The sequence below is a fragment of the Neisseria weixii genome, assembly GCF_042658245.1.
GTDB lineage: Bacteria > Pseudomonadota > Gammaproteobacteria > Burkholderiales > Neisseriaceae > Neisseria > Neisseria weixii.
Genome location: NZ_JBHSPY010000001.1, coordinates 1 through 56,625, shown reverse-complemented (window position 1 = coordinate 56,625; position 56,625 = coordinate 1). Strand labels below are relative to the sequence as shown.

Below are 56,625 nucleotides of genomic sequence, written 5' to 3'. Positions count from 1 at the left end.
ACTGCTTTGCAGCAGCAGGAAACCACGCCCGATTTTGTCGCCGGGCGCGCATTTACCAAGCTTGCTTACCCGAATCACCCTTACGGCAGCGATGCTTATGTGACGGCGGAGAGCCTGAAAGCCGTCACGCTTGATGATATCCGCGCCTTCCACCGCACACATTACGGTAAAGACAATGCCGTGGTGGCGATTGTCGGTGATGTCAGCCGCCGCCAAGCCGAAAAAATGGTGCAAACCGCATTAAAAGGCTTGCCGAACACCAGTCAAGCGGGCAGCGACATTGCGCCGGTGCAACCGAAAACCGCCCAACGCCGCGACATTCCGTTTGCCGGCGAACAGGCGCAAATCATTTTGGGTAGGCCGCTGATTAAACGCCGCGATCCCGATTATTACGCTTTGGTGGCGGGTGATTATGTATTGGGCGGCGGCGGTTTCGACAGCCGGTTAATGAACCGCCTGCGCGACCAAAAAGGCTATACTTACGGCGTGTACAGCAGCCTGATGCCGCTCACCGAAGCGGGCGTGTTCAGCATCAGTTATTCGACGCAAAAGAAAAACACCCGCGCTTCTTTGGCCGATGTGCAAGCGGTGGTGGAACAATTCATCGCAGAGGGGCCAACCGAAGCCGAGCTAAAGCAGGCCAAAGCCAACATCATCGGCAGCTTTCCGCTGCGCTTCGATTCCAATGCCAAACTGCTGAAATACTTAAGCCTGATTGGTGTGCATAATTTGGAAAGCAGCTATTTGCAAGATTATCCGAAAGCGGTGGAAAAGCTTACTACTGCGCAAGTCAAAGAAGCGTGGCAGCGTCGGCTGAAATTCAGCGATCTGCATGTAGTGGTGGTGGGTGCGGAATAAATCTTGTGTTCTCCACAGGCCGCGCTTTTGTAAAAGCTCATGAGCCGCCAATAAAAACCAAGGTCATTCCTGCCTATCCGGGGATGACCTTGGTTTTGTTTGCGCCGGCTTTCGAAAGCGTTTTGCCAATCTCAAGCCGTTTGAAGTGTTTCAGACGGCCTGTTTTTTCATCAAGCCATATTGTGTTGATGAAAATTTTACCTTCTTAATAACAAGGAATTGTGTAAGATGGCAAAATTCAACTTACGGAATCATTATCACTCATTCCCGAGAAGCATAATGCATGAAAACCGAGCATAAGGAAAAACAATGACATTGGAAATCGGTTTGACTTTATTGATTACTGCGCTGGCGATTGTGATGTTTGCCACCGAAAAAGTGCGCATGGATGCGGTGGCGATATTGTTGATTGTGTCGCTGGCGGCAACAGGTTTAATCGACAGCAAAGAAGCTTTGAGCGGTTTTAGCAATTCATCGACCATCACCGTGGCGGCGATGTTTATTCTCGCCGCCGGTGATGTCGATGTTCATCAGCAATACTGCCGTGGTAGCGGTGTTTATCCCGATTGTGCTGGCTTCGGCCCACAAAATCGGCATGGCGCCGTCCAAAGCCTTGATTCCTTTGTCGCTGGTGGCGCAGATGGCCGGTTTGACCACGCTGATTGGCACATCGGGCAATCTGTTGGTCAACGGCATTGCCGAGCAGCAGGGCGCAGCGGATTTCGGCGTATTTGATTTTACTCTTTTCGGCTTGCTGCTGTTGGCGGCGGGCTGTGTGTATTTATTGCTGGCGTACCGCTTTCTGCCCGATACCCACATGCAGGAAAACGACAGCCGTTCCAACGGTCATTATGTGGCCGAGTTCCAAGTGAAACAAGATTCTCTGCTCATTGGCCAAGCCATCAGTGATTCGGCCATGCGTAAAGAATTTCACGCTTCTCCACAGGCCTTAATCCGCCGCGGGGAAAAATTATCGCTGCCCGCGCATCAGACAGTGCAGGCGGACGATGTGCTGCTGATTCGCGCCGAACCGGAAAATTTGCTCGGCCTGCAACAGCAATTCGGTTTGGAGCTGCACGACAATCAGGACAACAGCCATCAGGAAGAACAGGATTTGGTGGTGGTCGATGCCATGATTGCGCCCGGTTCCGATTGGGCGCAAGAGCGGCCGGATACGCTGCAAGACGACGGCTGGAACCGCAGCGTGCAGGTGATCGGCGTGCAGCGACGCGGCAACATCGTGCGCAAACAATAGGCCGTCTGAAATTCAAAGTCGGCGATATTTTATTGTTGGTGCCGCGTAAAGACATCGACGATTTCCGCCGCGATTCGGCTTTTATCGTGTTGGCCGAAGGTGAAAAACCGATGCCGAACAACTGGCGCGCGCCGTTTTCCATTTTTGTCATGCTGGCGGTGGTGACTGTGGCCGCCTTTGAATGGGCGCACATCAGCATGACCTCAATGATGGGTGCGGTGGCGATGGTGGCCGCAGGCTGCTTGAGCGCCGAAGCGGCCTATAAAGCGATTAACTGGCGCATCATTATTCTGTTGGCGCTGTTGGCGGGTTTGCTGCCCTTGGGTTTGGCCATGACCGAAACCGGCGCGGCGCAATATGTGGTGGATCACACCGTCGGCTTGGTGAAAGATTCCGGCCCCTTGTTGGCATTGGGCGCGCTGTATTTGGTGACCAAGCTGCTGACCGAATTCATGAGCAATTCCGGCGTGGCGGTGTTGTTTGCCCCGATTGCCATTTCCACGGCCAAGATGCTCGGCGTGAATCCGGAACCGTTCCTAATAGGGTGATGTTTGCCGCCGGTGCCAGCCTGATGACGCCGGTCGGCTATCAAACCAATACCATGGTGTACGGCGCAGGCGGCTACCGCTTCAGTGATTTTGTGAAAATCGGTTTGCCGCTCAACGTGATTTTGATGGCATTGACCTTATTGTTGATACCGATGTTTTGGTCGTTTGAAGGATAGAGAGCGTTGCAAATGTCCCATCTTTGGCACATTTTTTCATAAAGATAAGCAAAGGCCGTCTGAAGTTTCAGACGGCCTTTGTTTATCAACGATCAGCCTAATGCAGGCTCTGCCAATATGCCCACGCCGCTTGCAGCATATCGCGCTGCCCGGCTTCGTGGCCGTATTCGGTTTCGATATTGACGTAGCCAATGCCGTGTCTGGCCGCATAGACTGACAGCGAACCGTCATCGGCCACGTCTTCCGTTTGTTGCACCACATTGAAGCCGTGATGTTTGAAAAATGCAAACGCGCGCGGGTCGGTGACATAAAAATAATCGTCTTCATCGTGTTGCGGCTGGATAAACACAGGCGCACCGGTGCCGGCCAAAGGGTCAAGCGCATAGCTTTCGATGTTGGTGGCGCCGTCGGTGTTGTTGTGCAGCACGATGATGAAATCGGCCGGCCGCAGGGCGTTTAACACCGCATCGGCAAAGGCGGCGGTGTGTGCGGCGGTTTCGTTAAGGCCGTCTGAAAGCGTGGCGGCGCGCCCTTGCGGCGAGTAGATGCGGTTGGGGTCGAAATCGGCATACGATTCGCCGAAGCGAAACGAAATACGGCGCGTGCCGTGGTGTTCCAACGCAATCAGACACACCGGATAGCGGCGCACCGCTTCCAGCGCGACCTGCTTGGCGGTGTATTCGTTGTCGTGCGGGTGAAACAGGAACACGCCCGCCGCTTCGGGGTGGCAATAGCGCGTGATGTGTACCGTATCCGCCGCGCTCAAGGGGTAAACTTGGCGGTGGACATCGGGTTCGGCGGCCAATGCGGGCAGGGCGCAGATGAGCGATAAAGCGAGCAGCAGGCGCAATTAACGCTCCCAAGAGGCGTAAGGGTGTTTGCTCAGATAAGCATTGGTGAATTTGCCGTCGGATGTAATCTCTTCGCCCAGCCAATCGGGACGGGCAAACGCGGCATCTTCAGACGGCAATTCGATTTCCGCCACAACCAGCGGTGCGTTGTCACCGAAATATTCGTCGATTTCGTAAAGAAAACCTTCAAATTTGACGCGGTAACGGCGTTTTTCCATCTTAAACGGACACATCGTCGCCATCATCGTTTGCGCGTGTGCCAGCGGGATTTCATATTCAAATTCGCTGCGGCTCACATCGGAAATATAGCCCTTCAGCGTCAGCCACGCTTGATTATCGATGATGCGCACGCGGATGGTGCGCTCTTTTTCCACGCTCAAATAACCTTGCTGCAGCGTTTGCGGCGCGGATGCGGTGCGGCGCCAGCCGTCGTTTTTCAATAAAAAACGGCGTTCGATTTCAACAGACATTTTCAGACGGCCTTTCAAAACGGTTTGAATACAACCAAATACAGCGCCAAAATCATCAGCAATACCGGTACTTCATTAAACACACGGTAAAACTTATGCGAATGGCGGCACGCATGCTGCTCGAAGCGGCGCAGGTGGGCGCGGCAGATGTGTTGGTAGCCGATCAGCAAAATGCCCAAAGCGGCCTTGCCATGCACCCAGCCCATAGACCACCAGCCGGCGACAAACGGAATCGCCAAGCCGCAAACCACGGCCAATATGCCCAAAGGCGACATAAATTTATAAAGCCGCTGTGCCATACCCACCAGCCGTGCGTATTCGGCGGCTTCGGTTTGCGGATTGACCTGCGCCAAGTTCACATAAATGCGCGGCAGGTAAAACAGCCCGGCAAACCAAGAAATCATAAAGAAAATATGCGCCAGTTTTAACCATAAATACATTAAATACATTTTTCAGACGGCCTCCTAATCAGATAGACATTATTGTAGCCTTAAATCCACACATACCGCTAAAATCCGCCCTGTTTTCCATCATCAATCCTTAAAACCAACAATTTTGTAGAATATAAACCGAAATTTCCCTAGCATTCCCTGCCGCATGATGACGGCACCCAGCAGATTTTGCTAAAATGAAGAAAATATACCATGTGATTATGCAAATTAAGATAATCACCTCACAATTACGGAAAAAATAAACATGAAACAATTTGAAATCAACAGCGGCGTGAAAAAACGCCTGAATGATTATTTGGCGGCCAAACAAACCGACTTGAAAACCGCGATGGATGACCAAACCAGCAATGGCGAAGTGGCCGCGATTATCCACGAAGGCCTGCCGATGATGGTGCGCAAAATTTATTCTTTGGAAAAAATGAAAGATTTTTTCTGGAACAAAAAAGACCTGATGGTCGAATTCGTCGCCATGCGTTTGGCGGCGGCGGATAAAGCCAAACCGGCGAAGAAAAAGCGTTAAGCTAAATGGAATGTCACACTCAGTTGAGTGGGAAAAACATTTGTCTCAAGGCCGTCTGAAATCCTTTTCAGACGGCCTTTGCTATAATCCCCTTTATTTATCCGAAAAGAGACGGCCATGTCTGCACCCAATCCCACCATAGCCGCCATCGCCACCGCGCCCGGCCGCGGCGGCGTCGGCGTGATCCGCTTGTCCGGCAAAGATTTGCTGCCCTTGGCGCAGACATTGAGCGGCGGTAAAACACCCAAGCCGCGCGTGGCCTTGTACACCGATTTTCTCGATGCCGACGGCCAAGCCATCGACAACGGCCTGATGCTCTACTTCGCCGCGCCGGCCAGCTTTACCGGCGAAGACGTGATTGAATTGCAGGGCCACGGCGGGCCGGTGGTGATGGACATGCTGTTGCAGCGTTGTTTCGCCCTCGGTGCCAAAGCCGCCGAGCCGGGCGAATTCACAAAACGCGCTTTTCTCAACAACAAGCTCGACTTGGCGCAGGCCGAGAGCGTGGCCGACTTGATTGATGCCTCGAGCAAATCCGCCGCCCGCATGGCTTTGCGTTCGCTCAAAGGCGCGTTCTCGCAGCACATTCAGGCGCTGGTCGATGATTTGATTACGCTCAGAATGCTGGTCGAAGCCACGCTGGATTTTCCCGAAGAAGACATCGATTTTCTCGAAGCCGCCGATGCGCGCGGCAAGCTGGACGAACTGCAAGGCCGTCTGAAAACCGTGTTGGCCAGTGCCGAACAAGGCGCGATTTTGCGCGAAGGCATGAATGTGGTGTTGGTCGGTGCGCCGAATGTCGGCAAATCCAGCCTGCTCAACGCTTTGGCCGGCGACGACATCGCCATTGTCACCGACATTGCCGGCACCACCCGCGACACTGTGCGCGAACAAATCACGCTGGACGGCGTGCCGGTGCACATCATCGACACCGCCGGCCTGCGCGAAACCGACGACGTGGTCGAACAAATCGGCATTCAACGCAGCCAAAAAGCCGTCAACGAAGCCGATGTGGCGCTGATTCTGATTGACCCGCGCGAAGGCATCAACGCCAAAACCCAAACCATTCTCAACGGCCTGCCCGAAGGCTTGAAGCGCATCGAAATCCACAACAAAGCCGATTTGACCGGCGACACCGTGGAAAAAATTTCAGACGGCCTCACCCCAACCGGTGCCGACACCTTAATCAAACTTTCCGCCAAAACCGGCCAAGGCTTGGATTTGCTCAAACAAACCCTGTTGCAGGAAATCGGCTGGCAGGGCGAAAGCGAAAGCCTGTTTCTCGCCCGCAGCCGCCATTTGACCGCCTTGCACGCCGCTGAAGCCGAGCTGGAAAACGCCGCACTGTGCGGCAACCACCAAATCGAACTCTTGGCCGAACACCTGCGCTTGGCGCAAGTGGCGTGCAGCGAAATCACCGGCGAATTTACCGCTGACGATTTGCTGGGCGTGATTTTTTCACGGTTTTGTATCGGTAAATAAACACAGGCCGTCTGAACACAACCGTTTTTCAGACGGCCTGCCGGCAAACCGCCGGCCGGGCATGCCTGCCCGGCGTAGGGCCGAAAGCTGAATATAAAAACCATCGGCCAAGCATGGCTGATCTACATGCTGTGCAAAAGGCTGTGCAATCCCAATCTATTGTCTGCCAAGAAAGGAAACGCATGAAACGCTTATCCGTCCTTGCCGCCCTGATGCTGCTTGCGGCCTGTCACCACACTCCGTCGGTTCCGACGCCGGCCGGGCCTGCAATCCAAACCGCTTCCTGTAAAAAAAGCATCTGCACGCGCGAATATGCTCCTGTTTGCGCCACTATCCAGACGGACGGCCGCACTGTGCGGCAAACGTTCGGCAACCGTTGCAGCGTGTGCAGCGATAGCGGCAAAATCCTCAAGCTGGAAAAAGGCGCGTGCGGTGAGGTGCGTTAAACCCGAAATCCAAAAGGCCACAGGCCGTCTGAAAGTCAGTCAACTTTCAGACGGCCTTTTGTTCGCCAAAATACAGCGAAAACGTTATAATCCTTCATCTTTATTGATTGTTTCCAAAGCATAAACCATGACACGAAAAATTCTAGTGACTTCCGCCCTGCCGTATGCCAACGGCAGCATCCACTTAGGCCACATGGTCGAACACATCCAAACCGACATTTGGGTGCGTTTTCAAAAATTGCGCGGCCACGAGTGCTACTACTGCTGCGCCGACGATACCCACGGCACGCCGGTGATGCTGGCGGCGCAAAAACAGGGTTTGCAGCCGGAAGGCATGATTGCCAGAGTGCGCGAAGAGCATTTGGCCGACTTTACCGGCTTCGGTATCGGCTACGACAATTACTACAGCACCCATTCGCCTGAAAACAAAGCGTTTTCCGAAGAAATCTACCGCGCCTTAAAAGCCAACGGCAAAATCGAAAGCCGCGTTATTGAGCAGCTTTTCGACCCTGAAAAACACATGTTCCTGCCCGACCGCTTCGTCAAAGGCGAATGCCCGAAATGCCACGCCAAAGACCAATACGGCGACAACTGTGAAGTGTGCGGCACCACTTATTCACCCACCGAATTGATTAACCCCTATTCCGCCGTATCCGGTGCCGCGCCGGTGTTGAAAGAATCGGAACACTTCTTCTTCAAGCTGGGTGAATGCGCCGACTTCCTGCAAGAGTGGACTTCCGGCACCAACGCCTTGGGCAAACCGCATTTGCAGCCCGAAGCCTTGAACAAAATGAAAGAATGGTTGGGCGAAGGCGAAGAAACCTCGCTGTCGGATTGGGACATTTCCCGCGACGCGCCTTACTTCGGCTTTGAAATCCCCGATGCGCCGGGCAAATATTTTTATGTGTGGCTGGACGCACCGGTGGGCTACATGGCCTCGTTTAAAAATCTGTGCGACCGCCTCGGCTTGGATTTCGACGAATTTTTCAAAGCCGACAGCCAGACCGAGATGTATCACTTCATCGGCAAAGACATTCTGTATTTCCACGCGCTGTTTTGGACGGCCATGCTGAAATTCTCCGGCTACCGCACGCCGAGCGGCATTTTCGCCCACGGCTTTTTGACCGTGGACGGCCAAAAAATGTCCAAATCGCGCGGCACGTTCATCACCGCCAAATCCTATTTGGACCAAGGCCTGAATCCGGAATGGATGCGCTACTACATCGCCGCCAAGCTCAACAGCAAAATCGAAGACATCGATTTGAATCTGAACGACTTTATCAGCCGCGTCAACAGCGACTTGGTTGGCAAATATGTCAACATCGCCGCCCGTGCTTCCGGTTTCATCGCCAAGCGTTTTGAAGGCCGTCTGAAAGACGTATCCGACAGCGAATTGCTGGCCAAGCTCACCGCGCAAAGCGAAGCCGTTGCCGAGCAATACGAAAACCGCGAATACGCCCGCGCCCTGCGCGACATCATGGCTTTGGCCGACATCGTGAACGAATACGTGGATGCCAACAAACCTTGGGAATTGGCCAAACAAGAAGGCCAAGACGCGCGCCTGCATGAAGTGTGCAGCGAATTGATCAACGCCTTTGCCGTGTTGACCGCCTACTTGGCACCGGTATTGCCGAAAGTGGCCGAAAACGCCGCCAAATTCCTGAATCTGGACGCGATTACCTGGGCAAACACCCGCCAAACCTTGGGCGAACACGCCATCAACAAATACGAACACCTCATGCAACGAGTGGAGCAACAGCAAGTGGATAAGTTAATCGAAGCCAACAAACAAAGCATCCAAGCCGCCGCCGAAGCCGCGCCTGCCGAAGCGGGCAAATTCGCGCCGGTGGCCGAGCAAGCCGGCTTTGATGACTTTATGAAAATCGACATGCGCGTGGCCAAAGTGCTCAACTGTGAAGCGGTAGAAGGCAGCACCAAACTGCTGAAATTCGATTTGGATTTCGGCTTTGAAAAACGTGTGATTTTTTCCGGCATCGCCGCCTCTTACCCGAATCCGGCCGAACTCAACGGCCGCATGGTGATTGCCGTGGCCAACTTTGCCCCGCGCAAAATGGCCAAATTCGGCGTGAGCGAAGGCATGATTTTGAGCGCGGCCACGGCAGAAGGCAAACTGAAATTACTGGATGTCGATGCCGGTGCGCAACCGGGCGATAAAGTCGGCTAAGGCCGTCTGAAATCGGATGTGAGGCTGGCATGACAAAGATTGTGTTCATACCAGAAATCGCTTTTTTCACCGGTCTTTTCAGGTGAGGGCAGGCTGTCTGAAAACTTTCTTTCAGACGGCCTGTTTCGTTTATAATGCTGTCAAATCATCTTAAAATAGCCAGAACAAAAAGGAATCACCATGTCACTCCCGCCATGCCCGCAATGTCAATCCGAATACACCTATGAAGACGGCGCCAACTTGGTTTGCCCCGAATGCGCCCACGAATGGCAAGCCGGCGAAGAAGCCGCCGATGATGCTTTGTCGGTAAAAGATGCCAACGGTGCCGGGCTGGTTTGCGGCGATACCGTGGTGCTGATTAAGGATTTGAAAGTGAAGGGCAGCTCGTCGGTCATCAAGCAGGGCACGAAAGTGAAAGGCATTCGTTTGCAGCAAGGCGACCACAATATCGGCTGCAAAATCGACGGTTTCGGCGCGATGAATTTGAAATCCGAGTTTGTGAAAAAGGCTTGATTTTGTTAAATAAATGCCTGTTGATAATATAGCAAAGGCCGTCTGAAACGTTTCAGACGGCCTTTGCTATATTTGTTATCACGGTATTTGCTTCTCTTTTGTTAGGCACGAATTGGGCTAAACAGGCTGAGACCTTTGCAAAACTAATGACGGCCTGTGGGTTTTTTATTGGTGTTCATGAGGTTTTGCAAAGGTATCAGGCTGCCCACTTCGGTTCTGATTATTAACAGATAAAAGCCCACCGACAGCGCGCATCGTTTCATGATTCAGGCTGAGTGGTTGTACCTTTCAGCAACATTAAAGACTAATATCAGATATAGCGTAAACTTTTCAGACGGCCTTTTGTTTATTTCTTCACTTGATTTATTATTTGTTTTCGTATATTTTAACGGAACAGGAATTATTTTTATTTATTAATTGGAAGGGATGTATGATGAAACTTGTACGCTTGTCTTCTCTTGCTGCGGTTGCGGCGTTATCGTTGGGAGCGGTGTCCGCTTATGCCAAACCGGTGCAGATTACCGACGCGGCCGGCCGTAAAGTAACCGTGGATTTACCGGCCAAGCGCGTGGTATTGGGCTTTTATTATCAAGACTATATGGCCATCGGCGGCAAAAATGCGCTGAATAATGTGGCCGGTTTTTCCAAAGCGGTGTGGTCGGATTGGGCGCCGCCAAGCTGGGCAGCGTTTAGCAAAGCCGTGCCGAAATTGAACCAGCTCACCGACGTGGGCGAAGTGGAAGTCGGCACCTTCTCGATTGAAAAAGTATTGGCCTTGAAACCGGATTTGCTGGTGTTGGCCGATTGGCAGTATCAGGCTTTGGGCTCGGATCTCGACCGCATCAATAAAGCCGGCATTCCGGTGGTGGTGTTGGACTACAACGCGCAAACTGTGGATAAACACATCAAATCGACCCACCTCATCGGCACTTTGACCAGCCAGCCGCAAAAAGCCGCCAAGCTCGCCGCCGATTACAAACGCATTGTCGATACCATTCAAAGCCGCGTGAAAAAAGCCGGTTTGCCGAAACCTAAGGTATACACCGAATTCGGCAACAAAGGCCCGGCCGAGCACAGCTTCACCTTCGGCAAGAGCATGTGGGGCGCGATGGCCACGCTGGTGGGCGGTGACAACATCGCGGCCAAAGCGGTGGAATACTACGGGCCGATTAATCCGGAATTGGTGTTGGCCGCCAAACCTGACGTGATTGTGATTACCGGCCGTGAAACCGAGGTGAAGAAAAACCCGCAAGCAATGGTATTGGGCTGGGGCATTAATAAAGCCGATGCCGATCGCCGCTTGGCCGGGTTCACCAAACGCCCGGGTTGGAACAATTTGCCGGCCGTGAAAAACAACCGCGTTTACGGCGCTTACCACGCCAATTCGCGCACGCTTTCAGACGGCGCTTCGATTCAGTTTATGGCCAAAGCGATTTATCCGCAGCTCTTTAAAGACCTGAATCCGGAAAAAACTTATTTGGATTTCTACCGTCAAAACCTGCCGGTGGTGCCGAGCGGTACGTTCTATACTTATCCGCGATAAGACATGATTGATGCGGCAGGCCCGTGCTTGCCGCCTTATCGCTTTTCAGACGGCCTGATGCCGCATATGGCTTGATTTGCCCTGTGTGGCCGGAGTCCGTTTTTTCAGACGGCTTCATGATAAAAAGGCCGTCTGAAAAAGCGGTTTCTTACCTTTATCCCCCATTCCTTTTAAAACGATTCATCATGATCCCTACCGCCGCCGATATTGTCAAAAACCAGCGCGCCTTGGAGCGCAAACGCTGGTTGGTTGTTTGTTCTTTTCTGATTATCAGCCTCATCGGTTTCGTATTCGACATTGCGACCGGCCCTTCCATGCTGCCGGTGGGCGAAGTGGTGAAATCGCTGCTGAACATGCAAGGTGCGGATGAAATGAGCAAGGTGATTGTGTACGATTTGCGCCTGCCGATGGCGGTAATGGCCTTGGTGGCCGGCGCGGCTTTGGGCGTGGGCGGGGCGGAAATCCAAACTTTGCTGAATAACCCGATGGCCAGCCCTTATACGCTGGGCTTGGCGGCGGCGGCCGGTTTGGGGGCGTCGCTGGTGATTGCCTTTGGCGGTTTCGGTTTGCCGCATGCGTTTGCCGTGCCGATTGGTGCGTTTGTGATGACCATGCTGGCGGCGGGGGTGTTGTTTGTGTTTGCCTCGATTCGCCGCTTCAATTCGGCCATGCTGGTGTTGGTGGGGATTGCTTTATTGTTTTTGTTCCAGTCGATTTTGTCGCTGATTCAGTTTATTGCCGCGCCGGAAATTTCGCAGCAGATTTTGTTTTGGCTGTTCGGCAGTCTGACTAAGGCAACGTGGGAAACGGTGATCGTTACCACCGTGGTGACCGCCGTGTGCGTGAGCCTGTTGGCGAAAGACGTGTGGAAACTCACCGCCCTGCGTTTGGGTGAAGAGCGGGCCGCCGGTTTGGGCATCAACCTGCAACGCCTGCGCATTCAAACCTTGGTGTTGGTGGCGGTGATGACCGCCACGGCGATTAGCTTTGTCGGCGTAATCGGCTTTATCGGCTTGGTCGCACCGCATGTGGCACGCATTCTGCTCGGCGAAGATCAACGCTTTTTCCTGCCCGGCTCGATGCTGGCGGGCGCGGCGTTTTTGTCGGTGGCCAGTGTGTTGTCGAAAGTGATTATTCCCGGTGCGCTGTTTCCGGTGGGGATTGTGACCTCGTTTGTCGGCGTACCGTTTTTCTTTTGGATTGTGTTAACCAAGCGATGAGTTTCAGACGGCCTTTTAATAGCCGTTGCAAATAAAAACGATACAGCGTGGCCGGCTCCCTGATGTACTTGATGTACACGGCGGTTGCTGCCTTGTGTGATTTCTATTTTAAACGACTATCCATCATCAGGCCGTCTGAAAGAAACCAGATAGAGAGATAAACCAATGAAACCTGTTTGCCGTATTTTAGCCGCCGCCGTATTCAGCTTGGCCGCACTCACCGCGCACGCCGAAGTGAAAACGCTCACCGATGTGCGCGGGCGTGAAGTGCAAGTCGATGTGCCGGCCAAGCGCGTGGTGTTGGGCTTTTATTACCCCGATTATATTGCCGTGACCGGTGCGGATAAGTTTGAAAACGTGGTCGGCATTTCGCGCGAATTTTGGGAAAAGTTCAACCCCGGCAGTTGGTCGCTTTATTCTGCCAAAATCCCGTCGCTGCAAAACATCGGCGACATCGGCAATGTGAATACCGGCACGTTTTCGTTTGAAAAAACCTTGGCTATGAAGCCTGATGTGGTGGTGTTGGCCGATTGGCAGTATGACACGCTCAAAGAAGAAATGCCGCGTTTTGAAAAAGCGGGCATTCCGGTGGTGGTGGTCGATTTCAACGCGCAAACGGTCGAGCGCCATACCGCCAGCGCCAAGCTTTTCGGTGAAATCGCCGGCACGCCCGAACGCGCCAAGCAAGCCGCCGACGAATACGCCCAAGGCATGGCCGATATTCAAAAACGCGTGGCCGGAGCGGGCAAGCCCAAGCCGAAAATCTACATTGAGTTCGGTGACAAAGGCCCGGCCGAACACAGCTTCACCTTCGGCAAAAACATGTGGGGCGCGATTGCCGATACCGTGGGCGGCGACAATATTGCCGCCGCGTTTATCAAAGATTGGGGGCCGATTAACCCCGAGCAGTTTCTTGCCGCCAAGCCCGATGTGGTGATTATTTCCGGCACCGAAGTCGGCCTGAAGCAGCCTACTTCCATGGCGATGGGCATTGGCATTGCCGCCGACGAAGCGCAAAAACGTCTGAAAGGCTTTACCGGGCGCGCCGGTTGGGCAGACATTCCGGCGGTTCAAAATGGCCGCGTATTCGGCATTTATCACACCGCTTCGCGTTCGTTGTCTGACTTGGCCTCCGCCCAATTCATCGCCAAAGCGTTGTATCCCGATGCCTTTGCCGACGTGAATCCGGAAGAAACCTACCGCGAATTCCACCGTAAATATCTGCCGGTCGAGCCGCAAGGCACGTTCTTCATCCGCTTGGGCTGCGGCGGTTTGGACGACTGCAACAACCAGGCCGCTGCCGATACTGTCCCTGAGCAAGCCGAGCCTGCCGGCGAAGTTTCATTATGGCAGCGCATTAAAAACTGGTTTGCCGCCCTCTTTGCTTAAGGCCGTCTGAAATGATTCAACTTGAAAACGTACACATCCGCCGCGGTCATTTTGTGGTGGCCGACCAAATCAACCTGACATTCGAGCCGGGCAAGGTTTACACCATTCTCGGTTCCAACGGCGCGGGCAAATCATCGCTGTTGAAAACCCTGTTCGGCGAAGTGAAACACCAAGGCAGCATCCGCTACAAAGACGAGCATTTGAGCAAACTCAACCTGCAAAGCTGGCGCAAACGCATAGGCTATATGCCGCAAAACACCTTTGCCGAAGCCGCACTGACCGCTTTGGAAGTGGTGCTGCTCGGACGCATGGACGGTTTGGGGCTGCATGTGGGCGACGAAATGCTGCACGAAGCGGCGGGCATCATGGAATCGCTCGGCATTGCCCATCTGGCGCATCATGATGTGATGAACTTGAGCGGCGGCCAGCGGCAATTGGTGATGTTTGCCCAAGTGATGATGCACCGGCCGGAAATCCTGCTGCTCGACGAGCCGGTGTCGGCGCTGGATATGCACCATCAAATCAACCTGCTCGAACGCGTGGCCGGTTACACCCATGCCAACGGCCTGACCACGCTGATGGTATTACACGATTTGAGCTTGGCCGCGCAGTTTTCAGACGGCATTGTGCTAATCGGCGGCGGCAAAGTGCATGCCGAAGGCGCGCCGAAAGACGTGTTGCAGCCCGAATTAATCAGCACGCTGTATCAAGTAGATGTCGAATTGCTTTACGACCGCTTCGGCGCGCCGGTGATCCGCCCTTTACGAAACAGGCCGTTTGAAAACAGCCAAACCTTTACCGCTTAATGTGTTTGCGTCTATGAAAAGGAAACCGAAATGAAAAAATCCCTGTTTGCCCTGCTGCTGACCGCATCAGTCAGCGCGTTTGCCGCCAATCACGAAGTGAAAATGCTCAACAACGGCGCCGATGGCGGCATGGTGTTTGAGCCGGGTTTTGTTAAAGCCGCCGTCGGCGACACCGTCACCTTCAAGCCGACCCACAAAGGGCATTGGGTGCAGAGCAAAGCCGTGCCTGAAGGTGTGGAAAACTTTTTATCGGAAGAAGATCAAGAATTTACCCTGAAGCTGACCAAAGAAGGCGTGTATGTGTACACCTGCCCGCCGCACCGCCTGATGAACATGAACGGCGTGATTCAAGTCGGCAAACCGGTCAACCAAGTCCAAGCGCAAGCGGCGGTGGACGAAATGGAAAAACGCGCTATGCAGAATAAAGGCCGTCTGAAAAAATATTGGGAACAAGTGAAATAACCAAAGGCGGGGTTTCCGCCTTTTTTATATTGTTAACCATCAAAAGACCCAACCATGCTCACCATTACCACCTGCCACCGCTATCCCGAGCCGCCGCCCAACTTAATCCCCTTGGCGCAAGCCCTGCGGCAGCGCGGCATTGATACCCGTTTCGACGCTTGGCAAAACGCACCGCAAACGCCGTTTATCCTGCCTTTGTGCGCCTGGGATTATGCCGGCCAACCGGCCGCGTTTACCAGGTGGATGGATGAGGCCGGCAACGGGCAGCATTTTCTCAATCCGCCCGAACTCATGCGCTGGAACATGAACAAGCGCTATCTCACCGATTTGGCCGCGCAGGGCATCAATGTGATTCCGACCGAGTTTCTGGCGTGTGACAGGCAGTTTGGCGAAGCGCACCAGCAAGCCTTGCAACGCATTCTGTCAGCCAAGCAATGGCCTGAAGCCGTGGTGAAACCCGCCATCGGCCAAAGCGGCAAAGGCGTGTGCAAAATCCGTGCAGGCGAAGCGTTGGGAGAAGCATGGGCAGGCAGCGACATTTCAGACGGCCTGATGGTACAGCCCTATATCCGCGACATCGAAGAGGCGGGCGAAACTTCGCTGGTGTGTGTCAACGGCCGCTTCAGCCACGCCGTGCGCCGTCAGCCGCCACAGGGCGAATGGCGCGCCAATTCCGCTTACGGCGTGACCGTTTTGCCGGTGAATCCGCCTGATTTTGCCGTAGCAAGCGCCGAAGGCGTGTTGCGCACCTTGCCGCAGATGCCGCTGTATGCGCGGGTGGACGGCACTCTTATCGGCGATACTTTTCTGCTCAATGAGTTGGAATTAATCGAGCCGGCACTGTATCTGCACACTTGCGGGCAGGCGGCTGAACGTTTTGCCGATGCGGTGTCGGCGCGGATTGAAGCCATTCAAAAAGGGGCATGAAGTGGCAGCGACTGAAAGAGATGTTGGCTAAAGCCCAATGGGTAGGAAATAGCCGCATTGGATTTGGCAAAGCAATTTTGCCTATCCCGGCAACTGATTCCCTCTCCCGTCTGGCGGGAGAGGGCTAGGGAGAGGGTGCTCGGTGATGAGCAGAGACTTTTGCTTGAAAAGCCATAAACAAAAAGACCAAGACCTTTGTAAAGTCTCAGGCCGTCTGAAAACGCGTAACGCTTTCAGACGGCCTTTATTCTGCACAAGGATTACCCCTGTTTCGCTGCCCATTCTTCAGGGGTCGCGGCCACGGAAATCGACAGGGCGTGCAATTCGTTGCTGGCCAATTTTTCTTTCAAACCGTCTTTAATCAAGCGGTGGCGCGCCAAGCGGGCTTTGCCTTCGAATGCGGATGACACAATTACGGCAAAGAAGTGGTGGCCGTCGCCTTCCACTTCAACGTGTTGGCATGGCGCCACGGCTTCAATCATGGCTTTGACTTGTTCGGGGGTTAACATGGCGTGTTCCTTTGTTCAGATGATGGCTGCACATTATACAGAATAATCTTTTGAAATGAATGATCAAAGGCCGTCTGAACAGTGGGCTTGTTTTTCAGACGGCATCAGAATCTTTGCAAAGATCCTTATCTTTGATACATTGCTTCATTAGGCGCCGCTCGAAAGCTCATCTGTCTAGTAATATCCAGACGGCCTTTTATCAACCCTGCGCCCACACGTTTTCCACCATTTTACCCACAGGCTCGCGGCAGCCTTCGGCCAGCCAGCCGGCGACTGCGGCGGCGGTGTCGGGAAACTGAACCGGCGCGGGATTGGGGCGTTGCAGCCAGCGATGCAAGATGTCGGCATCGAAATGATGCATCACATCGGCGGCGGCCATGTTTTGCAAGACTTTGGCGTTAGATGCTTGTTCTACTTGATTATCCGGCGGCCGCACCAGTAATTTTTTACCCAGCGCCATCACTTCGCTGCACAAGCCGAAGCCGGCATTGCAAATCACGGCGCTGCATGCGGCGGTGTCGCGCGGAAAGGAGGTGCGCGAGAAGGGATGCACTTCAATCAGGCCGTCTGAAATAATGTTATCCACAGCCGCATAAATCCGAAAACGCTGCTGCGGTGCGCTGCGCAGCCATGTTTGTACTTGCGTTAAATCTTCAAACGGCAGATACACCAGCACAAAACCTTTGTCGTCAACCCGATGCGGATTGGCCTGAATCAGCGGCGGCAAAATCGGTTGGCCGAACGCCTGCCAATGCACGCCCAAATAATCGCCGGCAGGCGCAAACGCTTTCAAACCGTAAGGTAACAGCGGTGGTGGCGGCACATCGGCCAGCGGATACAGGAGCGCGTATTGGTGCGCCAAACCGACCGAACGCACGCCCTGACGCCGCGCTGCCCATGCGCTGACCGGTTCGAAATCGGTCAGCACCAAATCATAAGCACGCGTGTCCAACGCCAACACATCCTGCACAAAGCGGTAAGGGCGGGCATCGGTCAAGGTAGCCAAACGGCGCACGCGGCCTTCCTGCATACGGTAGGTAAAACCGCGAAAGATGCGGTAAGCGCCGAAGCAGTCCATATCGAAATAGGCGTCTTTATCGCGGCCGCTGAACACAAAATCTACCTCAATCCCCCGCGCCTGCAATGCGGGCAGCATGGCGCGGGCGCGGGTAATGTGGCCGTTGCCGGTGGCTTGTACGCCATACAAAATCTTCATTTTCTCAACCCATCACATAAAGCGCCGTCTCGCCGCATAATACGCCTAAGGCGGCACCGGCGGCAATGTCGGAAGGGTAATGCACGCCCAGCATAATGCGTGACAAACCGGTTAATACCGCCAACACATAAGCCGCCGGCGCGAACATCGGAAAAAAGGCCGCAATCAGCGTGGCGAACACAAACGCAGCGGCGGTGTGTCCCGATGGGAAACTGAATTTGTCCGAAGGCGTAATCAGCGCATTCAAATCGCGCACGCCTTTTTTCGGACGGTCGCGGCGGATGCTGTTTTTCAGCACCCAATACAGCGGCAATTCCAAGGCATAAGCGGTCAAACCGGCGTAAAAAAAGGCAGCCCCTGCCGCGCCGCCCCAAAGCCAAACCACCAAACCGACCGCCGCATACAAAGGCCCGCCGCCCAAACGCGAGATTTGGCGGCTGATGAAACCGATGGCGCGGATGCGGCTGTGGCGGTTGAGCCAAGACAATAATCCGGTGTCGATTCCGTGGATTTTCAATAAGGCAGACGGCGTTTTCATGGGCGCTCCTTTTTTGGGTTTCTCATTGATTTATGGCGGTATTATGGGCAAAAGATTGTGTCAGCAACATGACAAAGGCCGAAAAATGATGATGCCGCGTGGGCAAAGCGAGACAGGCCGTCTGAAAGAGTGATGATTCTTTCAGACGGCCTGAGACCTTTGCAAACTCCCCATCTTTGGCACATTTCTCCGTTGTGCGCTGCTCGAAAACTTGCCTATCCTTGTGATATGTCTGCGCTTTCTGTGCTGCTCTAACTTCCAACTGTACTCAAATCTGGGGTTTTGCAAAGGTCTCGGCCTCTGTTTTATCTAATAAATCAAATGCTTTCATGCCTGCCCTAAAACAAATCTGCCTAAGCTAACTTAAAAATCATGTCATCAGATGAAATTTCGTGCAAAAACGATTACAATAAATTTTTTATAAATAAAAATCACAATCAAATATATTTAACCCTGTTTCCGGAGCCGATTTATGATTATTTCATCCGCAAGTGATTACCGCGAAGGCGCACGCCGCCGTTTGCCGCCGTTTTTGTTCCACTACATCGACGGCGGTGCCTATGCCGAACGCACGCTGGAGCGCAATGTATCCGATTTGGCCGACATCGCCCTGCGCCAACGCGTGTTGCGCGATATGGCCGAGCTGGATTTGGGCATTGAATTATTCGGAGAAAAGCTGACCATGCCGGTTGCGCTCTCACCTGTCGGCCTGACCGGTATGTATGCCCGCCGCGGCGAAGTGCAGGCTGCGCGTGCCGCCGATAAAAAAGGCATTCCGTTTACCTTGTCCACCGTATCCGTGTGCCCGATTGAAGAAGTGGTGCCGCAGATTCAGCGGCCGATGTGGTTTCAGCTTTATGTGTTGAAAGACCGCGGCTTTATGACCAACGTCTTGGAGCGTGCCAAAGCTGCCGGCTGCCCGACGCTGGTGTTTACCGTCGATATGCCGACCCCCGGCGCACGCTACCGCGATGCCCATTCCGGCATGAGCGGTCCCAACGCCGCCATGCGCCGCTACCTGCAAGCCGTGTTGCACCCGCAATGGGCATACGATGTCGGCATTCACGGCAAACCGCACGACTTGGGCAACATTTCCAAATACATGGGTAAAGCCGTTGGCTTGGAAGACTACATGGGCTATCTCGGTGCCAACTTTGACCCGTCGATTTCGTGGAAAGATTTGCAATGGATCCGCGATTTCTGGGAAGGCTCAATGATCATCAAAGGCATTCTCGACCCCGATGACGCGCGCGATGCGGTGAAATTCGGTGCCGACGGCATTGTCGTGTCCAACCACGGCGGCCGCCAGCTTGACGGCGTATTGTCGTCCGCCCGCGCCATGCCCGCCATTGCCGATGCCGTGAAAGGCGACATTAAAATCTTAGCCGATTCCGGCATCCGCAACGGCCTCGACGTGGTGCGCATGATTGCCCTTGGCGCCGACTGCACCATGATCGGCCGCGCCTTCATCTACGCGCTGGCTACCGACGGCGAAGCCGGTGTCGCCAACCTGCTCAACCTGTTTGAAAAAGAAATGCGCGTCGCCATGACCCTGACCAGCTGCCGCAACATCAGCGAAATCACCGCCGATTGCTTGGTACAGGCGGAAAATGTGCTGAAAAACCCGAATGCTTTGCGTGAAGTGTTGGGTGGCGAGTGATTGAAGTGTAATGGGTTGGTGGTTAATGATGCTTTGCAAAGGTCCCGGCCTTTTACGATGATTTATCTTTTCCCGATAGCCTCACCCACAAGGCCGTCTGAATGAAATAAGCCGCCGAGAATAAGGCCAGCAGCCATTGGAAGGCGGTGGTGTATTGCTGCGGCGATGAGGGCAGATAGAGCATGCCGCAGCCGGCCATCATCAGCAGCAGGCTGGCGGCGGCGCCGTAAAGCAGCGGGTGGCGGCGTTGGGATAATGCGGTTTTTGCCGTTTGCGTGTGTGTGGTGAGTCGGATATCGTCGCTGCCGTAGGCGTTGTGATACAGGCGTTCAGACGGCCTGTTGCTTTGCGGTGCCTGTTGGTAGGCTAAAAAGGTGTACAGCAGCAAACACGCTGCCCATAAGGGGATGAATACGGCAAACAAGTGCATCCCAGCGGCCAGCAACACCGCGGCCAAGGCCATGCCGCACACCCACACCGACCAAGCGGCGCGGTTGTTTTGGTCGCGGCGGCCGTGGCGCCAAAACGGGGCGATGCCGAGTTTGGGCAGGATAAAATGTTCGGCGGCGATAACCGCGCCCACGGGGGCGGTGAGAATGTTGAAATAGGCCATCAAATCCAGCCATTTCAGGAAAATCAACGGCAAACAGGCAATCAGCGTGGTGACGGCGCCGACTACGGCGGTGGTTTTCGCCAGCGACCAACGCGGCAAAAAGGCGTGAAAAGCCAAGCCTGCGCGGTAAAGGCTGGGCACGGCGGTGGTAAACGAAGCCACCACCACGGCTGCGGTACCCGCTACGCCCAGCACCGGCACGACCACGCCGCCGATGTCGAGCTTGCCGATGTCGGTTTGCAGCAAAGCCGCGCTGGCCGCACCGAGCATACCCGCGGTCAGCCACGCGACAAAATGGCCGCCGTATGCGGCAAAGGCGGAATACGCGCCGTAGCCGGGTTTGCGCGCGAAACGCAGCGTGCTTAAATCGCCCATGCCCAAATGCAGTGGCAGATTCAGCCCCCATGCGAAAGCGGCAATCTGCCAGATGGTTAGCGACGGGCTGCCGTCGGGCGTGTTACCCGTCCACACATAGCGTTGCAGCGTTTCATAGCCGTCCAAACCCTGTGCGCCGCCGATAGCCGTCAGATAAGGCCAAGCGGCCAATCCGCATACGGCAAATACGGCAAACAGCCACGGCGCGCAGATTTTGGCAAACTTGGTCACCCGTGCAAAACCGCGCAACGCAATCCACACCGTCGCCAAACCAATCAGCAATACTGCCGCTACAAACAAACCGCTGGTCGGATACCACTGCACCTGAGGCGGCGCATCGGTTAAGCCGCGGATGGCTGAGGCGGAAATCGTCATCATGCCGCCGGCAATCACGGCGAAAATCAAGCCGCTCATTAAATTATAGAAAAACACCAAGCGCCGGCCGGCCACGCGTTCCAAATATTGATACAGCGTCAGCCGTGAACGCACCGCCACCGGCGCACACACCAACGCCCAGCTCAACACCGCCGCCAAATTGCCAATCAGCAGGCCTAATACAACCGTCGCCGGCGATGCGCCCCAAGCGGCAAACGCCGCGCCGACAACAAATTCGCCGCCTGCGATGTGTTCGCTGCTGTAGGCAGCGGCAAAATGGCTGCGCCCGAGCAAGCGGTCAGCAGGCACGCGGGTATGGGAAAATTCGCCGTCGTGTTCGGCAGCATGGGTGTGAGTAGATTGATTTTTTATCATGTTTGCGGTGTGTGTTCAGACATTAAATTATGGTGATGATTATAAGCTACAGGCCGTCTGAAAACTGTTTTTCAGACGGCCTGTTATATTACCTTAAACCAAATCTTTCAAGCGGTAAAGCGCATCCAAGGCTTCGCGCGGCGATAGGTTATCAGGGTTGATTTCAGCCAAAGCGGCCAGCAATTCGCTCGGTGTTTCAGACGGCCTTTCAGTAAGGCCATCATGGATTTCGACATCATCCGCTTCAGACGGCATGGCTTGGAAAATATCCATTTGCGGCTGCTGGGCGGCGGCTTGCGTTTCCAAGTCGGACAAATGCTTTTGCGCGGCTTTGAGGGCGCGGGCGGGCAGGCCGGCGAGTTTGGCCACGGCGATACCATAGCTTTTGCTGGCGGGGCCGGGCTGGATTTCGTGTAAAAACACAATGTCCTGCCCCTGCTCCAGCGCGGAAAGGTGCATATTCACCGCGCCGGCATGGGCTTCGGGCAGGCGGGTGAGTTCGAAATAATGAGTGGCAAACAGGCTGAACGATTTGTTTTTCTGCAGCAAATGTTCGGCGATGGCTTGCGCGAGGGCGAGGCCGTCGAAGGTGGAGGTGCCGCGGCCGACTTCGTCCATCAACACCAATGAATGCTCGGTGGCATGGTGCAGAATGTAGGCGGTTTCGCTCATTTCCACCATAAAGGTCGAGCGGTTGGAAGCCAAATCGTCGCTGGCGCCGATGCGCGTGAAAATACGGTCGACGGGGCCGATTTTGGCCGCTTCGGCCGGTACGAAGCAGCCGGTGTGGGCGAGCAGGGTAATCAGCGCGACTTGGCGCATATAGGTCGATTTACCGCCCATATTCGGGCCGGTGAGCAGCATCAGGCGGTGTTTGTGGTCGAAGCGGGTGTGGTTGGGCGTGAAGTGGCGCACCTGCTCTTCCACCACCGGGTGGCGGCCGCCGTCTATTTCCAACACCGGATAATCGGCAAATTCAGGGCAGACAAAGCGGCGGGTGCGCGCGAGTGCGGCAAAGGTCGCCAACACGTCCAGCGCGGCGGCGGCTTTGGCGGCTTTCTGCAGCTGCGGCAAAGCGGTCTGAATCTCTTTGAGCAGAGTTTCGAAGAGCTGTTTTTCCAAAGCCAGCGCTTGTTCTTGTGCGGTCAATACTTTGTCTTCAAACGCTTTCAATTCGGGCGTGATGAAACGCTCGGCGTTTTTCAGCGTTTGGCGGCGTTGGTAATCGGCGGGTGCCTGTTCGGCCTGTACTTTGGACAATTCGATGTAAAAGCCGTGGACGCGGTTGAACTCGACTTTTAAGGTAGACAAACCCGTGCGCTCGCGTTCGCGCGATTCCAAAGCCAGCAGAAATTCGTCGCCGTGGTTTTGAATGTGGCGCAATTCGTCCAATTCGGCATGGAAACCGTGGTTAATCACACCGCCGTCGCGCAGCCAGACTGCAGGTTCGGGCAAAATCGCGGCCTGCAATTGCTCGGCCACGGGCAAGGTGGCGGGGAACACGTTTTGCAGCGTTTCCAGCAGGCTGCTGCCTTCGGCGGCCAATTCCAATTTGGCCAATTCAAACAGGCTGTCGCGCAGCGCGGCCAAATCGCGCGGGCGGGCATTGCCTACTGCCACTCGCGCGGCGATGCGTTCGATATCGGCAATGTTTTTCAGACGGCCTTGAATAGGGGTAAACTGCCCGGCCAAGGCAGACACGGCTTGCTGGCGCGCGCGGATGTGGTCGCGGTTGCGCAAAGGGTGATGCAGCCACATCGCCAATAAGCGGCTGCCCATGTGGGTGGCGCAGTGGTCGAGCGTCGACATCAGCGTCGGCGCTTTTTTGCCGCCCAAGGTTTGGGTGATTTCCAGATTGCGGCGGGTGGCCGCGTCCATGCCGATAAACTGGCTGTCGGTTTCTAATGACAAGCCGTCAAGGTGTTGCGGCATTAGATTTTGCGTGAGGCGGATGTAGTTGATGAGCGCGCCGGCCGCACCAATCGCCGCAGCGTGTTCGTCGGTTTCCAAGCCGAAGCCGCGCAAATCTTGGCTGCCGAAATAATCGGTCAGCAGCTTCACCGCCGTATCGGGCGCGAACTGCCACGCATTCAGGCGCGTGAGGTTGGCATTTTCCAACGGCGGCAGGTTTTGGCCGTCGGCCAACAGAATTTCCGCCGCCTGCAAACGCGCCAACTCGTCGGCCAACTGCGCCGCATCAACCTGCTTCACTTTGAATTCGCCGCTTTGCAGCGATGCCCAGGCCAGGCCGATGTGTTTTTTGCTGTGGTTGACCGCCACAATGCGGTTGGTTTCTTTGTCTTCCAAAAAGGCCGAGTCGGTGAGTGTGCCGGGGGTAACGATGCGCACCACTTTGCGCTCTACCGGCCCTTTTGTCGCACCCACTTCGCCGACCTGCTCGCAAATCGCCACGCTTTTGCCCATTTTCACCAAGCGCGCCAAATATTGCTCGGCCGCGTGAAACGGCACGCCGGCCATCTTAATCGGCTCGCCTTCTATCTGCCCGCGCGTGGTAAGCGTGATGTCTAACAGCTTGGCTGCTTCCACCGCATCATCGAAAAACAGCTCGTAAAAATCGCCCATGCGGTAAAAAACCAGTTTGTCGGCATGTTGCGATTTGATGCCGAGATATTGCTGCATCATCGGCGAAACGGCGGGTTTGCTCATGGGAAAGCCTTGTGAAACGTGGGTTAAGGAGATGGCGTATTGTAACAAAAAACAAGGTTTTTACGGGAAAAAGGCCGTCTGAAAACATCATGTTTTCAGACGGCCTTTCGATTCAAACGATTCATTAAAGCTTAACCGCGTACGCGTTCGATTTTGGCGCCTACGCCGCCGAGTTTTTTCTCAATGTGTTCATAGCCGCGGTCGAGATGGTAGATTCGGTCGACGATGGTTTCGCCTTTGGCAATCAAACCGGCCATCACCAAGCTGGCGGAAGCGCGCAGGTCGGTGGCCATCACGGTCGCGCCGGAGAGGGTTTCCACGCCGGTTACAAAAGCGGTGTTGCCTTCGGTGGTGATGTTCGCGCCCATGCGGTTGAGTTCGGGAACGTGCATGAAGCGGTTTTCAAAAATGGTTTCCACCACGCGGCAGCTGCCTTCGGCCACGGCGTTCATGGCCATAAATTGCGCCTGCATGTCGGTCGGGAAGCCGGGATGCACGACGGTGCGGATGTCGACGGCTTTCGGGCGTTGCTGCATGTCGATGGTAATCCAGTCGTCGCCCGCTTCGATGACGGCACCGGCTTCAACCAGTTTGTCCAACACCACTTCCATGGTTTTCGGTGCGGCGTTGCGCAGGGTCACTTTGCCGCCGGTCATCGCCACGGCGCACAAGAATGTGCCCGCTTCGATGCGGTCGGGCACGACGCTGTGTTCGCAGCCGTGCAATTCTTTCACGCCTTCGATGGTCATGGTGGCGGTGCCGATGCCACTGATTTTTGCGCCCATTTTCACCAAACATTCAGCTAAGTCCACGACTTCCGGCTCGATGGCGCAGTTTTCCAATACGGTCGTGCCTTCGGCCAAAGTGGCGGCCATCAATAAGTTTTCCGTGCCGCCAACGGTAACCACGTCCATCAACACGCGCGCGCCTTTCAGACGGCCTTTGGCCGTGACATAACCATGCTCGATGACGATTTCCGCGCCCATGGTTTCCAAGCCTTTCAAGTGTTGGTCAACCGGACGCGAACCGATGGCGCAACCGCCCGGCAGGCTCACCTGCGCTTCGCCGAAACGCGCCAAAGTCGGACCCAATACCAAAATCGATGCGCGCATGGTGCTGACCAATTCATAAGGCGCGCAGGTATTGTTGACCGTGCCGCCGTTGATTTCGAATTCGTGCACATTGTCGGTCAACACGCGCGCGCCCATGCCTTGCAAGAGTTTTTGCGTGGTTTTCACATCGGCCAGCATCGGCACGTTTTTCAGGCGCAGTGTGCCCGAAGTCAGCAAACCGGCACACATCAGCGGCAGCGCGGCGTTTTTGGCGCCGGATACAATGATTTCGCCGTTTAACGGGCCGTTGGCAGAGATTTTGAGTTTGTCCATAGGTATTCGCTTTATCAGTCGCCAAAGCATAGGGCTTGGGCGTAAAAAATGAGGTTTGACTTGGAATTATAAGGATTTTCGCCGCATTTGTGGGCATGACGGTAAAAATTTTCTCCAAGCGTCAAAAAGGCCGTCTGAACGGTTTGGATACATTTGTTGATTGTCGGGCAAACCGGTTCAGACGGCCAATTTGTTTACGGACGATATTCCGGCGCCATGCCGTTTGGCAGCAGCAGCCACACATAACCGTTGGTTTTCTGTTTGCCGGCGATGTTGCCCGCTTCGTCGCCGTAGCCCCAGAAATAATCCACGCGCACCGCGCCTTTAATCGCGCTGCCGGTATCTTGCGCCATAATCAGGCGGTTGAGCGCTTTGTTGGTAATCGGGTGGGCGGTGGCCACGAACAAAGGTGCGCCCAGCGTGATGTAGTGGCGGTCGATGGCGCCGGCGTATTCGCCCATCAATGGCGTGCCCAATGCGCCGACAGGGCCTTGGTCGCTGCTGCCTTCGAGTTTACGGAAGAAGATGTAGCTCGGGTTTTGCCCTAAAACTTCGGCCAAGCGGTGGGTGTTTTGCTGCATGTAGGTTTTGATGCCCTGCATGGTGGTTTGACCCAAAGTCAGGTAGCCGCGGTCGGCCATATAGCGGCCGATGGATACATAAGAATATTCGTTTTTATCGGCAAAACCAAGGCGCACGTATTCGCCTTTCGGGGTTTTCAGACGGCCTGAACCTTGGATGTGCATGAAAAAGAGTTCGACCGGATCATCGGCGTAACCCAAGATCGGCGCTTTGCCGTTGAGCGCGCCGGCGTTGATTTGCGCGCGGGTGTGATACGGAATGAATTGGTTGCCGACAAAACGACCTTTAATCGAAGTCGAACGGGCGGTAATCGGGAATTGAGACAGGTTGGTGGTGTGGGTGCCGTCGGCCGCAATCACGCCGCTGTTTTGGCCGGTTTGGCGCACGCGCACGATGCCTTTGCTGTTGCGCTGGGCAGACGACAGCGGCACGGAAACGAAATCATAAGGAATGCCGTAAATCGGAAAACGCGCTTTGTTGGTCTGCACGGTGTCGCCGTGCAATACCGGTTCGTAATAGCCGGTGACGGTGCCCGCTTGCGAACCGTTGCCGCTCACTTGCCACGGCGTGAAATAGCGCTCGAAAAACGATTTGGCGGCGGCTTGGTTCAACCGGGTTTGCGCGGCTTGGGCGCACACGTCTTGCCAGCCTTGGCGGTTTTTCAGCTTGTCGCAGCCGAGTTTGAACGATTGCAGGCTTTTGACAAAATCTTGGCCGTTCCATTGCGGCATGGCGCTGTGGGGCACGGCGAGATAAGACGCATTGCCGCCCGGTGTGAAGGTGGTGCCGGCCGGGTGCGGTGTGCCGGTCGGGCGGTCGGGGCCGCTGATCACGGTTTGGTCGATGGTTGGTAATTTTTTGACGCTCTTGCTCGGACAAGCGGCCAGCAAGGCGGCGGAGATGCCCAATAAAGCGGCGCGGAACAGGGTTTTCTTCATGGCTTTTTCAAGTCGTTAAAGGCCGTCTGAACGTTGGTTTCAGACGGCATGGAAAATAAAAAAACGGCACGGCAGCATAAAGAGCCACGGGCCTGCGGGGTTTGATTCTAGCACAGAATCGCCGCTGACCTGCGGATTAGGCCGTCTGAAAGTTGGCAACGCTTATCTGGAAGGTGGGTATAATAGAGCGTGCAAACGGCGCGCGCTAATGAATATATGATGGCATGTTTTGCGTTTGCGTTGAGCCTTGAGTGGGGTTGCAAATAAAGGGATAAAGGCCGTCTGAAAGGTGTTCGGAAGCTTGAAAATTATCCCGCCTCCGCCTGTTGTTTTAAGATTTAATAATTTGTTTTAAATTAATTATTTTAATTTTTGAATATTTTTTCAGATGGCCTTTTATACATAAAATAGGCCGTCTGAAGGTGAGGAATCAAGATGAGATCGCTGGTGTTTTTTTATTGGTTGGACGCTGTTTTTCACGCTGCTGTTTGGCGGCATTTCATGGCTGGCACACGCCTTGGATTTGCCCAATGCTTCGTTGTGGATTAGCGTGGCAATTGCCGTATTTATCGGCTTGCTGCCGGGCAAAAAAATCGGCCGCCGACCGCCGCCGAAATGAGTTGGTGGCGCTGTTGGAAACAGGCCGTCTGAATCAAGCTTGTTTCAGACGGCCTTTTGATTGTGAACACAACATTTACAAGGGCAAAGATTTAAGCCGACGTGATTATGCGCGGCCATACTGTTCATCTCAACAAAATACGCTACAATAGCCCTTATTTCTCAAGCATTTTACTTTAAGGAAACGCCATGTTCGATTTCTTCCGCCGCAAAAAACAGGAAACTCCCGCTCCCGAAGAAACGGTCAAACCCGAGCTTCAACACACCGAACAAACCGCCGCCACCGAGCCGACCCAGTCGGTAGAAGCAATGCTGGCGGCGCTGGAGAATGCGTTTGCCAAAGAAGCGGCAGAGAAGGCGAAGGCCGCGCTGCAGGCTGAAGAAATTGCTGTTGAACATATTGAAAATCAATCGGTTGAAGAAGAAATTTTAGCGCAGCAAGCGACGGCCGAAACACTGGGTGATGACGTTCAAGCCCAAGCAGAAGTGCCTGCAGAAATGCCGTTTGAACACATTGCGGCGCAAGTTGAAGTGGCGGATGATGTTTCAATTGAAGACGAGAACACGGAAGAAATCGTTTTAACCGACGATGGCAAAGTGGTGATTGATTATGTGCAAGTGCCGGAAGGCACCGAATTGGTTTCGGTGACGCCGGAGCAGGCAGAAGCCATTGCCGATGAGCAGGAAGCGGTGGTTGAAGCTATCGGAGCCGCGCCATCAGCAGAGTCAATTGTTCGACCGGAAGAGGCGGAAGAAGCAGAAAGTCAGACTTGGGAAACGACTTTCCCTCAAGCGGAAAACGAACAAAACCAAGCAGCGGAAGCCGGGCCTGCAGAAGCGGTTCAGGTACAGGAAAATGTTGAAACTGAAGAAGTTAAGGCAGATGAATCGTCTGAAGCAACGCCGTCTGAAAGCCTAGCGGCCACTGCGGCGGCAACGACAGCCGTAGCCGCGCAAACTCTGGAAGAAGATCATGCGCAAACCAAATTAAGCTGGGCTTCGCGCTTGAAACAAGGTTTGACCAAATCGCGCGACAAAATGGCCAAATCGCTGGCGGGTGTGTTCGGCGGCGGTAAAATCGACGAAGATTTGTATGAAGAGTTGGAAACCGTTCTGATTACCAGCGACATGGGTATGGAAGCGACCAACTATCTGATGAAAGACGTGCGCGACCGCGTCAGCCTGAAAGGCTTGAAAGACGGCGAAGAATTGTGCGGCGCGTTGAAAGAAGCGATTTACGATTTGATTAAACCTTTGGAACAGTCTTTGGTGTTGCCCGAAAGCAAAGAGCCGTTTGTGATTATGCTGGCGGGCATCAACGGCGCGGGCAAAACCACGTCCATCGGCAAGCTGGCGAAATATTTCCAATCTCAGGGCAAATCGGTGCTGCTGGCGGCGGGCGATACTTTCCGTGCCGCAGCGCGCGAGCAGTTGCAGGAATGGGGCGAGCGCAACAACGTGACCGTGATTTCCCAATCCACCGGCGATTCGGCAGCGGTGTGTTTCGATGCGGTGCAGGCAGCGAAAGCGCGCGGCATCGATATTGTGTTGGCCGATACTGCCGGCCGTTTGCCGACCCAGTTGCACTTGATGGAAGAAATCAAAAAAGTCAAACGCGTGCTGCAAAAAGCCATGCCCGATGCGCCGCATGAAATCATCGTAGTTTTGGATGCCAACATCGGCCAAAACGCGGTCAACCAGGTGAAAGCGTTTGACGAAGCTCTGGGGCTGACCGGCCTGATTGTGACGAAACTCGACGGTACGGCCAAAGGCGGCATTCTCGCCGCACTGGCCAGCAACCGCCCGATTCCGGTGCGCTACATCGGTGTAGGCGAACGCATCGACGATTTGCGCCCATTTGATGCGCGGGCATTTGTGGATGCGCTGTTGGATTGATGTTTAAATGAAATCGAGGCCGTCTGAAACACTCAGACGGTCTTAAATTTTTTTAAAAGACAAGCGTAAAAATCCTTATAAAACAATTATCTGTGTTGGAAATTCTTTATAATACCGGTTCATAAACATAACAATAATCTCAATCAAGGATACACAGACATGGCCAAGAAATTTCCGATTTTTCCTAAAAACCCCGAGCGGATTTGTTGGGGCTGCGACAAATATTGCCGCGAAGACGATTTGCAGTGCGGCAACGGCTGCGAGCGCATTCAGCATCCGATTGAGTTAGACGGTCGTGATTGGTATAAAACCGGCGACTGGAGCAATCTGTTGAGCGACGAGCAGCAAATCGAGCTGGGCTTGAAAGAAGCGCCGAAGGCGGCCAAACCGCACATCAAGCTGCCGTTGAAAAACAAAACGGTTTAATAGATTGAAAGGCCGTCTGAAAGATATTTTTTCAGAAGGCCTGAGACCTTTGTAAAACTCTAGGCTCACCAATACAAACCAAAACCGCCGTCATTCCCGCGCAGGCAGGAATCCATCTTAGCACCTAGGAAACCTTTTTTGTTCAAAATTTTCCCATGCTCAAAAATGGATTCCCGCCTACGCGGGAATGACGGCGGTTATGTGCGTTCCGGCATTTGAATGGGTTTTGCAAAGGTCTCGGCCTGTTGTACTTTTTCTTTAAAGGTAGGCGTAAAATGTCTGCCTGTTTTCTTTGGTTTTGAACACACACATCTCATGAATACCCAATCCGACGAATATCGTAAAGGCCTGTTGTACGCGCTGGGCTGCTACCTGATCTGGGGCATTTTTCCGCTTTATTGGTATCCCATCACCGGGACGGCCATCGGCGCCGATCAGATTTTGGCACAACGCATTTGCTGGTCGGCGGTATTTGCACTTGGTGTATTGGTGGTTAAAGGGCAGCTCGGCACGCTTTGGCAGGCGGTGCACAACCGCAAATTGCTGCTGACTTTTGTCGGCTCGGCGTTTGCCATTTCGCTCAATTGGCTGGTTTATCTGTGGGCGATTACCAATAACCATATTCTCGATGCCAGCTTGGGTTATTTTATTTCGCCGCTGGTGAATGTGTTGTTCGGCTTCCTGTTTTTCAAAGAAAAGCTCAACCGCACGCAGCTGTCGGCGATCTCCTTGGCGGTGGTCGGCATCTTGTGGCTGGCGGTGCCGGCGGGACATATTCCGTGGGTATCGCTGCTGTTGGCGGGCAGCTTCGGTGTGTACAGCCTGTTGCGCAAATTCGCGCCGCTGGATGCGCTCACCGGCATGACCTTGGAAACGCTGGTTTTGGTGCCGTTTGCGTCGGGCTATCTGTTGCGGGTGGCGCAACAGGGTAATTTGGTGTTCGGCAGTTTGGCGCCGCTGCCTTTGGCGCTGTTGATTGGGTCGGGCGTGGTGACGGTGTTGCCGCTGTTGCTGTTTGCCGCCGGTGCCAAGCGCATTTCCATGAGTGATTTGGGCATGATTCAATACGTGTCGCCGAGTATGCAGTTTTTCTTGGGGCTGACTTTGTTCGGCGAGGCATTCAGCCTGCAAAAATTTACCGGTTATGCGTGGGTATGGCTGGGGATTGCGGTGTATCTGTTTGGCGTGCTGGCGAAGAAGAAGGCTCGGGTTGGGTAAACTTGACGGTATGAATTGAATAGACCGTCTGAAACCATTGTTTGATAAAGCAAAATAATCACGAGAAGAAAAGGAGAAACATCATGACACCTCTTATCCCAGCCGACAACCATCTGCTTTTGTGGGCTTTTGTGATGTTGACGGCAGCGGCGGCGGTGTATGCCGAACAGAATTTCCGCTGGGCAGCCAAAGTGCCGGGGGCGGTGATTGCGCTGCTGATTGCGCTGGCAGCCTCTAATCTCGGGTTGATTCCGACTGATGCGCCTGTCTATGATGCGGTGTGGGGCTATATTGTGCCGCTGGCGATTCCTTTATTGCTGTTTCAATTGGATTTGCGCGCGGTGTTTAAAGAAAGCCGCCGCCTACTGCTTCTGTTTCTGATTAGTTCGGCGGGCACCATGATCGGCGCGGTGTTGGGCTTTTTCATACTGCGCGGGCGCATTCCCGAGTTGGATAAAATTGCCGGCATGATTTCCGCTTCCTATACCGGCGGCGGCGTCAATTTTGCGGCGATGACCGCCAAGCTCGAGCCGGCCAAAGACATAACCGCTGCGACCATCGTGGCCGACAACCTGATGATGGCCTGTTATTTCCTGATTCTTATCGGTTTGGCTGCCGCACCTGCCGTGCGCCGCATTTGGGGCAGCCCGTTTCAGGACAAAGCCGATGCCGAATCGCAAGGCAGCGGCACCAATCCGGCGGCGGCATTTTGGAGTGCCAAACCGATTTCGCTGCAAAGTATCGCCTTATCATTGGGCGCATCGATTTTGTTGGTGGCGGTGGCGTTTAGTGTGTCGGCGTTTTTGAAAGGTGTGTTGGGCAGCGGCAGCAACATTGCCACGGAAATGCTGATTAGTTTGGTGACCGACAAATACCTGCTGCTGACCACGCTCACCTTCGCCGTGATTGCGCTGATGCCGCGCAGCATGGCCAAGCTCGACGGCAGTCAGGAATTGGGCACTTACTGTATTTTTCTGTTTTTTGTGGTAATTGGCGTGCCGGCTTCGATTCCGCTGATTCTGCAAAACGCGCCTTTATTGTTTGTGTTCACGCTAACCGTGGCGGTGGTGAATCTGGCGGTGACGCTTGCGGCGGGCAAGTTGTTCAAATACAGCATTGAAGAAGTGGTTTTGGCCTGTAACGCCAATATCGGCGGCCCGACCACAGCGGCAGCTTTGGCTATCGGGCGCGGCTGGCGCGCATTGGTGGGGCCGATTTTGGTGATTGGTACGGCGGGCTATATTTTCGGCAATTACATCGGATCAATGATTTATGCCTTGCTTAGTTCGGCGTAAGCAATTCGAGACCTTTGCAAAATCCCTGTTTTGGGTACATTTCTTCATTGTGCGCCGCGCGAAAGCTTGCTTATTTTCAGCTTTCTGTGCTGCTATAGCGGATTTCATTACTTCGATACAAAGGCCAAAGGCAGCAAGTCGAAGACAGTACAAGTAGTAAGGCAAGGCGCAGCAACGCCATAGCGAAAGTTAAGTTAATCCGCTATACAATTTTGAACGGCACTCAAATCTAGGGTTTGGCAAAGGTCTCAATTCATATAAAAATGCCGTCTGAAAGATTAGACTTTTCAGACGGCATTTTTTTTTTGCCTCTTTTCAGACGGTTAAACCATTACTCTACGGTTACCGATTTAGCCAAGTTGCGCGGTTTGTCCACGTCGGTGCCGCGTGCCAAGGCTGCATGGTAAGACAGCAATTGCACCGGAATGGTGTGCACAATCGGTGACAGCACGCCGACGTGGCGCGGGGTGCGGATAACGTGTACACCCTCGGCTTCGTTGAATTGGCTGTCGAGGTCGGTGAACACAAACAATTCGCCGCCGCGCGCGCCGACTTCCTGCATGTTGGCTTTCACTTTGTCCAACAAGATGTCGTTTGGTGCAATCACCACCACCGGCATGTTTTCATCCACCAATGCCAACGGACCGTGTTTCAATTCGCCGGCAGGGTAAGCTTCGGCATGGATATAGGTGATTTCTTTCAGCTTCAACGCACCTTCGAGGGCAATCGGGTAGTGAATGCCGCGGCCTAAGAATAAGGCGCTGTCTTTTTTGGCGAATTTTTGCGCCCAAGCGGCGATTTGCGGCTCGAGGTTCAAAACATGTTGGATGCTGCCCGGCAATTGGCGCAATTCTTCCACATAAGCGTGCGCCTGCTCTTCGGTCACGTGACCGCGCAGTTTGCCCAAGGTCACGGCCAAGCCGAACAAGACGACTAATTGGGTAGTGAACGCTTTGGTTGAAGCTACGCCGATTTCGGCACCGGCGCGGGTGTAGAGTACCAATTCGCTTTCACGCGGCAGGGCGGATTCCATCACGTTGCAAATCGACAGGCTGTGGTGTTGCCCCAAAGATTGCGCGTATTTCAGCGCTTCCATGGTATCGAGCGTTTCGCCGGATTGGGAAATGGTGATCACCAATTGTTTCGGGTTGGCAATCACGTCGCGGTAGCGGTATTCGCTGGCAATTTCCACGTCGGTCGGCATTTTGGCGATGCTTTCCAGCCAGTATTTGGCGGTCAGCGCAGAGTAGTAAGAGGTACCGCAGGCCAAAATTTTGATGCTGTGGATGTCGGCAAACACTTCTTGTGCTTTTTCGCCGAAGTTTTCCGGATCGAAACCGCCGTCAAGGAACACTTCTGCCGTGTCGGCAATCGCGCGCGGTTGCTCGTGGATTTCTTTTTGCATGAAGTGGCTGTATGGGCCCAGCTCCAAAGAAGCCAGCGACAATTCGGATACTTTCACTTGGCGCTCGGCCGGTGCGCCGGTTTTGTCGATTAATTTCACAATGCCGTCTGCGTTGAGCAGGGCAATGTCGCCGTCTTCCAAGTAAGAGATTTTACGGGTAAAGGCAATCACGGCAGAAACGTCGGAAGCGATGAAGGTTTCTTGGTCGCCAAAGGCCACCAACAATGGGCAGCCCATGCGTGCCACGACCATTTCTTTATCATTTTCTTGCGAAATCACCGCAATCGCATACGCACCGTGGAAATTTTTGGTCGCCGCTTGAACGGCTTCATACAGATTGCCGCCGTTTTGGCTGTATTCGTGATTCACGCAGTGGGCAATCACTTCGGTATCGGTTTGCGATTCAAACACATAACCCAAGCCTTGCAGACGCTCGCGCTCGGCTTCAAAGTTTTCGATGATGCCGTTGTGCACCACGGCAATCATGCCGCCTGAAATGTGCGGATGCGCGTTTGGCTCGGTCACGCCGCCGTGGGTTGCCCAACGGGTGTGGCCAATACCCAAATGACCGTGGATGCCTTTTTCTTTAGCAGCATCTTCCATTAATTGTACGCGGCCGACACGGCGCACGCGGCGGATTCGTTCACCGGTGTGAACGGCAATGCCTGAAGAATCGTAACCACGATATTCCAAGCGTTTCAGGCCGTCGGTTAAAAAATCGACGACATTATGATTGGCGCGCAGCGCGCCGACGATACCGCACATATAAGTTCCTTAGTATCAAGAGTTTAAATAAAACCACACCGTATCACGGGCGATGAAGCAAGTATATTGGGCCTTGCTTCAAGGTCGCGTTTCAGCTTTAACGGCATGGCGGTTTGGCCTGCTTTGGGCAGGCCGCGGAGGGAAATTTAAGACGGCCTGTTTATTCGCGAAACAGGCTGTCGAATTGTTGCTGTAAGGCGCGGTTGTGTTGCTCCATCTGCTGCATCATTTGTTGTGACGCGGCTTCCAGCTGCGGCAGCATGTTCATCATTACACCGAGATTTTTTTTCATCACGGCCTGACCTGCACCTGATTTCAAAAACGCCGCTGCTTCATCGGCCTGCTTTTGAAACGCATCATCGTCAAACGGCACGCCGTTGGCTTTCGCCAGCCCGCTAAAAAGTTTGCTGGAATGCAGGCTGTTTTGAAGTACGCCGCCGGTCCATTGGGTCACGGCTTCGACAAGCTTTGCCTGTTGTTGCGGCGTGAGTTGCTGCACTAATGAAGATTTTTCGGTGACCGTGCGACTTTTGAAACCGGGTTCGTCCACCGTCGTGGTGGTGCGCACTACTTGGCCGCGTTCAGGGTCATCATAAGTTTCGGTGATGGTTGCGGCGGCTGCGGATTGCCACAATAGCGTGGCTGCCGTGAGCGCGAGTAAAGTGCGGATGTTCATATTGGGTTTCCTTGGTTGTCGACCGGTTATTTCTCGGGGTGGTTGTCGTGTTCGCGCTGGGTCAGAAATTTCACCAGTAAACGGAACACCGCCGCCAACACGCCACACAAGCCGATGGCGAGCAAAGCGATGCCGCCGATGGGCTGGTCGAGCACTTCATGCACCCATCCGCCCATACCAAGCAAAACCATCAGGCCGGGAATCAGGGCGCACAGGCCGCAAATCAGAATAATGATGGAACCGATATGGAATTTTATACGCATCCCCTTAATGAAGATGAATAACCGAGCAGCAGGGTTTCAGACGGCCCCTAATCGGGATCTTTGCAAAATCTTCATTTTTGGTACATTTCTTCGTTGTGCGCTGCTCGAGAGTTTGCCTATCTTCATGATATGTCTGCGCTTTTGTGCTGTGCTAACTTCGAACTGTACTCAAATCTGAAGCTTTACAAAGGTATCAGGCCGTCTGAAACCTAAAGAGCGGCTTATTTTTTATCGCCTTTTTCCGGGCGCACCCAGCCTTCAACAATGGTTTGGCGGGCGCGGGCGATGGCGAGTTGCCCGTCGGCTACGTTTTTGTTAATCGCGCTGCCGGCACCGGTGGTGACTTTATTGCCCAGCGTGACGGGCGCAACCAGCACGCTGTTGGAGCCGATGCGTACTTCGTCGCCGATGACGGTTTTGTGTTTGTTGACACCGTCGTAGTTGGCGATGATGGTGCCGGCACCGAAATTGGTTTTGCGGCCGACGCTGGCATCGCCGATGTAGGTCAGGTGGTTGGCTTTGGTGCCTTCGCCGATGATGGAATTTTTCACTTCGACGAAGTTGCCGATATGCACATCTTTGGCTAATTTGGCTTGCGGGCGCAAACGCGCGTAAGGGCCGATGACGTTGTTTTCGCCCACTTCGCAATCTTCCAATGAAGAGAAGGCGGCAATTTTGGTGTTGGCGGCGATTTTGGCGTTTTTAATCACGCAGTTGGCGCCGATTTCTACGTTGTCGCCGATTTCCACATCGCCTTCCATTACCACGTTGACATCAATCACCACGTCTTGGCCGTGTTTCAGACGGCCTCGTAAATCAAAGCGTGCAGGGTCGCGCAGGGTTACGCCTGCTTTGAGCAATTCTTGTGCTTGACCGGTTTGGAAAATGCGTTCCAATTCGGCCAATTGCATTTTGTTGTTCACGCCGGCGGCCAAATGAGATGCGCGCACTTGCACCGGATGCACGGCGATGCCGTCTGAATTGGCCAAGGCGATCAGGTCGGTCAGGTAATATTCGCCCTGCGCGTTGTTGCTGGACAAGCTGCCCAGCCAGCCTTCAAGTTTGGCATTAGGCAGCACCAAAATGCCGGTATTGGTTTCTTTGACGGCTTTTTGCGCGGCATCGGCATCTTTTTCTTCGACAATCGCCACCACTTTTCCGTCTTCACGGATGATGCGGCCGTAGCCGGTCGGGTTGTCCAATACGTCGGTCAGCAGGCCGACTTCGTCACCGGCAGCAGCCAACAGCGCTTCCAAAGTGGCGGTGTCGGTCAGCGGCACGTCGCCGTACAGCACCAAAGTGCGGCCTTCGGCAGGCAGGTGCGGTAAGGCCATTTTTACGGCGTGGCCGGTGCCGAGCTGCTCGGTTTGTTCTACCCACACCACATCGCGTTTCACTTTTTCCAAAACCTGCTCTTTGCCGTGGCCGATAACCACGCAGATGTTTTGCGGATTCAGTGTGGCGGCTACGTCAATCACGCGGGCAACCATCGGTTTGCCGCCGACTTCGTGCAGCACTTTCGGCATTTTGGAATACATACGGGTGCCTTTGCCCGCAGCAAGAATCACGATATGTAAAGGAGTTTGGCTCATTATTGTTTTTCCGTTCGGGGTAATGATTGAATGTGGAAAGCAGAGACTTTTGCAAAATCCCGGTTGAGTGCAGTTCGATGTTAGCGCAGCACAGAAAGCGTGGGCATATCATGAAGACAGGCAAGCTTTCGAGCGGCGCGTAACGAAGAAAAATGCGCCAAAGATAGGGATTTGCAAAGGCCTCAGGCCGTCTGAAACGATGGATGTCATGTCCAGACGGCATGAGGATTATTCGGCGGCGGCAGAGTCGGCTTCGCCGGTTTGGCTGCCCCATTTGGTGCCGTGGACATCTTGATGTTGTTGCATTTCAGGCTTTACGGCGCGTTGCTCGGGGCGGTATTGGTTGTAATTCATGTTGCGCGAATAAGAACCGTCCTGGTAGTAAACGCGGGTGCCTTTTTCGTATTTTTGACGCAGGGCAGTGCTGCCGTCGGCTTTTTGGTAGGTTTCCCATGTGCAGCCGGCCAGTGCGGTTAACGCCAAAATCATTGCTAGGTAACGCATGTCTTTTTCCTTGTTGAGAATATCTGTTTATTGTAATGAATTTAGATAAGGAATCATAGGGTTTTACACGCTTCAGACGGCCTCGAGCCAGCCTTGCTGCGCCGCCCAGTTTTCCAGCGCGGCCATGTCGTGTGCGGTGCAATCGACAAAGGGCAAATCACGGGCTTTGCGGCCGAACCATGCGGTGCGCATCCCCAGTTGTTTGGCAGCGTAAAGGTTATCCGCGTTATCGTCTACCATAATGCAATTTTGCGTTTTCGTTTCAAGTAGCTGACAGACGGTCAGGTAGGCTTGACGGTTGGGCTTATACAGAAAACCGAAATCGTCAGTGCCGGCAAGCAGATTAAAATATGAGCGGATGCCCAAATTTTCGATAACCGCCTGCACATAAAACGACGGTCCGTTGGAAAACACTGCCTTGCGCCCTTTCAGACGGCCTAAAAGGGTTTGAGTTCGTTCGATGGGTGTTAATTTTTCTAAAATCTGCGGCATGGGGTGACTTTGGGTCAGAAATTCGACAATGTCGATTTCGGGATGATGGATTTGCAATCCGGCCAAAGTTGCGCCGTAGCGGTGCCAATAGTCTTCGCGGATGGCAGACGCTTCGTCATGGGAAAGGTTCAGACGGCCTGCCAGATAATCGGTCATGGCGTGATTGATGAGCAGGAAAATGCCGGCATCGGCGTTGTGTAATGTGTTGTCGAGGTCGAAAAGCCAAACAGGCGCATTCATGGCGGACTCGCGGCGGAAAAAGCAAGATGATGGCAGTTTGTGGGCAGTGGGGCAACTGTTTGCCTAGCGGCATGACATTAAAATAAGATGGAGCAATCATTTTAAGCGGCCATGTTTAATATGTTAAAATACTGCCGATAACATATAGGCCGTCTGAAGCCCTTCATTTTCAGACGGCCTTTCGACTTCATACCACACACGAACACTCATCATGATCGGTTTCTATACCTTATTCAAAAAAGAAATTCTGCGTTTTTGGAAAGTGGGCCTGCAAACTTTGGGGGCGCCCATGCTCACCGCGCTGTTGTACCAACTGATTTTTTCACATGCCATCGGCCGCCATGTCGAAGCCTTGCCCGATGTGGCGTATAACGCGTTTCTGATTCCGGGCTTGGCAATGATGAGCATGGCGCAAAATGCGTTTGCCAATGCTTCCAGCAGCCTGATTCAGTCGCGCCTGTCGGGCAATTTGGTGTTTATCCTGCTGCCGCCTTTGTCCACGTTATCCTTTTTCGGCGCGTATGTCGGCGCGGCGGTGGTGCGCGGTTTGCTGGTCGGTTTGGGTGTTGTCGCGGTAACCGCGCCGTTCGGTTTGCCTATGCCGCATCATATGGGTTGGATTGTGGTGTTCGGCCTGCTGGGTTCGGCCATGATGGCGATACTCGGCCTGATGGCGGGCATTGTGGCGGAAAAATTCGACCAGTTGGCCATGTTCCAAAATTTTCTCATCATGCCGCTGACGTTTTTGTCGGGCGTGTTTTATTCCATCAACAGCCTGCCGGAGTTTTGGCGTACGGTCAGCCATTTTAATCCGGTGTTTTACATGATTGACGGCTTCCGCTACGGCTTTTTCGGCGTAAGCGACACCTCGCCGTGGCTATCGCTGGCGGTGGTCGGTGCGGCAGTGGCCGCATTGGGTGCGCTGGTGTTGGCGGTGTTGCATTCGGGTTGGAAGTTGCGCCGTTAATAAGATTGAGACTTTTGCAAACTCCCCTTCTTTGGCACATTTCTTGGTGAGGCGCTGCTCGAAAGCTTGCCTGTCTTTGTGATATGTCTGCGCTTTCTGTTCTGCTCTCACTTCGAACTGTACTCAAATCCGGGGTTTTGCAAGGTCTCAGGCCGTCTGAAACCTAACAAACTCATACAAGGATAAACCATGAATTTTGACAAATTCACTTTCGAGCAGCTTTTCAGCTTGAAAAGCTGGGATCGCTTGGCTGAAAACGGCATGGATTTCGGCCTGAATCTACTGGCTGCGGCGGCGATTTTCGTGATCGGCCGCTGGTTGACGACCTATATCGTGAAACTGATGAAAGCAGCACTGACCCGAGCCAAAGTCGATTTAACCTTGGTAAGCTTTTTGGGCAACGTCGCTAACATCGGTCTGCTGATTATGGTAATCATCGCCGCGCTGGGCAAACTGGGCGTGCCGACTACATCGGTAACGGCCTTGGTTGGCGGTGCAGGTTTGGCGATTGCTCTGTCGCTGAAAGATCAATTATCCAACTTCGCTGCCGGTGCGCTGATTATTTTGTTCCGTCCGTTTAAAGTGGGCGACTATATTAAAGTCAACGGCTTTGAAGGCTATGTGAGCGAAATCAAAATGGTACAAACTTCGCTGCGCACTTATGCCAATGAAGAAGTGATTTTGCCCAACAGCGTGGTAATGAGTAACAGCATCACCAATAAATCTTCGCTGCCGCAATGGCGCGCGCAAGTGTTGGTGGGCGTGGATTATGCTTGTGATTTGAAAGCTGCTAAGGCGGCGGTATTGCGTGCGGCGACGGAGCATCCGAAATGTATTCAAACCGAGAAGCCCGCCACTGTGCAGGTGACCGGTTTGGGCGACAACGCCATTGAAATCACCTTGTGGGCGTGGACGACTGAAGCCGATTGGTGGGGCTTTCAATGCGATTTATATGAGAACGTGGTGGGAAATCTGCGCGAAGTGGGCATTAATATTCCATTTCCGCAGCGCGATATACACATCGTGCCGCGACCGGCGACCAATGATGTGGAAACCGCATAAAAATATCGGCCATGCGCAAAGGTATAAGGTTTTGGCATACAGATTTCCCTGTTTTACTTAATTTAACATAAATATCAGATTTTATTTGCGCTTTGTACAGGCGGCAGCTTGGGTTTTGGATTACCATCATTTGATGGCATTCCGACCCGCTGCCGCTTTTTGCTGTAATAAAACTGAAGCAGCTGCCGTAATAAATACAAGCCGTTTCAGCCGGTGCGTTAAACATTCATCGGCAAACAATCGCAATACCAAGAGAAATTTACCGTTTGATAACCTGATTCAATCACAGGAGAAACAATCATCATGGCACAAGAATTTGTCCCCCGGGCCTATAGCCTCGAGCGTCCTTTGAATACTGTTGATATCGCCGATAATACGCTGGTGTTGATTCTGGCCGGCGGCCGCGGTTCGCGTTTGTGGGAAATGACCGACCGCCGCGCCAAGCCGGCCGTCTATTTCGGCGGCAACTGGCGCATCATCGACTTTACGCTGTCCAACTGCTTCAATTCCAACCTGTTCAAAATCGGCGTGATTACCCAATACGAAGCCCATTCGCTGCTGCGCCATTTACAGCACGCATGGTCTTTTATGCCGCGTGAACGCGGTTACTTCGTCGATATGCTGCCTGCGCGCCAACAAGTGGATGAAAACATGTGGTATCGCGGCACCGCTGACGCGGTGTGGCAAAACGTCGCCTTGATGAAAGAGCATTACAAGCCGAAATATGTGTTGATTTTGGCGGGTGACCACATTTACAAGATGGATTATATGCAGATGATCCGCGACCATATTTCGCGCGGCGCCAAATGCACCATCGGTTCGATTGAAGTGAAACGCAGCGAAGCCAAAGAATTCGGTGTGATGGCGGTAGACGAGCATTTAAAGGTGCAGGCGTTTGTGGAAAAACCGGAAAATCCGCCGGCCATGCGTGAGAAACCGGATTCGTCGCTGGCTTCGATGGGTATTTATGTGTTTGATGCCGATTACCTTTACGAAACGCTGGAGCGTGAGGTCAAGCTCGACCATACCAGTCACGACTTCGGCAAAGACATCATTCCGAAAGCGCTGCAAGACGGCGTATTATATGCGCATCCGTTTGAACGCTCGTGCATGGGGCGCAACGCCGAGGGCAGCATTTACTGGCGCGATGTCGGCACGCTCGACAGCTATTGGGGCGCGCACATGGATTTGGTGGCCGAATATTCGCAACTGAATTTGTTCGACCGGTCATGGCCGATACGCGGTTTGCCGTCGCAGTCGATGCCGAGCAAATTTTTCTACAAACACCAACACGAGCGCACCATCGACAATTCGATGATCAGCGGCGGTTGCTTGATTACCGATGCCGAAATCAGCTCGTCGGTTTTATTTGAACGCGTCACCGTCAACGAAGGTTCGGTGATTGAGCAGTCGGTGATTCTGCCGCAGGTGAAAATCGGCAAAAATTGCGTTATCCGCAATTGCATCATCGAACGCGCCTGCGAGATTCCGGACGGCATGCAAATCGGTGTCAATCCGGACAAAGATGCCGAGTTTTTCCGCGTAAGTTCGGGTGGCAGCGTGGTGTTGGTCACACCGGATATGTTGGAAAAACGTGTCAAAGCCTTGAATAAATTTGCCGATGGTATGGGCATTTAAGTAAAATTTGAGGCCGTCTGAACCATTTTCAGACGGCCTCAACCATGCCGTCTGAGCCTTGATAACCCTATAATCCGAATTCCAGCCTTGATTTAGGAATACTATGAATATCCTGCATGCAGCGTCTGAGCTTTATCCTTTATTGAAAACCGGCGGTCTGGCCGATGTATTGGGCGCGCTGCCGTTTGCGCAGCAGCAAAACGGCGACAATGTGCGCGTGATTCTGCCTTACTACCGCCGAATCCGCGAACAGATTCCGTTTACATCTGAAGTGTTCCGTTGCGACAGCCCGGGCGGTTATGCAGTGATTCGCTTTGCCGAGTATCAGGGCTTGGGGCTTTATCTGATTGATGCGCCGCATTTGTACGACCGCGACGGCAACCCTTATCACGACGGCCATTACCGCGATTATCCCGATAATGTCGTGCGTTTCGGCCTGCTCGGTTGGGCGGCTGCGGCGGTGGCATGCGGTGCCGATCCGTTTTGGAGCGGGGTGGATGTGCTGCACGCACACGACTGGCAGGCCGGTTTGGCTGCGGCGTATTTGAAATCATGGGGGGCATGGCAGGTGAAAACCGTGTTCACCATCCACAACATCGCCTACCAAGGCTTGTTTGAGGCGTGCCATATGGCGGATTTGTGGCTGCCGTGGGACATGTATCAGCCCGAAGGCTTGGAATTTAACGGACAAATTTCGTTTCTCAAAGCCGGTTTGTATTACGCCGACCACATCACCACCGTCAGCCCGACCTATGCGCAGGAAATCACCGTATCCGCTTACGGCATGGAAGGCTTGTTGCAACAGCGGCGCAATCAAGGCCGATTGAGCGGCATACTCAACGGTGTGGACGAAAGCATTTGGCATCCGGCCAACGATCCGGCTTTGCCCGCTTCATACGGCCTGGATAATGTGGCAGAAGGCAAAGCCGCTAACAAAGCCGCTTTGCAGCAGCATTTCGGTTTGAAAAATGATGCCGATGCCATGTTGTGTGTGATGGTATCGCGTCTGACCGAGCAGAAGGGTGCGGATTTTCTGCTGGAGGCTTTGCATGTCAAACTTGCTGAAGATGCGTCCATGCAGTTTGCCTTGCTGGGCAGTGGCGCGCCGGCCTTGGAGCAGGCGTTTAGCGAATTGGCGCAACGCTATCCCGAGCGTGTGGGCGTCCACATCGGTTACGACGAAATATTGGCGCACCGTTTGATTGGCGGCGGTGACGTAATTTTGGTGCCGAGCCGTTTCGAACCATGCGGCCTGACCCAGCTTTACGGCCTGAAATACGGCACCCTGCCTTTGGTGCGCCGCACCGGCGGCTTGGCCGATACCGTGACGGGTTTCGGTGAAAGCAAGGCAGCCACCGGTTTCGTGTTCGACGCGCCTGATGTGCATGGCCTGACGAATGCGTTCAACGCCGCGCTGTATGCGTGGTCGGAACCGGCTTTGTGGGCGGCCATGCGCGCGCGTGCCATGCAGCAGGATTTCGGTTGGCTGAAAGCGGCGCAATCGTATCGCCAGTATTATTAATATAAAAACCTTTGCAAAATCCTTTATCGCCCGGCCACATAGGCGAACCGTCATTCCCGTGAAGGCGGGAATCCGTCTTGAATTTAAGCAACTTCGTTTTATTGGGAATTGTGCAAAGGTCTCAGAATGATTTATATCAAACAAAAGGCCGTCTGAATCATTTCAGACGGCCTTTCAAGCTACTGTATTTAAACCGATTTAAACATGAAGATTAACGGAAGCGGTAAGCAACAGTAGCCATCACACCGTTGTTGTTGATTTTCGTGTCGTCTTTCTTAAAGCGGGTTTGCTCCCATTCGGCGCCCAGCTCAATATTCGGGGTCGCTGCATATTTCACGCCGACGCCGTAACCTATGCCGTTCATGTTTTTCTTAGAGTCGTAAGGACCTTCGAATTTACCGTAGTGGTAACCGACTTTACCGTAAGCCATCACGTCATCGGTCAGGCGGTAGCCTTGAACATAAGACACGCTGGCATCGGCTTTTTGTTTCACGTCACCGGCTGCGCTGCTGCCGACAGTACGGTGCAACGGTTTCACGGCCACTTCGGCGCCTCCGATCCAGTTGCTGTCGCCGAATTGCACGTTGTGATTACCGCGAATCGCCATATCGGCTTTGTATTCTTCGTCCAAATTGCTGTTTTTCACATCGCTTTTGGTTGCGCCCGCACCGATTTCAACGGCGGTACCGGTAAAGGTGCCGGAGTTGTAAGTATTGAACGGGGCGGCAGTAGCCGCAGCGGCGGCGGTCAAAATCAAAGAGGTCAATAAAGTTTTTTTCATGATGGTTGCTCCTTCAAGCAAAGAAAAAGGGGAAAACGGGCGGCGGTTGCCTGTTGTTTCCGATGGGTTCAGTATCGTGGTGTTTCAGACGGCCTGCAAGCGGTTTTGCTTTCGGATTACGCTTTTTGGCGGTAGTTTAACGTTTGTAATTGTGGCGGGTTGGCAAATAATGTTGGAGACGTGATTATTTTCCGGAATGTAGCGATTCTGTTTAGCTGTCTGAAAAACAAGCTGATTTTGAAACGTCTCAGGCCGTCTGAACAATACGGTATGGCGGTAAAAGTGAAAAATTAGAGAAATCATTTTGAAAATTATATTTACATTCGCGTATGTATCTTTATTGCACACTTGGCTTTGCGTGTTTGGATAAAACATAAAAAAATGCCGTCTGAAACCGGTTTCAGACGGCATTTTTTTTGTCATGCGGATATGATTATCGGCGTTGATAATGCACAAACGCATAAGCTATACCTTTGGCGCTGGTGTGTGATTCGCGGGCAGTTTCCTGCCATTCATCGGTGGAAAATTCAGGGAAAAACGCATCACCGCCGGCAACCTGCACAGCCACTTCGGTCAGGCGCAAATCCGTGCCCAGCGGCAGGGCTTGGGCATAAATCTGCGCACCGCCCATGATGATGATTTCAGGTGCATCGGTACACAAAGCCAATGCGCCGTCCAAATTCGCCACCACTTCCGCCCCTTCGGCTACATAACCGGCTTGGCGGCTGATAACGATGTTGCGGCGGCCGGGTAAAGGTTTTCTCGGCAAGGATTCCCATGTTTTGCGCCCCATCACCACCGGTTTGCCGCTGGTGTAGTGTTTGAAAAAGGCAAAATCTTCCGGCAAATACCACGGCATGGTGTTGTTGATGCCGATGCAGCGCGCTTCGGCGTAGGCGGCAACCAGGGTAATTTTTTGCATGAACGTGCTCTTTTTAATGGAAAGATCGGGGTTTATTGTAAACGATTGTGGCAAAAAAGAAATCAGGCCGTCTGAAAAAGGGGCAAAATAATCCCTAGCCGAGACCTTCGTTGCAAAATCTCCATCTTTGGTGCCGTGCTGCCCGAAAGCCTGCCTATCTTTAGTGATGAGTCTTGTTCTATAGCGGATTAACTTAACTTTCGCTACGGCGTTGCTGCGCCTTGCCGTACTACTTGTAATGTCTTCGATTTGCTGCCTTGTGTCTAAAATTAAGTTAATCCGCTATACTTCGGGCTGTACTCAAATCTGGAATTTTGCAAAGGCCTTTTACCCACAATGGTTATGTTATTTGAATAAATGCGTAATAATGAATAAAGAAAAGATAGACATCGTGAATAATACCGTTTATCATAAATTTAGACCATTTGTTTTATGTTTTTATAGTTGTTTGGGTGATTGTAGGGAGACATTATGTCAAGTTCGTATTCGCTTTACCGCTGCGCGGTGATGTCCACGTCGACCGGTTCGCTGGGGGAAGTGTTGGATCGCGACAGCTTGGTGCAGATTTTGCCGTTGCGCATCGATTTGGGCACGCGTCAGTTTGCCGACGGCATCGAAATCGACAACCGCGATTATTGTGCGTGGCGACAAAACCATTTAGATGACAATGTTGCCACCGCGCCGCCGCCGCAGGATTTATTGCGCAATACCTTTCAATATTTAATCAAACAAGGCTATCAGCAAGTCATCATCACCACATTGAGCCATAAACTCAGCGATTCGGCCGAAATCATCCGCGCCTTGGTGGCCGATTTTCCACAATTGCAGATTTACGTGGTTGATACCGGCAGCTGCTGCATGCCGGAAGGTTTTTTCGCGCTCGAAGCCATGCGTTTGCTGGAAGAAGGCAAAACGGCAGAAGAAGTCGTGGCTTATTTGGAACGCTTGAAGCCGAATAGCCACATCGTATTCGGCCTGCGCTCGATGCAATCTTTGTCGCTCAACGGCACCTTGTCGCGTTTGGGTGCGCGTTTCAGCGATTGGCTGGGTTTGCGCACGATTTTGCATTTTTCCGAAGACAAACTGTCGCGCTTGGAAACGGTGGGCAGCGATGAAGAAATGTTTGATTCAGTGATTGCCTACACGCAAAAACAGATGGCGGATAAACCGACGCAGGATTTTGTGTTGGCCGGTTTGTATAGCGGCGACAAAGAAACCTATCAGCAATTTGCCAACCGCTTCCACCAAAAAACCGGCCTGCGCTTGGGCGACGGTGTACCGGTGTCACCGGCAGTGGCGGTGCATGTCGGCATTCACGGCGTAGGTGTGGGCTTGGTAGAAAAATTAAAAGATTGATTTTTTAGAATAAACAAAGGCCGTCTGAAAGATTCAGACGGCCTCAACGCGTCAGCTTCACAAACACATCTTCCAAATCCGTTTCCGGCAGCGTCATGTGCAACACCTTAATGCCCGCGCTTTTCAGCGTGGCCAATACTTCGCCAAGACGGTTGTAATCGTCTAGTTTCAGCAAAAGATTGCCGTCTTGTTCACCCATCAGCCAAGGCTGCAAAGCAGCAGGCAGCGGCGCGGACAATTGCAGCGCCACGCGCACGCCTTGTTCGGCATGCAATAAATGCTCGGTCAAATCCAACGCCACCAAACGGCCCTGCTTCATCATGGCGATGCGGTTGCACAGGTTTTGCGCTTCTTCCAAATAATGCGTGGTCAGAATGATGGTGTGGCCTTGGCGGTTGAGGCCTTCGATGAATGCCCAAAGGCTTTGTCGCAGCCCGACATCGACGCCGGCGGTCGGCTCGTCCAACACAATCACCGGCGGACGATGCACCAAAGCTTGCGCCACCATCACGCGCCGCTTCATGCCGCCGGAAAGGTTGCGGGTGATGGTGTTGGCTTTGTCGCTCAAACCGAGGCTGTCGATGATTTCGTCTATCCACGCATCATTGTTGCGGATGCCGAAATAGCCCGATTGGAAACGCAGTGCTTCGCGCACGGTGAAAAACGCGTCAAATACCAATTCCTGCGGCACCACGCCCAAACTCATGCGCGCGCCTTGCGGCTCTTTGACCACATCGTAGCCCATTACGCTGATGCTGCCTGAAGTCAGGCGGTTGAGTCCGGCCATGGCGGAAATCAGCGTGGTTTTGCCCGCACCGTTCGATCCCAACAGCGCAAAAAATTCGCCTTGTCCGACCGTAAAGGAAACGTCGTTCAGGGCGGTGAAACCGTTGGCATAGGTTTTGACGGCATGGCGGATATCGATGGCGTGCATGGGTATGTGGTATTCCGTTAATGGGGAAAGGCGTATTTTAGCAGAAACGCCATGAGCGGTCGGCGGAAAGGGCGGAAAGATAAGTTTAGAGCAGTTTAGATAAGCAAAGGTCTCAGGCCGTCTGAAAGGGTTAAATTTTTCAGACGGCCTTTGATTTTAAGACGTAGTCATTGCTGGAGCAGGTTCCGCTTCGGCCGCTTCGGCCTGATGGTGCAAGGCGTGGTAACACGGTTGAAGTTGGCGGGCAATCAGGCTCAGTTGCTGCCAAAGGATATGGCTTTGGCGGTCGGCGGTGAGATTGCGCAAGGCTTCCAAGTTGTGCAGCAGTCGGGTTAAGGCCGTCTGAAAACCGGCGGAGGTTTGCTGCGGCATATGTTTCAACAGCGCGGCGATTTGGCGGGCGGTTTGGTAGAACGCGGCGGTAAAGGCCGGATCGGTTTCCTGCGCCATTTCGTTGCGGTAGGCGCCGAGTGCGGAAATGTAGCCGGTCAGCGCATAATTGGTTTTCAGCAGATTGAAGCCGTCTGAAAGTTTGCTGCCGTATTTGTCCGGCTCGCTGCTCATGTCGGACAGGGTGCTGCTCAGTGCGGTAATGCGTTCGTGGGTTTGCCGGCGCACGGTGCGGTAGTTGATGTCGTCGCTGCCGCCGTGTTGCAGTTGCTCGAGAATTTTATCCAGATAGGCACCGTTGCCGGATACCGCCAGCGCGGCTGTGCGGCCGAGCGTGAGATAACGCCAGTCCGGCCACAGATACGACACCGCTGCCCACGCCATCACCGAGCCGATGATGGTGTCGATAACCCGCCACGGCATGGCGGCGTAAACATCAAGCCCGGCCAAGGAAAAGCTGGTTAACGCTTGGATGGTAATGAAGAAGGTCGAGAAGCTGTATTTGTAGCTGCGGCTCATGAAAAACAGGGTGGTGCAGACGATGACAATCCACAATTTGGTTTCCACCGACGGTGTGAAATAAGGCACCAACGAGCCGACCACCACGCCCAAAATCGTGCCGGCGATGCGGTGGTAAACACGGTTTTTGGTGGCGGAGTAGTTGGGCTGGCACACAAACAGCGCGGTCAGCAAAATCCAATAGCCGAGATTGAGGTTGAGGATTTCGACCACGCCGCAGGCCACGGCCACCACCAGCGACAGGCGCACGGCATGGCGGAACACGGTGGATTCTAAATTCAATTGGCTTTTCACGCTTTGCCAAACGTGTTTCAAACCGTTGTGGCTTTCTACGGCAGCGATGCGGGTGATGTCGGATTCGCCTTCGAATGCGGCATGATTGTCGCTGTTTTCCAATTGCTTGAGTTGGTGATCGACGCTGCTTAAATTATTCAGCAGTTGGCGGATGTTGTGGACTTCATGGCTGTCAGGGTGGCCGTCTGAAAACCATTGCAAGGATTGGCGGCAGCCTTCCATTGCGCGGCCGAGGCGTTTGCTGTAATGGTAGTCTTTGCCGCTGCTCAAAGCGCCGGCCACATTGCGGCAGGCCTGTCCCTGCATTTCCAACAGGCGGTGGATGCGGAAAATCAGGTCGGTGTTTTTCAACTTGTCGGCCAACTCGCGGTAATCGACGTGTGCCGAGCTGATGCGTTCGTGAATGTCTTGCGCGGTAAAGTAATAGCGCAGCATGCGGGCGGTGCGCGGGTGGCGGTGTTGGCCGCGCATACGGTAAAACAGCGCGGCGCGGCATTGGTTGAAGGCGGCAATCACGCCGGTGTTGCGCATGGCCAAGTCAATTTGGCGGTTGCCCAGCCATGCGGCTTCGTCAGGATCGAAAAAGTCAGCCTTGGCATCGAAATAATCGCCCAAGCTTTCATAAGCATCGGCCACGCGCTCCTGCACCGGACGATGGGGAAACATCATCTGGAAAACCAGCGTGCAGGTGCTGTATAACACCGTGCCCAATAAAATCATCAGCGGATTGGTCAGCCAAAAGGTTTCCGGCGTGTAGGTCAGCGAGGTGTAGGTTGCTACTGCCAGTGAACCGAAAGCAAAGGTGCGGTAGCGTTGGCCGACCGCGCCCAACAGGGTGAAGAAAAACGTCATCGCGGTCATCGCGGCGATAAAAGGCCAGCCGGTGCCGAGTGTGAGTTGCGCGGATAAAGATGCGATGGTGAACAATATCACCGTAATCACGATGTTTTTCAGACGGCCTGTCAAGCGGTTATCCAAATCGACCAAGCCGCCGGCGATGATGCCCAATACAAACGGCATCGCCAGTGCGGGCATGTCGATATACCAAACGTTGGTGGCGGCAATGAGAACGCTGATAAACACAGGCAGCGACGTCATAATCAACGGCTTGAGCGGCAGGGTGTTCATGATGATGCGGGCATAAGGTGAAATAACAGGATTTTAGCAGGAATCGGCAGGATATACCGAAGCGGCAGGAAAAAAATCCCGAGCAGTGCCGGGAGGATAAAACAAACAAGTAGGGCTTGTGTTGTTCAACTGAAAGGTGTGTGTTTTAAACCGTTATTCTAGACAAAATCTGTTTTGGAATAAATTCACTATGAGAAACCCAGCGTTAACTGATAGGAAACGATAAAGTTTTCAGGCCGTCTGAAAGTTTCAATCTTTCAGACGGCCTGCCGAGACTTTTGCAAATCCATCTTTGGCACATTTCTTTGTTATGAGCTGCTCGAGGCTTGCCTATATTTATGGATGTCTGCGTTTATGTGCTGCGCTAACTTCGAACTGTACTCAAATCCGGAGTTTTACAAAAGCCTCAGCCTGTTTATTGATTGTTCCGCTCAATACTTACATCAAATTCAGATCGTTAATGCGGTCAAATAAGCGTTCCGGTTCGCTGCCTTCTTCGTGCAATTGGATGCGCAGCCGTAAATCGTTGGCCGAATCAGCCTGGCGCAAGGCTTCGTCGTATTCGATGTGGCCTTGGGTGTAGAGATTGAACAAATGTTGGTCGAAAGTCTGCATGCCGTCGTTTGAGGAGCGATCCATTAAGTCGCGGATTTCCATCAGCCCGCCTTTGAAAATCAAGTCCTGCATGGCGGGCGTGTTGAGCAGCAAATCGATGGCGGCGGTGCGCTGGGTGCGGTTTTTCTTAATTGCCAAACGCTGGCCGATGATGCCGGTCAGGTTTAAAGCCAAGTCCATCAGCACTTGTTTTTGACGCTCTTCCGGATAGAAGTTGATGATGCGCTCGATGGTTTGCGATGCGCTGTTGGCGTGAATGGTGAACACGCACAAGTGGCCGGTTTGTGCCAACTGCATGGCGTACTCCATACTCTCTGCGCTGCGCACTTCACCGATACACACCACATCAGGTGCTTGGCGCATGGCATTTTGGATGGCGGTTTGCCAATCCGGTGTGTCAATGCCGATCTCGCGCTGGGTGAAAATGCAGCGGCGCGGTTTGTAGATAAACTCAATCGGGTCTTCGATGGTCACGATGTGGCCGGGTATTTTGTTGTTTCGGTAGTTGAGCATCGATGCCATGGTGGTCGATTTACCCGAACCGGTCGGGCCGGCCAAAATCAGCAGGCCGCGTGGGGCGAGTGCCAAATCTTTCGTTTTTTCCGGCAGACCCAAAACTTCCATTTCGGGAATTTCTTGGTTGATGCGGCGCAATACCAAGCCGACGCGGCCTTGTTCGTGATACGCATTGACACGGTAGCGCGTGTTGCTGCGCGATTGCACCGAATAGTTGAGTTCCCATTCGCGGTTGAAGGCCTCCAGCTGCTCGGTATTCATGGTGGATTCGGCGATTTGCGCCGTTTCTTCACCGGTCAGGGCTTTGTGCGGCACAGGGGTCAACACGCCGCTGACTTTCATTGATGGCGGGAAACCGGCACTGATGAAAATATCTGATGCTTTGCGGTTTTCCGCTTCGACGCACATGCGGTCAAGCAAAGGATGCAGGTGTGTGCCGATTTCGGCCGGTGTTGGGATATGCGGGGCTTGGTTTTTTTGCGAATATGCCTGCACCATTTCGGAAAGCAGGTCGTGTAAGGGATTATTGTCGTGCATGGTTTTTCCATTGTCTTTTCAGACGGCCTTGAGATGAAAGGCCGTCTGAAACATAGATTAAAGAATCATTGTATCGCTGTTTTGCGCTTTGCTGCGGGCCACTTCGTGGCTGATGGTGCCTTGGCGCAACAGGTTTTGCAGCGCTTGGTCAAGCGTCTGCATGCCGTGTGATTGGCCGGTTTGCAGTGCGGATTGGATTTGCGCGATTTTGTTTTCGCGGATCAGGTTGCGCACGGCCGGTGTGGAGATCAGTATTTCATGCGCTGCCACACGGCCGTTGCCGTCGCGTGTTTTCAGCAGGGTTTGAGAAATTACAGCGCGCAAGGATTCCGACAGCATCGAGCGCACCATTTCTTTTTCGCCGGCAGGAAACACGTCGACGATACGGTCGATGGTTTTGGCCGCGCCGGTGGTGTGCAGCGTGCCGAAGACCAAGTGGCCGGTTTCGGCAGCGGTCAAGGCTAAGCTGATGGTTTCAGGGTCACGCATCTCACCGATCAGAATCACATCGGGGTCTTCGCGCAGGGCGGAACGCAGCGCATTGTGAAAGCTGTGGGTGTGCTGGTGCAGTTCGCGCTGGTTAATCAGGGCTTTTTTACTTTGGTGCACAAACTCAATCGGGTCTTCAATGGTTAGAATGTGCGCCGGCTGGGTTTCGTTGATGTAGTTGATCATCGCTGCCAAAGTGGTCGATTTACCCGAACCGGTCGGGCCGGTGACCAACACCAAACCGCGCGGGTTTTCGGCGATTTTTTGGAAAACACGCGGTGCGCGCAATTCTTCTAAAGTCAATACGCTGCTGGGAATGGTACGGAACACCGCCGCAGGGCCGCGCTCGGTGGTGAATGCGTTCACACGGAAACGCGCGACATTGGGCAATTCAAACGAAAAATCGACTTCCAAATCCTGCTGATACAGTTTGCGCTGATGGTCGTTCATCACCGAAGTCACCATGGCGCCGACTTCTTCGGCATCCATTTCCGGCAAGTTGATGCGGCGGATGTCGCCGTGAACGCGAATCATCGGGGACATTGCCGAGCTTAAGTGAAGGTCGGACGCTTTGTTTTTCACGCCGAATGCCAGTAAGTCTGTAATCTGCATAATGTGGCCTTATTGGTTTAGAATAGTAAATCGGTTTATTTTAAATACATAATATCGTTCAACCAAGTAAATTTTGCAAAAAGGCCGCAATTGGCCGGATAAAGGAAAGAATCATGTCGGGATTGCAACAACATTATCAAACCGTTTTGCGCGATCTTGCCCAAGCCGCGGAAGCAGCGGGTCGTCTGAAAGAATCGGTGCGGCTGGTGGCGGTAAGTAAAACCTTTCCGGCCGAAGACATCCGCGAAATATATGCTGCCGGACAGCGCGACTTCGGTGAAAACTACATTCAGGAATGGTATGGCAAAACGCAAGCGCTCGCCGATTTGCCCGACATCGTGTGGCACATCATCGGCGATGTGCAATCGAATAAAACCAAATATGTTGCCGAGCGCGCGCACTGGCTGCACACGGTAGGCCGTCTGAAAACCGCGCAGCGCATCAGCAATCAAAGGCCGTCTGAAATGCCACCGCTGCAAGCGTGTATTGAGGTGAACATCGCCGCCGAAGAAGCCAAGCACGGCGTACCGCCCGAAGAAGCGGTAGCCTTAGCGGTGGAAGTGGCGAAATTGCCGAATATTGAGGTGCGCGGTTTGATGTGTGTGGCCAAGGCCGGCAGTAATGATGAGGAGTTGCGCCGACAATTTGCGACCATGCGGCAGTTATTGGCGGATTTGAACGCAGCAGGTGTGAAGGCGGACGTGTTGTCGATGGGTATGTCGGGCGATATGCGGATTGCGGTGGAGTGCGGGGCAACGCATGTGCGAATAGGCAGCGCGATTTTCGGCCAACGCGGTTACAGTAAATAAAGAAAGGCCGTCTGAAAACCGATGAATTTATGTTCAGACGGCCAAAACATATCATCTAGATAGAGTGACGGAAGGCAGGCAATATGAAGGTATTTTTTTTAGGCGGCGGCAATATGGCGGCGGCGATTGCCGGCAGTTTGGTGAAGCAGGGCGGTTATCAGGTACATATCGCCAACCGTGGTGCGGAAAAGCGCGAACGTTTGGCCAAGGAGTTGAGTGTCAGCGTATCAGAGAAACTGCCGCCATTGTCTGAAAAAGACGTGCTGGTGTTGGCGGTTAAGCCGCAAGACATGCAGGCTGCGTGCGAAGGTGTGCAAACCAACGGTGCATTAGTGCTGTCGGTCGCCGCCGGTTTGAGCATCGAAACGTTAAGCCGTTATCTGCAAGGCAACCGCCGCATTGTACGCACCATGCCCAATCTGCCGAGCCAAATCGGTTTAGGCATTACCGGCATGTACGCTGCCGAAGAAGCGGGTGAAGCAGACAAACAAACTGCCGATGCCATCATGCGCGCCGTCGGCCAAACCGTGTGGCTCGATGAGGAAGCACAAATGCATGCCATCACCGGTATCAGCGGCAGCGGCAGCGGCTATGTGTTTTATCTGCTGAATGCTTTGCAACAAGCCGCGCTGGCACAAGGCTTTAATACCGAGCAAGCCCGCAGTTTGACCTTGGCGACATTCAAAGGTGCGGCCGAGTTGGCCGAACAAAGCGGCGCCTCGTTTGAGGATTTGCGCCGAAGTGTGACGTCGAAAGGCGGCACCACCATAGAAGCCTATCATGTGTTCGACAAACACGGCGTCACCGAATCCATTGCCGAAGGGGTAGAAGCATGTGTTGCCCGTTCGCAAGAAATTTCACAACAATTCGAGGCCGTCTGAAAATATGAAAGCCGATTTATTGTTACTGCTGGCAGATGGTTTGGTGATTGTGATGGTGGCGCGCTGCCTGTTGCATTGGGCGAAACTGGACGCCCATCATCAGCTGGCTGCATTTTGTCGCCAAACCACCGAGTGGCTGGTCAATCCCTTACGCAAAGTCGCCCCCGCTGTTGGTCGTTGGGATACAGCCTGCCTGTTGGCCGGATTACTGGTTTATTACACTGTTTATATGGTGATGACGTGGGTGGAGCTACCCGGCGGCATCAGCGGCAAAATCATGGCGGCGAATTTTATTTTTGCATTGATTGGTATATTGAAAGCAGCAGCCTATGTTTTACTGTTTGGCCTGATTATCCGTATGCTGCTCAGTTTCCAAAACCCCTATTCGCCGTTGGTTGCGGTGTTGCAGCGCATTTTTGAACCGGTGTCGCGCCCGTTTGCATTTTTGCGCATTGGCCGTTATGACTTTTCCGGCAGTATAGTGGCGTTGGTGCTGTGGTTTTTGTTGGTCGATTTTTTGCCTAAACTGGTCAGCAGCGTAAATTTGTGGTTGCTTCGATAATCCGTATTTTGCAGAATATTTGCAATAAAAGCAGAGTGATGTCGTTTTATGCCAAAAACATGTTATTAAAATGCAAAAAAGTGCAAAGCGGCCAGTCGAGCGTAACGCATCGAAAAAAACATGTTATGATACGGCACTTTTGAAAGCAAAACCTTTCAAAAATGAATAAAAAATAAGCGGTTGTGGGCAGAAACAAAAGTTTCCGATTATTAGAGAAAGAAATTATTATGGCAAAGCTGACAGAACAAGACATTTTAAACTGGGATGGTCCGGAAGATGACTACATGAATGCCGACCAATTGGCATTCTTCCGGGAGTTGCTTGTGAAAATGCAGGATGAGTTGATTCAAAACGCAACGGTCACCACCAGCCATCTGCAAGAACACGAATCCGCTCCCGACCCTGCCGACCGTGCAACGCAAGAAGAAGAATACGCTCTAGAATTGCGCACGCGCGACCGCGAGCGTAAGCTTTTAGCAAAAGTACAAGCCACCATCCGCAGCATTGACGAAGGAGATTATGGTTTCTGTACTGATACCGGTGAACCAATCGGTTTGAAACGTTTGCTGGCGCGTCCAACCGCAACATTGTCTGTCGAAGCGCAAGAGCGTCGCGAGCGAATGAAAAAACAATTCGCCGATTAATTTGTCGGAAGTATATATGTATTCGAAAGGCCGTCTGAAAATTTCAGACGGCCTTGTTGTAGGTGAAAGGTTTCTTTTTGTGTTGAGTTCACGGGCAAGAAAAAACTGTCTGAGAGCTTCAGACGGCCCGATTTAAATAACTTTACGGAAATCCACTTTAAGCGGTGTCCGCGCAATAATTTCACGAGCCTGAATCACGGACTGTTTCAAGTCTTCGCGCAGTGATTGCATCTCTGACGACGTCAACGCCTGGACAATGGATTTGTTTGTTGATGTAATGCACTTTGGATTTTGTTGATGTAATGCACTTTGGGTTATGTGAGTTTCGATAAGTCATAGCCGAACTCCTGTTCCCACCACGCTTCAAAGTCTTTTCCGACAAATTTACGCAGTTGGCCTAATGTTGGTTTGGTAATAGCCAGTTTAGCAGAGTGTGGCTTGCCCATCAATGTAGTAGCGGCCACAACCGTACCGCCTTTACTCTCAATGTATCCTGAGACCTTTGCAAAAACCCCAAAACTCCCCTAAATTCCCCCTAAATTCCCCCTAAAGAATTCAGAGGCGTTTTTTTATGAGCAGCTTCTTCCACCAACAAGCCCGAATCATGACGGGTAAACATACCGGCAGCTGCCCGTTGCTCAAAATTAACCGGCTGCCCGATTGGCAGCCCGCCGGACAACTGCCCAACCGGCAAAAGACCCGTTACATCCGCGGCCACCGC

At 53.3% G+C, this 56,625-nt stretch carries 53 protein-coding genes (1 of these 53 only partly in view); 30 read left to right on the top strand and 23 right to left on the bottom strand.

Going from position 1 to position 56,625, the window contains the following annotated elements; genetic code table 11:
• From ACFPVS_RS00265 to ACFPVS_RS00250, 4 genes are all read left to right on the top strand, one after another.
• A protein-coding gene (locus tag ACFPVS_RS00265; RefSeq protein ID WP_123804343.1) for a M16 family metallopeptidase crosses the window boundary here: on the top strand, window positions 1-858 show its 3' portion. 444 nt of this gene lie to the left of the window's left edge; the window shows 858 of its 1,302 coding nt (coding positions 445-1,302); its start codon lies beyond the left edge, outside the window; its stop codon occupies window positions 856-858.
• Between the two features lie 517 nt (window positions 859-1,375).
• Window positions 1,376-2,113 carry a cation:proton antiporter regulatory subunit gene (locus ACFPVS_RS00260; RefSeq protein WP_378595085.1) on the top strand — a complete coding sequence of 246 codons (738 nt, stop codon included), beginning with the start codon at window positions 1,376-1,378 and terminating at the stop codon, window positions 2,111-2,113.
• Window positions 2,011-2,661, top strand: a complete 651-nt coding sequence (locus ACFPVS_RS00255; RefSeq protein ID WP_378595083.1) for an SLC13 family permease — start codon at window positions 2,011-2,013, stop codon at window positions 2,659-2,661. The genes ACFPVS_RS00260 and ACFPVS_RS00255 overlap by 103 nt, the downstream gene beginning before the upstream one ends.
• Window positions 2,658-2,837: an anion permease gene (locus ACFPVS_RS00250; RefSeq protein ID WP_378595081.1), complete on the top strand. Its 180-nt coding sequence runs from the start codon at window positions 2,658-2,660 to the stop codon at window positions 2,835-2,837. Before ACFPVS_RS00255 ends, ACFPVS_RS00250 begins: the two co-directional genes overlap by 4 nt.
• A 97-nt stretch (window positions 2,838-2,934) precedes the next feature.
• Here ACFPVS_RS00250 and ACFPVS_RS00245 read toward each other — a convergent pair whose 3' ends face one another.
• The 3 genes from ACFPVS_RS00245 to ACFPVS_RS00235 are packed head-to-tail and all read right to left on the bottom strand — an operon-like array spanning window position 2,935 to window position 4,598.
• On the bottom strand, window positions 2,935-3,687 hold the full coding sequence (locus ACFPVS_RS00245; protein WP_378595079.1) for a hypothetical protein: 753 nt from the start codon (window positions 3,685-3,687) through the stop codon (window positions 2,935-2,937).
• Window positions 3,688-4,158, bottom strand: coding sequence for a CYTH domain-containing protein (locus ACFPVS_RS00240; RefSeq protein ID WP_123804341.1), 471 nt, complete (start codon window positions 4,156-4,158; stop codon window positions 3,688-3,690). It abuts the gene before it with no gap.
• A 14-nt stretch (window positions 4,159-4,172) separates the two neighbouring features.
• Entirely contained in the window at window positions 4,173-4,598 is a 426-nt protein-coding gene (locus ACFPVS_RS00235) for a CopD family protein (protein ID WP_123804340.1), read from the bottom strand.
• A gap of 256 nt (window positions 4,599-4,854) precedes the next feature.
• Here ACFPVS_RS00235 and ACFPVS_RS00230 point away from each other — a divergent pair, with 256 nt between their 5' ends.
• The 11 genes from ACFPVS_RS00230 to ACFPVS_RS00180 all read left to right on the top strand — a co-directional run bounded on the left by ACFPVS_RS00230 (window position 4,855) and on the right by ACFPVS_RS00180 (window position 16,103).
• On the top strand, window positions 4,855-5,130 hold the full coding sequence (locus ACFPVS_RS00230; protein WP_123804339.1) for a hypothetical protein: 276 nt from the start codon (window positions 4,855-4,857) through the stop codon (window positions 5,128-5,130).
• 117 nt (window positions 5,131-5,247) lie between these two features.
• On the top strand, window positions 5,248-6,612 hold the full coding sequence (gene mnmE / locus ACFPVS_RS00225) for a tRNA uridine-5-carboxymethylaminomethyl(34) synthesis GTPase MnmE (protein ID WP_123804338.1): 1,365 nt from the start codon (window positions 5,248-5,250) through the stop codon (window positions 6,610-6,612).
• Window positions 6,613-6,794: 182 nt separating this feature from the next.
• Window positions 6,795-7,058, top strand: coding sequence for a Kazal-type serine protease inhibitor family protein (locus tag ACFPVS_RS00220; RefSeq protein WP_378595076.1), 264 nt, complete (start codon window positions 6,795-6,797; stop codon window positions 7,056-7,058).
• A 127-nt stretch (window positions 7,059-7,185) separates the two neighbouring features.
• Entirely contained in the window at window positions 7,186-9,243 is a 2,058-nt protein-coding gene (gene metG, locus ACFPVS_RS00215; protein WP_123804336.1) for a methionine--tRNA ligase, read from the top strand.
• A gap of 180 nt (window positions 9,244-9,423) precedes the next feature.
• Complete coding sequence (locus tag ACFPVS_RS00210; RefSeq protein WP_123804335.1) at window positions 9,424-9,756, top strand: zinc ribbon domain-containing protein YjdM; 333 nt, start codon at window positions 9,424-9,426, stop codon at window positions 9,754-9,756.
• A 433-nt stretch (window positions 9,757-10,189) separates the two neighbouring features.
• Window positions 10,190-11,299, top strand: coding sequence for an ABC transporter substrate-binding protein (locus ACFPVS_RS00205; RefSeq protein ID WP_378595243.1), 1,110 nt, complete (start codon window positions 10,190-10,192; stop codon window positions 11,297-11,299).
• Window positions 11,300-11,484: 185 nt separating this feature from the next.
• Window positions 11,485-12,519, top strand: coding sequence for a FecCD family ABC transporter permease (locus ACFPVS_RS00200; protein WP_123804334.1), 1,035 nt, complete (start codon window positions 11,485-11,487; stop codon window positions 12,517-12,519).
• 165 nt (window positions 12,520-12,684) lie between these two features.
• On the top strand, window positions 12,685-13,908 hold the full coding sequence (locus ACFPVS_RS00195) for an ABC transporter substrate-binding protein (RefSeq protein WP_378595073.1): 1,224 nt from the start codon (window positions 12,685-12,687) through the stop codon (window positions 13,906-13,908).
• A gap of 11 nt (window positions 13,909-13,919) precedes the next feature.
• On the top strand, window positions 13,920-14,714 hold the full coding sequence (locus ACFPVS_RS00190; RefSeq protein ID WP_123804333.1) for an ABC transporter ATP-binding protein: 795 nt from the start codon (window positions 13,920-13,922) through the stop codon (window positions 14,712-14,714).
• 30 nt (window positions 14,715-14,744) lie between these two features.
• Window positions 14,745-15,176 carry a pseudoazurin gene (locus ACFPVS_RS00185; RefSeq protein WP_123804332.1) on the top strand — a complete coding sequence of 144 codons (432 nt, stop codon included), beginning with the start codon at window positions 14,745-14,747 and terminating at the stop codon, window positions 15,174-15,176.
• 54 nt (window positions 15,177-15,230) lie between these two features.
• Window positions 15,231-16,103, top strand: coding sequence for an ATP-grasp domain-containing protein (locus tag ACFPVS_RS00180; protein ID WP_378595071.1), 873 nt, complete (start codon window positions 15,231-15,233; stop codon window positions 16,101-16,103).
• A 260-nt stretch (window positions 16,104-16,363) separates the two neighbouring features.
• Here the strand turns inward: ACFPVS_RS00180 and ACFPVS_RS00175 are convergent, their stop codons facing one another.
• The 3 genes from ACFPVS_RS00175 to ACFPVS_RS00165 form a co-directional block, all read right to left on the bottom strand.
• Window positions 16,364-16,612 carry a BolA family protein gene (locus ACFPVS_RS00175; RefSeq protein WP_095502638.1) on the bottom strand — a complete coding sequence of 83 codons (249 nt, stop codon included), beginning with the start codon at window positions 16,610-16,612 and terminating at the stop codon, window positions 16,364-16,366.
• A 199-nt stretch (window positions 16,613-16,811) separates the two neighbouring features.
• A complete protein-coding gene (locus ACFPVS_RS00170) occupies window positions 16,812-17,828 on the bottom strand; it encodes a glycosyltransferase family protein (protein WP_378595069.1) in 1,017 nt (338 codons plus the stop codon).
• Window positions 17,829-17,832: 4 nt separating this feature from the next.
• Window positions 17,833-18,366: a phosphatase PAP2 family protein gene (locus ACFPVS_RS00165; protein ID WP_123804329.1), complete on the bottom strand. Its 534-nt coding sequence runs from the start codon at window positions 18,364-18,366 to the stop codon at window positions 17,833-17,835.
• On the opposite strand from ACFPVS_RS00165, the gene ACFPVS_RS00160 reads away from it, so the two are divergent.
• Together ACFPVS_RS00160 and lldD are read left to right on the top strand one after the other, a co-directional pair.
• Entirely contained in the window at window positions 18,365-18,499 is a 135-nt protein-coding gene (locus tag ACFPVS_RS00160) for a hypothetical protein (protein WP_255419125.1), read from the top strand. The two genes, ACFPVS_RS00165 and ACFPVS_RS00160, sit on opposite strands and share 2 nt — an antisense overlap.
• Window positions 18,500-18,838: 339 nt before the next feature.
• Window positions 18,839-20,026: an FMN-dependent L-lactate dehydrogenase LldD gene (gene lldD, locus ACFPVS_RS00155; RefSeq protein WP_378595066.1), complete on the top strand. Its 1,188-nt coding sequence runs from the start codon at window positions 18,839-18,841 to the stop codon at window positions 20,024-20,026.
• A 52-nt stretch (window positions 20,027-20,078) separates the two neighbouring features.
• Here the strand turns inward: lldD and ACFPVS_RS00150 are convergent, their stop codons facing one another.
• The 4 genes from ACFPVS_RS00150 to mltA all read right to left on the bottom strand — a co-directional run bounded on the left by ACFPVS_RS00150 (window position 20,079) and on the right by mltA (window position 27,336).
• Window positions 20,079-21,764, bottom strand: coding sequence for a purine-cytosine permease family protein (locus ACFPVS_RS00150; RefSeq protein ID WP_123804327.1), 1,686 nt, complete (start codon window positions 21,762-21,764; stop codon window positions 20,079-20,081).
• Between the two features lie 93 nt (window positions 21,765-21,857).
• The gene (mutS, locus tag ACFPVS_RS00145) at window positions 21,858-24,431 is read right to left on the bottom strand and encodes a DNA mismatch repair protein MutS (RefSeq protein WP_378595064.1); all 2,574 of its coding nucleotides are present in this window, start codon (window positions 24,429-24,431) and stop codon (window positions 21,858-21,860) included.
• Window positions 24,432-24,562: 131 nt separating this feature from the next.
• Complete coding sequence (gene murA / locus ACFPVS_RS00140) at window positions 24,563-25,816, bottom strand: UDP-N-acetylglucosamine 1-carboxyvinyltransferase (RefSeq protein ID WP_378595062.1); 1,254 nt, start codon at window positions 25,814-25,816, stop codon at window positions 24,563-24,565.
• Window positions 25,817-26,010: 194 nt separating this feature from the next.
• Window positions 26,011-27,336 (bottom strand): murein transglycosylase A, encoded by a 1,326-nt coding sequence (gene mltA / locus ACFPVS_RS00135; protein ID WP_378595060.1) that lies wholly within the window; start codon window positions 27,334-27,336, stop codon window positions 26,011-26,013.
• 1,218 nt (window positions 27,337-28,554) lie between these two features.
• Here mltA and ftsY point away from each other — a divergent pair.
• From ftsY to ACFPVS_RS00115, 4 genes are all read left to right on the top strand, one after another.
• Window positions 28,555-29,850 carry a signal recognition particle-docking protein FtsY gene (gene ftsY, locus ACFPVS_RS00130; RefSeq protein ID WP_378595241.1) on the top strand — a complete coding sequence of 432 codons (1,296 nt, stop codon included), beginning with the start codon at window positions 28,555-28,557 and terminating at the stop codon, window positions 29,848-29,850.
• Window positions 29,851-30,009: 159 nt separating this feature from the next.
• Window positions 30,010-30,276 carry a DUF3079 domain-containing protein gene (locus ACFPVS_RS00125; protein ID WP_123804322.1) on the top strand — a complete coding sequence of 89 codons (267 nt, stop codon included), beginning with the start codon at window positions 30,010-30,012 and terminating at the stop codon, window positions 30,274-30,276.
• A gap of 315 nt (window positions 30,277-30,591) precedes the next feature.
• Window positions 30,592-31,494: an EamA family transporter RarD gene (gene rarD, locus ACFPVS_RS00120; protein WP_123804321.1), complete on the top strand. Its 903-nt coding sequence runs from the start codon at window positions 30,592-30,594 to the stop codon at window positions 31,492-31,494.
• Between the two features lie 83 nt (window positions 31,495-31,577).
• Entirely contained in the window at window positions 31,578-32,789 is a 1,212-nt protein-coding gene (locus tag ACFPVS_RS00115) for a DUF819 family protein (RefSeq protein ID WP_378595057.1), read from the top strand.
• A 331-nt stretch (window positions 32,790-33,120) separates the two neighbouring features.
• Here ACFPVS_RS00115 and glmS read toward each other — a convergent pair whose 3' ends face one another.
• The 6 genes from glmS to ACFPVS_RS00085 all read right to left on the bottom strand — a co-directional run bounded on the left by glmS (window position 33,121) and on the right by ACFPVS_RS00085 (window position 38,726).
• Window positions 33,121-34,959 (bottom strand): glutamine--fructose-6-phosphate transaminase (isomerizing), encoded by a 1,839-nt coding sequence (gene glmS / locus ACFPVS_RS00110; protein ID WP_123804319.1) that lies wholly within the window; start codon window positions 34,957-34,959, stop codon window positions 33,121-33,123.
• 160 nt (window positions 34,960-35,119) lie between these two features.
• Window positions 35,120-35,635, bottom strand: a complete 516-nt coding sequence (locus tag ACFPVS_RS00105) for a hypothetical protein (RefSeq protein ID WP_123804318.1) — start codon at window positions 35,633-35,635, stop codon at window positions 35,120-35,122.
• A 26-nt stretch (window positions 35,636-35,661) separates the two neighbouring features.
• Window positions 35,662-35,898, bottom strand: a complete 237-nt coding sequence (locus ACFPVS_RS00100; RefSeq protein ID WP_123804317.1) for a hypothetical protein — start codon at window positions 35,896-35,898, stop codon at window positions 35,662-35,664.
• A 221-nt stretch (window positions 35,899-36,119) separates the two neighbouring features.
• A complete protein-coding gene (glmU, locus tag ACFPVS_RS00095; protein WP_123804316.1) occupies window positions 36,120-37,490 on the bottom strand; it encodes a bifunctional UDP-N-acetylglucosamine diphosphorylase/glucosamine-1-phosphate N-acetyltransferase GlmU in 1,371 nt (456 codons plus the stop codon).
• 228 nt (window positions 37,491-37,718) lie between these two features.
• A complete protein-coding gene (locus tag ACFPVS_RS00090; RefSeq protein ID WP_095502716.1) occupies window positions 37,719-37,994 on the bottom strand; it encodes a spore cortex protein in 276 nt (91 codons plus the stop codon).
• Between the two features lie 72 nt (window positions 37,995-38,066).
• Window positions 38,067-38,726, bottom strand: a complete 660-nt coding sequence (locus tag ACFPVS_RS00085) for a pyrimidine 5'-nucleotidase (RefSeq protein WP_378595053.1) — start codon at window positions 38,724-38,726, stop codon at window positions 38,067-38,069.
• 211 nt (window positions 38,727-38,937) lie between these two features.
• Here ACFPVS_RS00085 and ACFPVS_RS00080 point away from each other — a divergent pair, with 211 nt between their 5' ends.
• The 4 genes from ACFPVS_RS00080 to glgA all read left to right on the top strand — a co-directional run bounded on the left by ACFPVS_RS00080 (window position 38,938) and on the right by glgA (window position 43,915).
• Window positions 38,938-39,693, top strand: a complete 756-nt coding sequence (locus ACFPVS_RS00080; protein WP_123804313.1) for an ABC transporter permease — start codon at window positions 38,938-38,940, stop codon at window positions 39,691-39,693.
• A 189-nt stretch (window positions 39,694-39,882) separates the two neighbouring features.
• The gene (locus tag ACFPVS_RS00075; RefSeq protein ID WP_123804312.1) at window positions 39,883-40,755 is read left to right on the top strand and encodes a mechanosensitive ion channel family protein; all 873 of its coding nucleotides are present in this window, start codon (window positions 39,883-39,885) and stop codon (window positions 40,753-40,755) included.
• Window positions 40,756-41,058: 303 nt separating this feature from the next.
• Window positions 41,059-42,393, top strand: coding sequence for a glucose-1-phosphate adenylyltransferase (gene glgC, locus ACFPVS_RS00070; protein ID WP_123804311.1), 1,335 nt, complete (start codon window positions 41,059-41,061; stop codon window positions 42,391-42,393).
• A 103-nt stretch (window positions 42,394-42,496) separates the two neighbouring features.
• Window positions 42,497-43,915, top strand: coding sequence for a glycogen synthase GlgA (gene glgA, locus ACFPVS_RS00065; RefSeq protein ID WP_378595050.1), 1,419 nt, complete (start codon window positions 42,497-42,499; stop codon window positions 43,913-43,915).
• Between the two features lie 211 nt (window positions 43,916-44,126).
• Here glgA and ACFPVS_RS00060 read toward each other — a convergent pair whose 3' ends face one another.
• Complete coding sequence (locus ACFPVS_RS00060; protein ID WP_378595048.1) at window positions 44,127-44,696, bottom strand: outer membrane protein; 570 nt, start codon at window positions 44,694-44,696, stop codon at window positions 44,127-44,129.
• A 433-nt stretch (window positions 44,697-45,129) separates the two neighbouring features.
• Window positions 45,130-45,618: a dihydrofolate reductase gene (locus ACFPVS_RS00055; RefSeq protein ID WP_123804307.1), complete on the bottom strand. Its 489-nt coding sequence runs from the start codon at window positions 45,616-45,618 to the stop codon at window positions 45,130-45,132.
• Between the two features lie 471 nt (window positions 45,619-46,089).
• On the opposite strand from ACFPVS_RS00055, the gene ACFPVS_RS00050 reads away from it, so the two are divergent.
• Entirely contained in the window at window positions 46,090-46,974 is an 885-nt protein-coding gene (locus tag ACFPVS_RS00050) for a DegV family protein (RefSeq protein ID WP_123804306.1), read from the top strand.
• A gap of 43 nt (window positions 46,975-47,017) precedes the next feature.
• Here ACFPVS_RS00050 and ACFPVS_RS00045 read toward each other — a convergent pair whose 3' ends face one another.
• From ACFPVS_RS00045 to ACFPVS_RS00030, 4 genes are all read right to left on the bottom strand, one after another.
• Window positions 47,018-47,908, bottom strand: coding sequence for an ABC transporter ATP-binding protein (locus ACFPVS_RS00045; RefSeq protein ID WP_378595045.1), 891 nt, complete (start codon window positions 47,906-47,908; stop codon window positions 47,018-47,020).
• A 156-nt stretch (window positions 47,909-48,064) separates the two neighbouring features.
• Window positions 48,065-50,239 carry a YccS family putative transporter gene (gene yccS, locus ACFPVS_RS00040; RefSeq protein WP_378595043.1) on the bottom strand — a complete coding sequence of 725 codons (2,175 nt, stop codon included), beginning with the start codon at window positions 50,237-50,239 and terminating at the stop codon, window positions 48,065-48,067.
• 438 nt (window positions 50,240-50,677) lie between these two features.
• The gene (locus ACFPVS_RS00035) at window positions 50,678-51,907 is read right to left on the bottom strand and encodes a PilT/PilU family type 4a pilus ATPase (RefSeq protein WP_123804303.1); all 1,230 of its coding nucleotides are present in this window, start codon (window positions 51,905-51,907) and stop codon (window positions 50,678-50,680) included.
• Window positions 51,908-51,964: 57 nt separating this feature from the next.
• Window positions 51,965-53,008 (bottom strand): type IV pilus twitching motility protein PilT, encoded by a 1,044-nt coding sequence (locus ACFPVS_RS00030; RefSeq protein ID WP_123804302.1) that lies wholly within the window; start codon window positions 53,006-53,008, stop codon window positions 51,965-51,967.
• A gap of 113 nt (window positions 53,009-53,121) precedes the next feature.
• On the opposite strand from ACFPVS_RS00030, the gene ACFPVS_RS00025 reads away from it, so the two are divergent.
• The 4 genes from ACFPVS_RS00025 (at window position 53,122) to dksA (ending at window position 55,904) form a co-directional block, all read left to right on the top strand.
• Window positions 53,122-53,817, top strand: a complete 696-nt coding sequence (locus ACFPVS_RS00025) for a YggS family pyridoxal phosphate-dependent enzyme (RefSeq protein ID WP_378595040.1) — start codon at window positions 53,122-53,124, stop codon at window positions 53,815-53,817.
• 83 nt (window positions 53,818-53,900) lie between these two features.
• Window positions 53,901-54,698 (top strand): pyrroline-5-carboxylate reductase, encoded by a 798-nt coding sequence (gene proC, locus ACFPVS_RS00020; protein ID WP_378595038.1) that lies wholly within the window; start codon window positions 53,901-53,903, stop codon window positions 54,696-54,698.
• Between the two features lie 4 nt (window positions 54,699-54,702).
• Window positions 54,703-55,260, top strand: coding sequence for a YggT family protein (locus ACFPVS_RS00015; RefSeq protein WP_378595036.1), 558 nt, complete (start codon window positions 54,703-54,705; stop codon window positions 55,258-55,260).
• Window positions 55,261-55,487: 227 nt separating this feature from the next.
• On the top strand, window positions 55,488-55,904 hold the full coding sequence (gene dksA, locus ACFPVS_RS00010) for an RNA polymerase-binding protein DksA (RefSeq protein WP_123804298.1): 417 nt from the start codon (window positions 55,488-55,490) through the stop codon (window positions 55,902-55,904).
• A gap of 314 nt (window positions 55,905-56,218) precedes the next feature.
• On the opposite strand, the gene ACFPVS_RS00005 is transcribed toward dksA, so the two are convergent.
• Window positions 56,219-56,368 (bottom strand): hypothetical protein, encoded by a 150-nt coding sequence (locus ACFPVS_RS00005; protein ID WP_158608762.1) that lies wholly within the window; start codon window positions 56,366-56,368, stop codon window positions 56,219-56,221.
• Window positions 56,369-56,625 lie beyond the last annotated feature (257 nt).

What these genes read in the sequence shown, in the direction of transcription:
- ACFPVS_RS00260 (WP_378595085.1), top strand. Translation starts at nt 1,376, where the DNA reads ATGTCGATGTTCATCAGCAATACTGCCGTGGTAGCGGTGTTTATCCCG.
- ACFPVS_RS00240 (WP_123804341.1), bottom strand. Translation starts at nt 4,158, where the DNA reads ATGTCTGTTGAAATCGAACGCCGTTTTTTATTGAAAAACGACGGCTGG.
- ACFPVS_RS00235 (WP_123804340.1), bottom strand. Translation starts at nt 4,598, where the DNA reads ATGTATTTATGGTTAAAACTGGCGCATATTTTCTTTATGATTTCTTGG.
- ACFPVS_RS00230 (WP_123804339.1), top strand. Translation starts at nt 4,855, where the DNA reads ATGAAACAATTTGAAATCAACAGCGGCGTGAAAAAACGCCTGAATGAT.
- mnmE (WP_123804338.1), top strand. Translation starts at nt 5,248, where the DNA reads ATGTCTGCACCCAATCCCACCATAGCCGCCATCGCCACCGCGCCCGGC.
- ACFPVS_RS00220 (WP_378595076.1), top strand. Translation starts at nt 6,795, where the DNA reads ATGAAACGCTTATCCGTCCTTGCCGCCCTGATGCTGCTTGCGGCCTGT.
- metG (WP_123804336.1), top strand. Translation starts at nt 7,186, where the DNA reads ATGACACGAAAAATTCTAGTGACTTCCGCCCTGCCGTATGCCAACGGC.
- ACFPVS_RS00210 (WP_123804335.1), top strand. Translation starts at nt 9,424, where the DNA reads ATGTCACTCCCGCCATGCCCGCAATGTCAATCCGAATACACCTATGAA.
- ACFPVS_RS00205 (WP_378595243.1), top strand. Translation starts at nt 10,190, where the DNA reads ATGAAACTTGTACGCTTGTCTTCTCTTGCTGCGGTTGCGGCGTTATCG.
- ACFPVS_RS00200 (WP_123804334.1), top strand. Translation starts at nt 11,485, where the DNA reads ATGATCCCTACCGCCGCCGATATTGTCAAAAACCAGCGCGCCTTGGAG.
- ACFPVS_RS00195 (WP_378595073.1), top strand. Translation starts at nt 12,685, where the DNA reads ATGAAACCTGTTTGCCGTATTTTAGCCGCCGCCGTATTCAGCTTGGCC.
- ACFPVS_RS00190 (WP_123804333.1), top strand. Translation starts at nt 13,920, where the DNA reads ATGATTCAACTTGAAAACGTACACATCCGCCGCGGTCATTTTGTGGTG.
- ACFPVS_RS00185 (WP_123804332.1), top strand. Translation starts at nt 14,745, where the DNA reads ATGAAAAAATCCCTGTTTGCCCTGCTGCTGACCGCATCAGTCAGCGCG.
- ACFPVS_RS00180 (WP_378595071.1), top strand. Translation starts at nt 15,231, where the DNA reads ATGCTCACCATTACCACCTGCCACCGCTATCCCGAGCCGCCGCCCAAC.
- ACFPVS_RS00175 (WP_095502638.1), bottom strand. Translation starts at nt 16,612, where the DNA reads ATGTTAACCCCCGAACAAGTCAAAGCCATGATTGAAGCCGTGGCGCCA.
- ACFPVS_RS00170 (WP_378595069.1), bottom strand. Translation starts at nt 17,828, where the DNA reads ATGAAGATTTTGTATGGCGTACAAGCCACCGGCAACGGCCACATTACC.
- ACFPVS_RS00160 (WP_255419125.1), top strand. Translation starts at nt 18,365, where the DNA reads ATGGGCGCTCCTTTTTTGGGTTTCTCATTGATTTATGGCGGTATTATG.
- ACFPVS_RS00165 (WP_123804329.1), bottom strand. Translation starts at nt 18,366, where the DNA reads ATGAAAACGCCGTCTGCCTTATTGAAAATCCACGGAATCGACACCGGA.
- lldD (WP_378595066.1), top strand. Translation starts at nt 18,839, where the DNA reads ATGATTATTTCATCCGCAAGTGATTACCGCGAAGGCGCACGCCGCCGT.
- ACFPVS_RS00150 (WP_123804327.1), bottom strand. Translation starts at nt 21,764, where the DNA reads ATGATAAAAAATCAATCTACTCACACCCATGCTGCCGAACACGACGGC.
- mutS (WP_378595064.1), bottom strand. Translation starts at nt 24,431, where the DNA reads ATGAGCAAACCCGCCGTTTCGCCGATGATGCAGCAATATCTCGGCATC.
- murA (WP_378595062.1), bottom strand. Translation starts at nt 25,816, where the DNA reads ATGGACAAACTCAAAATCTCTGCCAACGGCCCGTTAAACGGCGAAATC.
- mltA (WP_378595060.1), bottom strand. Translation starts at nt 27,336, where the DNA reads ATGAAGAAAACCCTGTTCCGCGCCGCTTTATTGGGCATCTCCGCCGCC.
- ACFPVS_RS00125 (WP_123804322.1), top strand. Translation starts at nt 30,010, where the DNA reads ATGGCCAAGAAATTTCCGATTTTTCCTAAAAACCCCGAGCGGATTTGT.
- rarD (WP_123804321.1), top strand. Translation starts at nt 30,592, where the DNA reads ATGAATACCCAATCCGACGAATATCGTAAAGGCCTGTTGTACGCGCTG.
- ACFPVS_RS00115 (WP_378595057.1), top strand. Translation starts at nt 31,578, where the DNA reads ATGACACCTCTTATCCCAGCCGACAACCATCTGCTTTTGTGGGCTTTT.
- glmS (WP_123804319.1), bottom strand. Translation starts at nt 34,959, where the DNA reads ATGTGCGGTATCGTCGGCGCGCTGCGCGCCAATCATAATGTCGTCGAT.
- ACFPVS_RS00105 (WP_123804318.1), bottom strand. Translation starts at nt 35,635, where the DNA reads ATGAACATCCGCACTTTACTCGCGCTCACGGCAGCCACGCTATTGTGG.
- ACFPVS_RS00100 (WP_123804317.1), bottom strand. Translation starts at nt 35,898, where the DNA reads ATGCGTATAAAATTCCATATCGGTTCCATCATTATTCTGATTTGCGGC.
- glmU (WP_123804316.1), bottom strand. Translation starts at nt 37,490, where the DNA reads ATGAGCCAAACTCCTTTACATATCGTGATTCTTGCTGCGGGCAAAGGC.
- ACFPVS_RS00090 (WP_095502716.1), bottom strand. Translation starts at nt 37,994, where the DNA reads ATGCGTTACCTAGCAATGATTTTGGCGTTAACCGCACTGGCCGGCTGC.
- ACFPVS_RS00085 (WP_378595053.1), bottom strand. Translation starts at nt 38,726, where the DNA reads ATGAATGCGCCTGTTTGGCTTTTCGACCTCGACAACACATTACACAAC.
- ACFPVS_RS00080 (WP_123804313.1), top strand. Translation starts at nt 38,938, where the DNA reads ATGATCGGTTTCTATACCTTATTCAAAAAAGAAATTCTGCGTTTTTGG.
- ACFPVS_RS00075 (WP_123804312.1), top strand. Translation starts at nt 39,883, where the DNA reads ATGAATTTTGACAAATTCACTTTCGAGCAGCTTTTCAGCTTGAAAAGC.
- glgC (WP_123804311.1), top strand. Translation starts at nt 41,059, where the DNA reads ATGGCACAAGAATTTGTCCCCCGGGCCTATAGCCTCGAGCGTCCTTTG.
- glgA (WP_378595050.1), top strand. Translation starts at nt 42,497, where the DNA reads ATGAATATCCTGCATGCAGCGTCTGAGCTTTATCCTTTATTGAAAACC.
- ACFPVS_RS00060 (WP_378595048.1), bottom strand. Translation starts at nt 44,696, where the DNA reads ATGAAAAAAACTTTATTGACCTCTTTGATTTTGACCGCCGCCGCTGCG.
- ACFPVS_RS00055 (WP_123804307.1), bottom strand. Translation starts at nt 45,618, where the DNA reads ATGCAAAAAATTACCCTGGTTGCCGCCTACGCCGAAGCGCGCTGCATC.
- ACFPVS_RS00050 (WP_123804306.1), top strand. Translation starts at nt 46,090, where the DNA reads ATGTCAAGTTCGTATTCGCTTTACCGCTGCGCGGTGATGTCCACGTCG.
- ACFPVS_RS00045 (WP_378595045.1), bottom strand. Translation starts at nt 47,908, where the DNA reads ATGCACGCCATCGATATCCGCCATGCCGTCAAAACCTATGCCAACGGT.
- yccS (WP_378595043.1), bottom strand. Translation starts at nt 50,239, where the DNA reads ATGAACACCCTGCCGCTCAAGCCGTTGATTATGACGTCGCTGCCTGTG.
- ACFPVS_RS00035 (WP_123804303.1), bottom strand. Translation starts at nt 51,907, where the DNA reads ATGCACGACAATAATCCCTTACACGACCTGCTTTCCGAAATGGTGCAG.
- ACFPVS_RS00030 (WP_123804302.1), bottom strand. Translation starts at nt 53,008, where the DNA reads ATGCAGATTACAGACTTACTGGCATTCGGCGTGAAAAACAAAGCGTCC.
- ACFPVS_RS00025 (WP_378595040.1), top strand. Translation starts at nt 53,122, where the DNA reads ATGTCGGGATTGCAACAACATTATCAAACCGTTTTGCGCGATCTTGCC.
- proC (WP_378595038.1), top strand. Translation starts at nt 53,901, where the DNA reads ATGAAGGTATTTTTTTTAGGCGGCGGCAATATGGCGGCGGCGATTGCC.
- ACFPVS_RS00015 (WP_378595036.1), top strand. Translation starts at nt 54,703, where the DNA reads ATGAAAGCCGATTTATTGTTACTGCTGGCAGATGGTTTGGTGATTGTG.
- dksA (WP_123804298.1), top strand. Translation starts at nt 55,488, where the DNA reads ATGGCAAAGCTGACAGAACAAGACATTTTAAACTGGGATGGTCCGGAA.